This window comes from Phenylobacterium sp., assembly GCF_035539035.1.
Lineage (GTDB): Bacteria > Pseudomonadota > Alphaproteobacteria > Caulobacterales > Caulobacteraceae > Phenylobacterium.
The window spans coordinates 1-55242 of the sequence record NZ_DATLJI010000010.1 but is presented as its reverse complement, the minus strand read 5'-3'; the positions used below and the strand labels follow the sequence as shown (position 1 = coordinate 55242).

Sequence of the window (55242 nt, the reverse complement as noted above, 5' to 3'; positions counted from 1 at the left end):
TGGCCACGTCGTTGATCAGGCTGCGGTCCAGCTTCACCGTCTGGATCGGCAGGTGCATGAGCGCGCGCAGGTTCGAATAGCCGGTGCCGAAGTCGTCGAGGGCGATGTTCACGCCCTTGGCGGCCAGCCGCTCGATATGCCGGCGCGAGAGGGCGAGGTCCTGCAGCAGGAAGGTCTCGGTGATCTCCACCGACAGGGCCGTGGCCGGCAGGTCGGTCTCGCCCAGCCTGCGGATCAGCTTGCGCGAGAAGGCGGGGTCCAGCAGGTCCCGGGGCGAGACGTTGCACGAGACGTGCTCGATCAGGCCGTCGGCCACCCAGGGCGCGGCGTGCCGGCAGGCGGCCTCGAACACCGCCTCGTCGATGCGGCCGATCAGGCCCAGTTCCTCGGCGATCGGCACGAAGGCGCCCGGGGCCAGCAGCCCCTGCTCCGGATGGCGCCAGCGGGCCAGCACCTCGACACCGACGATGCGCCCGCCGGCGGCGTCCACCACCGGCTGGAACCAGGGCTCGATCTCGCCGGCCGGGATGGCCCGGCGCAGCTCCGCCTCCAGGGTGCGGCGCCGCTCGTTCTCGGCCCGCAGCTCGGCGTCGAAGGCGCTCCAGCGGCGCCCGCCGCGGGTCTTCACGCGGTAGAGGGCCTGGTCGGCGAACCGCTGCAGGTCGGCGGCGTCCGCGGCGTCCGTCGGGAACACGGCCACGCCCACCGAGGCGCCCGGCGCCACCACCCGGCCGTAGATGGCGTGCGGCTGGGAGAGGGCGTTGACCAGCTCGTGGGCCCGGCGGGGGACGTCCGCGGCTGGCGCGATCAGGGCGAACTCGTCGCCGCCCAGCCGGGCGACCAGCCCGTCGGGCCCCGCCGCGCGGCGCAGCCGGGCGCCCACCTCCGCCAGCAGCAGGTCGCCGGCATGGTGGCCCAGGGTGTCGTTCAGGTGCTTGAAGCGGTCCAGGTCGATGACGAACAGGGCGACGGCCTCGCCGCTCGCCCGCGCCGCCTCCAGGCGCTCGGCCAGGGCTGCGGTGAACGCCCCGCGGTTGACCAGGCCGGTCAGCGAGTCCGTCTGCGCCAGCCTGAGCGTCTGCGCGCGCTCGGCCTCGAGTTCGGCGACACGGGCCGCCAGCTCGGCCAGGATGTCAGGATGGTCGGGCAAGGGGCGGGACGCCTCGGGATCGAAGGCGGCATAGTGGGCCGACGGGGCGAATCCCGCGTTAAGCGACATGGATAACGGAGCGCTGCATGGCCCCAGCCCAAGATGACCCGCCGGCTGCGGCGACCTCCCGCGGCTGGCTCCGCCGCTGGTGGTTCGACGTGGCGCTGTGGAAGCGCATCCTGGGCGCCCTGGTCCTGGGCGTGGTCGCCGGCGTCCTGCTGGGGGATGCGGCGGAATCCATCAAGTGGCTGGGCGACCTGTTCATCCGCCTGATCCGGATGGTGGTGGTGCCGCTGGTCTTCGTCTCCATCGTCTCCGGCGTGGCGGCCATGGGCGATCCCCGCCGGCTGGGCTCTATCGGCGGGCGGACCCTTCTGCTCTACCTCGCCACGACCGTGGTCGCGGTGGGCCTGGGCCAGGGGCTGGGAGCGCTGTTCCGGCCGGGCGCCGGGATCGACTTCAGCGGCGTCACCGCCCGCCCGGTGGCGGAGGCTCCCTCCGTCGGCCAGCAGCTGATGAACATCGTGCCGCTGAACCCGCTGGGCGCGCTCGCCGAGGGCGACATGCTGGCGGTGATCTTCTTCTCCATCCTGCTGGGCGTCGCCATGATCGCGGCGGGCGAGGCGGCGCAGCCCGTGCGGCGGGTGTTCGACGCGGGCGTCGAGCTGATGCTGTTCATCACCCGGATGGTCATGGAGGCGGCGCCGTTCGGGGTCTTCGCCCTGATCGCGTGGGTGACCGGCACGGTCGGGCTCGCGGTCTTCCAGCACGTGGCCCTGCTGGCCGCCGCGGTCCTCACCGGCTCCCTGATCCAGACCCTGGTCGTGCACGGGCTGCTGCTCAGGCTCGTGGCCCGGCTGCCGGTCCTGCCGTTCTTCCGGGGCATCCCCGACGCCGTGATCGTGGCCTTCACCACCTCCTCCTCGGCCGCCACCCTGCCGGTGGCGATGCGGGTGGCGAAGGACAACCTCGGCGTCAGCCACACGGTGGCCTCCACCGCCCTGCCCATCGGGACGACCGTCTCGATGGACGGCACGGCGCTCTACCTCGGCATCCTGTCGATGTTCGCGGTCCAGGCCTTCGGCATCGAGCTGACCCTGCCCCAGGTCCTGCTGGCCGGCATCACCACGGTGCTGGTGGCGGTGGGCTCGGCGCCGGTGCCGTCCGCCTCGCTGTTCATGCTCGCCGCGGTGCTCTCGACCCTTGGCGTCTCGCCCGAGCAGACGGCCCTGGTGGTGGGTTTCGTGCTGCCGTTCGACCGGCCGCTCGACATGACCCGCACCGTGCCCAACAACACCGCCGACCTGGCGGTGGCCGTCACCGTCGCCCGCTGGGAGGGCGAGCTGGACGAGGCGGTCTACCGCGCCCGGCCGGGGGTCTAGGTCAGGCCCGGGCGGGCTGGCCCTCGTCCGGCGGCGCCTCGATCTGCTTCTCCCACTTGGCGACCACGGCGCTGGCGACGGAGTTGCCGACGACGTTGGTGGCCGAGCGGCCCATGTCGAGCAGGTGGTCCACCGCCAGGATCAGCAGCAGGCCCTCTTCCGGCAGGCCGAAGTAGGTGAGGGTGGCGGCGATCACCACCAGCGAGGCGCGCGGCACCCCGGCCATGCCCTTCGAGGTCACCATCAGGAGCGCCAGCATGGTGATCTGCTGGGCGATGGACAGCTCGATGCCGTAGATCTGGGCGATGAACAGCACCGCGAAGGTGCAGTACATCATCGAGCCGTCGAGGTTGAACGAGTAGCCGAGCGGCAGGACGAAGCTCGCCACCTTGCGGCTGACGCCCCACTTCTGCAGCTCCTCCAGGGTGCGCGGATAGGCGGCTTCCGACGAGGCGACGCTGAACGCCAGCAGGGTCGGCTGGCGGATCGCCGCCATCAGCTTCAGCCCCCGCGTCCCGACGATCGCCACCAGCGCCGCCACCAGCAGCCCCCACAGCAGCCCCAGCGACAGGTAGAACCCGCCGACGAACTTCGCATACGTCGCCAGCACCCCCACCCCCTGCACCGCAATCGTCGCCGCCAACGCCGCGAAAATGGCCACAGGGGCCGTGCGCATGACGTAGCCCGTCACCTTCAGCATGATCGCGGCGACCTGCTCCACGAGCGCCAGGACGGCAGGCGCCCGGTCGTCGATCGCCGACACGGCGGTGCCGACGAAGACCGAGAACACGACGATCTGCAGGATCTCGTTGCGCGCCATCGCCTCGACGATGGAGGCGGGCACCAGGTGGGTGACGAACTCCTTGAGGCTGAACTTGGCCACGTCCACCGTCGAGCCGGCGTCCGCCGCTGGCAGGGCGAGCGACATGCCGGTGCCCGGCTGCAGCAGATGGACCATGACCAGGCCCAGGGTCAGCGAGACGATCGAGGCCAGGATGAACCAGCCGATGGCCTTCACCCCGACGCGGCCGATCTCCGAGGCGTCGCCCATGTGCGCGATGCCCGCGACCAGCGTCGAGAACACCAGCGGCGCGATGATCATCTTGATCAGCCGCAGGAAGACGTCGGTGAGGATCGACAGGTTGTCGGCCACCGTGGCCGCCTGTTCCGCCGGGAGCGTCTGGTTGAGCAGCCAGCCGACCAGAACGCCGAGCACCATGGAGCCGACGATGAAGTAGGTGAAAACGCGGTTCATTGAGGCCCCGGCGAAGTTTTTCGTCGGCGCCTTTGTGGCCGGGAAGCGCGGCGGCGTCCATCCCGGGCGCGCGCGCCGTCTCGCAACCGTCAGCTCGGCCGTCTATAAGGCCTCGGATGACGACGAAAATGGATGCAGCCGGCATCGTTGATCGGCTGGAAGACGAATACCGCAGGAGCGTCGACGCCCTGCGGAGCGACCTGAAGCGCTTCCTCGGCGGCGGCCCGCCGCCCGCGCCGGACGTCCGCAGCTCCGGGGCCTACGCCTATCCCGAGCTGCGCCTGACCTGGCCCCCTGGCCTGACCTATCCGCGGATCAGCCGCGCCTTCGCGCGGATCGGCAATCCGGGACGCTATTCCGTCACGGTGACGCGGCCGCGCCTCTATCGCGACTATCTCGTCGAGCAGCTGGGCCTGTTGATGCAGGACTTCGACATCGAGGTCGAGGTCGGCCGTTCGCACCAGGAGATCCCGTTTCCCTACGTGCTCGACGGCGCGCAAGACCTGGCGCTGGCGGACGTCGGCGCCGCGGCGATCGCCCGGCACTTCCCGACCACCGAGCTCGCCCACATCGGCGACGAGATCGCCGACGGCGCCTGGATGGCTCACCCGGAGGCGCCGCGGCCGCTGGCGCTGTTCGATGGCCTGCGCACCGACTTCTCCCTGGCCAGGCTGGCCCACTACCTCGGCACCCCGGCCGAGCACGTGCAGCAGTTCATCCTGTTCACCAACTACCATCGATACGTGGACGAGTTCGTGCGCTGGGCGCTGGAGCAGCTGAAGGGCGACACGCCCTACACCGCGCTGTCGGCGGCCGGCCATGTGCTGGTCACGCGCGACACTCCGGACCCGCAGGGCGTGATCTCGGCGGCCGCGTGGCGCAAGCACCAGATGCCCGGCTACCACCTGATGGCCGAGGGGCGGGCGGGGATCAGCCTGGTGAACATCGGGGTCGGCCCCTCCAACGCCAAGACCGTGTGCGACCACCTGGCGGTGCTGCGCCCGCAGGCCTGGCTGATGATCGGCCACTGCGGCGGCCTGCGCGGCTCCCAGACCATCGGCGACTACGTCCTGGCCCACGCCTATCTGCGCGACGACCACGTCCTGGACGGGGTGCTGCCCCCCGAGATCCCGATCCCGCCGATCGCCGAGGTGCAGGTCGCCCTCAATCGCGCGGCCGAGACCGTCACCGGCGAGACGGGCGAAATCCTCAAACGCCGGCTGCGGACTGGCACGGTGGTGACCACCGACGACCGCAACTGGGAGCTCCGCTACTCCTCAAGCGCGCTGAGGTTCAACCAGAGCCGGGCGGTGGCGATCGACATGGAGAGCGCCACGATCGCCGCCCAGGGCTACCGGTTCCGGGTGCCCTATGGGACCCTGCTCTGCGTGTCGGACAAGCCGCTGCACGGGGAGATCAAGCTGCCCGGGCAGGCCAACGCCTTCTACGAGCGCGCCATCGGCCAGCACCTGCAGATCGGCATCGCCACCGTCGACCTGCTCCGCCAGGAGGGCGCGCGCCTGCACTCGCGCAAGCTGCGCAGTTTCGACGAGCCGCCGTTCCGGTGACGATCCGGAGCCGCGGGGCCGTTCTGCGTCTTCATTCCGCCGCCCAAGCCCGCTAGACCGCTTTCATGACCAGCCGCCGCATCGCCTTCGAGGGCATCGACAATTTCCGGGACTTCGGGGACTACGCCGCGGGCACGCGGCGACTTCGCAGCGGCCGGCTCTACCGTTCGGCGCACCAGGCCAGGGCGACGGACGCCGACCTCGAGAAGCTGGCGGGCCTGGGGCTGGCGGTGATCGTCGACCTGCGGCGGTCCAACGAGCGCGAGCGCGACCCCTGCCGCCGGTGGGAAGGTTTCTCCGCCCAGGTGGTGCAGAACGACATCGGCCAGGAGCGGGCCGATCCGTGGCACGAGTTCCTGAAGGAGTCGGACCTCAGCGAGGGCTCGTTCCACGACTACATGATGGCCTACTACCGCGCCCTGCCGCACGAGGCGCGGCACATCGACCTCTACCGGCGCTACTTCGAGGCCGTGGCCCGCACCGAGGGGCCGATCCTCGTGCACTGCGCGGCGGGCAAGGACCGGACGGGGATCATCTGCGCCCTCACCCACCATCTTGCTGGGGTGCACGACGACGACATCGTCGAGGACTATCTCCTGACCAATGATCCGGAGCGCATCGAGGCCCGCGCGCCGGTGCTGCAGGAGATGATCCGGGAGGAGACCGGCCGGCGCCCGACCCTGGGCGCCGTGCGCGTCGCCATGAGCGTGGCCCCCGAATACATGGAGACGGCGTTCGCCGTGATGCGCGAGCAGCACGGGTCGCTGGACGGATATCTCGACGAGGTGCTGGGGCTGGATGCGCCGCTGCGCGAGCGGATCCACGACCGGATCCTGGGCTAGCCGGGCGCCGGACGCGACCGCGCCCGCCGCAGCCTCCGCAAACCGCGACGGGCGCTTTCAGGGACAGACCTCTTGGGAGAAGCCTGCCGCAAGAATTGCGCAGCGGCCCTTGTCGAGCCTAATCACCTCGGCGTGTTTCACGGAGTGATGATGCAGAGCTTCCAGCCGCCCCGGCGGATCCTCATGGGACCGGGTCCATCCGACGTCCCGCCTCGCGTCCTGCAGGCGCTGGCCCGCCCGACCATCGGCCACCTGGATCCCGAGTTCCAGGCGCTGATGGAGGAGATCAAGGCCGCCCTCCAGCGCCTGTTCAACGCCCCCGAGCACGCCTGCGTGCCGCTGCCCGCGCCCGGCACCGCCGGCATGGAGGCGGCGATCATGAACCTCCTGGAGCCGGGCGACCGGGCGGTGATCGCGATCAACGGCGCCTTCGGCGGGCGGATGGCGGACATGGCCGGGCGCGCCGGGGCCGAGGTGGTCACCGTCGACCACGCCTGGGGCGAGCCCGTGGACCCCGCCCGGGTGGAGGCCGCCCTTGCGGAAGCGCCCGCCAAGGTGCTGGCCTTCGTGCACGCCGAGACCTCCACCGGCGCGCGCAGCGATGCGGCGACGCTCTGCGGAATCGCCCGGCGCCACGGAGCGCTCTCCATCGTGGACTGCGTGACCTCGCTGGGCGGGATCACCGTCGACGCCGCCGCCTGGGACGCCGACGTCATCTACTCGGGAACCCAGAAGTGCCTCTCCGCCCCGCCGGGCCTCTCGCCCATCGCGCTCTCCAAGCGGGCGCAGGCGGCGATCAGCGGGCGCAAGGAGAAGGTCCGCAACTGGCTCTGCGACTTCAACCTCCTGATGAGCTACTGGGGCGGCGAGGGCGGCCGGACCTATCACCACACCGCGCCGATCAACGCCCTCTACGGCCTGCACGAGAGCCTCGTCATGCTGTTCGAGGAAGGCCAGCAGGCGGCCGTCGTCCGCCACGCCCGGATGCACGAGGCGCTGGTGGCGGGCCTGGAGGCCGCGGGGCTCGAACTGCTCGTGGCCGAGCCGCACCGCCTACCGCAGCTCAACGCGGTGCGTGTGCCCGACGGGATCGACGAGGCCGCCGTGCGGGCGCACGCCCTCGCCAAGTGGGACCTGGAGCTCGGCGCGGGCCTGGGCCCGCTCAAGGGCCAGATCTGGCGCATCGGCCTGATGGGCGCCTCGGCCACGCCGTGGCACGTGCGCCTGTGCCTGACGGCGCTGTGCGAAGCCCTGGCGGCGCAGGGCCACAAGGTCGACACCGCCGCCGTCCTGGCCGCCGCGGACGCGAGGCTGGCGGCCTGATCCTCCGGCGTCTAACCTCCCGCCAAGCCGCGCTCCAGACGCGGCGAAGGGGGAACAGGTGACCGATTCCAGATCGCTCGACGCCGACGGCCCGGCGGCCGTCGTGGAGCCGCCCGTGATCGCCGGCCTTGGCGGCGACGGGCGGCTGAACCGCGGCGGGCTCGCCTGGTCGATCCACCAGGGCGGGCGCGACCCGTTCATCATCCTGGTCACCATCTACATCTTCATGCCCTACGTCGCCTCGGTGCTGGTGGGCGATCCGGTGCGCGGCCAGGAGATGATCTCCCGATGGGACCAGATCATCGGCTGGATCGTGGTGGTCACCGCGCCCTTCCTCGGCGCCTCCATTGACAAACTGGGGCCGCGGAAGGGCTGGCTCGGCCTCGTGGTCGGTCTGATGGTCCCGATGATCGCCGCGCTGTGGTGGGCGAAGCCGGGCGGACCGCTCAGCCTGACCAGCCTCGCCGTCCTGGTGATCGGGGCGCGCGTGCTCTTCGTCTATGCGGAGGTGCTGCACAATTCGCTGCTGATCCGCGCCGCGGGCCTGGGCGCGGCGCACAAGGCGTCGGGCCTGGCGCTGTCGCTGGGCAACCTGTTCTCGGTGATCGCCCTGGCCTTCACCGCCTGGGCCTTCGCCCTGCCGGGAAAGGTGGACTGGGCCTTCGTCCCGGCCGCGCCCCTGTTCGGCCTCGATCCGGCGACGCACGAGCCGGAGCGGGTGGTCGCGCTCATGGCCGCGGCCCTGCTCGCGGTTGGGTCGATCCCGCTGTTCCTGTTCACGCCTGACGCGCCGAAGACCGGCGTGCCCACCTGGAAAGCCTGGGCCGACGGCGCCGCCGAGCTCGGACGCATGCTGAAGACCGTGCGGCGCTACCGCGACGCGGTGGTCTATCTCGTGTCGCGGATGTTCTTCGTGGACGGCATGAACGGCGTCCTGATCTACGCCGGCGTCTACGCCGTGGGGGTGATGAAGTGGGGGGCGCTCGAGATGCTGGCCTTCGGCATCCTGCTCTCCATCTTCGCGGTGTTCGGCGGATTCCTGGCGCGCTGGATGGACGCGGCGGTCGGGCCGAAAACGGCGCTGCGGATCGAGATCTCGATGACGATCCTGGCCCTGGTGTCGCTGCTCGGGATGGCGCCCGATCGGATCCTGTTCTTCTGGACCTATGACGCGGCCGCGCATGCGCCGCTGTGGAACGGGCCCGTGTTCCGCCATCTGCCGGACCTGGTGTTCGTCGGCGTCAGCTTCGTGAATGCGGTCTTCATCACCGCCCAGTACGCCTCCAGCCGCACCATGCTGACGCGGATCACGCCGCCGGAGCAGACCGGCGCCTTCTTCGGCGTCTATGCGCTCTCAGGCGTCGCCACGGCCTGGCTCGCGCCGACGCTGGTGAACCTGGGAACCCGGCTGACGGGCACCCAGCAGGGCGGGTTCGCCACCATCAACCTGCTGCTCGCGGTGGGCCTGGTCGCGCTGTTCTTCGTGCGCGGTGGCGGCCGCGAGGTGTCGGCCCCGGCGGTGGCCGGCTAGCCCAGCCAGACCACCTCGGGCGACTTCCGGGGCTTCAGGAAGAAGGTCTGGCGGAAGGTCAGAGCGTTCGGGAGGGTCTTCTTGAGCGGCGAATCCCAGGTGTAGGCGACCTCGGCCATGATCACGCTGTCGCCCGCCGCCAGCAGGTTGGCGGGTACGGCCGTGGCGGTGGCGCCCGCGGCAAAGCCGGTCATCCCGTCCCCGCGGCTCCAGACCACCTTCGGCACGGCGTTGACGTCGGCCTTCACGCTGCTGACGCGCATGTTGAGCGTCGAGGTGGGGAAGGGCGCCAGGATCGCATCGCCCACCTGGAAGACGTCGGTCATCTGGGTGGAATTCATCTGGCTGGACTGGGCCACCAGGTCCGCGACGACGGATGCGGCGTGGCTGGCGCGCCGCTCCGCCATCATGGCCAGCGTCAGCTCGGCCAGCCCCAGGTAGAGCATGATCATCACCGGGGCGATGAGGGCGAACTCGATCGCCGCCACGCCGCGCCGGTCGGCGCCGAAGGTCCTCAGCATGCCGCGCCTCCCGGGGGATCGTCGCTGTAAGGCTCATTGCGGAACGCCGTCGCGGTCGACAGCAGGCGCATGCCCGAGCCGCCGCCCATGTTCTCCAGGGCCCGGTCGAGCAGCGGCGTGAACAGCCGCCACTGATAGTAGGTCCGCACGAGCACGATGTCGGAGGGCTGGCCTGGCGACCAGCAGGTGGTCGCCGGGTTGAAGGTCGAGCCCGGCTGGGGCTGGGCGACGGCCAGGTTGCCGAAGCTGCCGAAGGTGCGCACGTCGACGTGCAGGTTCGCCGCGCAGGAGTCCGAGAGCCAGGTCATGCCGCTGCAGACCAGGGCCTTGAAGTCGGCCTTGGTATTGGCGGCGCTGGTCTGGAACGCGCCGGTGCGGATCTGCCGCGACGCGTGCTCCGTGGCCGTCTCGAGCGTGGTGGTGACCATGAACACCATGGCCAACTCGATGACGCCGAAGATCAGCATCAGGAAGGGAATGCTGATGAGGGAGAACTCCACCGCCGTCGCGCCACGCTCGGCGTGCGCGAACCGCGCGGCGGCCGCTCGCAGGCAGGAAAGGCGGAGGGGTCGCACGACTTCGATCCTCTTACTGGTAGGGTGAAGTTATGCGCCTGCGGCTAATCAACATTTAAGTCCAGGAAATCACGCGAAATAGCCACATGGTTAACGGGTACTAATAGTAAATCGTCGTTCACCATGTGTCATCGTGCGAGATACTTGTGCGTTTACGGCGGATTAAGTGGAGGCCGGCATTCTCGTCTCGATACCGGCGCGGGTGGCGTTCGCCAGAAGCCCCGCCGCCCGCTGTAAAGGAGACGAGTAATGTCGAAGTTCATCGCGCGTTTCGCCAAGGACGAATCCGGCGCCACCGCCATCGAGTATGGCCTGATCGCCGCCCTGGTGGCCGTGGTGCTGGTCACCGCCCTGACCGCCATGGGCAACAAGCTGTCCGGCACCTTCCAGACCGTCAGCAGCAAGCTGCCGGCCGCGCCGGCCTCCTAAGCTTCCGAGCCTAGGTCCAAGCGAAACCCCCGGCGGCGACGCCGGGGGTTTTCTTTTGTGGGCCCGGCGGCGGAATCCCGACGTGGTGAACGGAAGTAAACCAACAATATGAATTAATACAACGTGTTCACGGCAGATTAAGCGTGGCCGTGGAAACTGAGGATGCACTTGGGGCGAGCAGGCAATCGCTGGACGCCCTGCGAAGACTGCTTGCAAGACTATTGGGAGACCTAACCATGTCCAAGTTCGTGACCCGCTTCATCAAAGACGAGTCCGGCGCCACCGCCATCGAATACGGCCTGATCGCCGCCCTGGTCGCCGTGGTGCTCGTCACCGCCCTGACCGCCATGGGCACCAAGCTTTCGGGCACCTTCGACACGGTCGCCTCGAAGCTCCCGGCCGCTCCGGCGTCCTAAGCTCCGCCTGATCGGAGTAAGAGGCCCCCGGCGCCCGCGCCGGGGGCCTTTTCTATGGATGCGGGCAACGCTCCGTTCATCCGCAGGCGCGATGCTGGCCCGACGGAGGTCCCGATGATCCAGCTCCTCGCCGCCGCGCTCGTGCTCGTTCTTCCCGCCCTGCTGATCGTGGCGGCTCTGCGCGACGCGGTGAACTACACCATCCCCAACTGGATCTCGCTGGCCCTGCTGGCGGCCTTCCCGCTGGCGGCCCTCGCGCTCGGCCTGCCGCTGCCGGCCATCGGTCTCCACGCCGGCATCGGCTTCCTGGCGCTGATCGCCGGCATGGCCATGTTCGCCCTGCGATGGCTGGGCGGCGGCGACGCCAAGCTGTTCGCGGCCGCCTCGCTCTGGCTGGGATGGCCCGCGGTGACGACCTTCCTGCTGGTCACCTGCATCGCCGGCGGCGCCCTGGCCCTGTCGCTGCTGGCCATCCGTTCGGTCTGGCTGCGGCCACTGGTGATCTCGGGCCCGCCGTGGCTGAACCGGCTGGCCGAGCCCGGCGAGAACGTGCCCTACGGCGTGGCCATCTGCGTCGGCGCGCTCGCCGCCCTGCCGGTGTCGCCGCTGATGAAGGGCCTCGAGGTCCTCGCCTGACCGGTTGCGGCGGCCGGCGACTTCCGCCTAGGTGAGGCGGCCATGTCCGACGTGATCCTCGAGGCGGCCGAGACCGCCACCCCCATCCAGGCCCTCGCCGAGGCCGAGCTTTCGGCGGCGCTGGACGCCGCCCCGGCCTTCGTGAAGGGCTTCGCGACCTTCTCCGAGTTCAAGGCCAAGGCCGGCCAGGTCCTGCTGGTCCCCGGCGAGGACGGCGGCCTGCACACGGTGCTGTTCGGCCTGGGCGCCGCGCCCGACGCCATGGGCTTCCGCGCCCTGCCGGCGAAGCTGCCGGCCGGGACCTACCGCATCGCCCAGGCGCCGGAGCGCCTCGACCGCAACCAGGCGGCGCTGGCCTTCGCGCTCGGGAGCTACCGGTTCGACCGCTACAAGGCGAAGAAGGACGAGCGGCCCCGGCTGGTCGCGGAGGGCGTGGAGGTCGCCGAGGTCCGCCAGGTGGCGCATGCCTGCGCCCTGGCCCGCGACATGGTGAACACGCCGGCCAACGACATGGGCCCCCTGCAGATCGAGACCATCGCCCGCGAGATCGCCGAGCAGCACGGGGCGACGTGCACGGTGGTGACCGGGGAGGGCCTGCTCGAGGCCAACTATCCGGCGGTGCACGCCGTGGGCCGCGCGGCCGTGGCGGAACGCGCGCCGCGGATGATCGAGATCGCCTGGGGCGAGGCGGGGCGGCCGCTGGTGGCGGTCGTCGGCAAGGGCGTGGTGTTCGACACCGGCGGGCTCGACATCAAGCCGTCGGCCGGGATGCGGCTGATGAAGAAGGACATGGGCGGGGCGGCGCATGCCCTGGCGCTCGGCCGGATGATCATGGCGGCGAACCTCCCGGTGCGGCTGGCCGTGCTCGTGCCGGCGGTAGAGAACGCCATCTCCGGCGACGCCATGCGGCCGGGCGACGTGCTGGCCTCCCGCAAGGGGCTGACGATCGAGGTCGGCAACACCGACGCCGAGGGGCGGCTGATCCTGGCCGACGCGCTCACCCGGGCGGCAGAGCTGCAGCCGGCGCTGACCATCGATCTCGCCACCCTGACCGGCGCGGCGCGGATCGCGCTGGGGCCACAGCTGCCGCCGTTCTTCACCGACGACGAGGAGCTGGCCGCGCAGATCGAGCGGCATGCGAAGGCCGCGGGCGACCCCCTGTGGCGGCTGCCGCTCTGGGCGCCCTATGCGGACGCGCTCGACTCGGACATCGCCGACCTGAAGAACGACCCCGACGGCTGGGCCCAGGCGGGCTCGGTGACGGCGGCCCTATTCCTGCAGAAGTTCGCGCCGTCCGGGCCCTGGGTCCACCTGGACATCTTCGCCTGGAACCCGCGCAACCGTCCGGGCTGGCCCACCGGCGGCGAGGCGCAGGCGATCCGCGGCCTCTACGCCATGATCCGCGAGCGCTTCGCGTGAGCTTCGATCCCCGCGTGACCCTCGTTCGCGACGGCATCGCCGCCCGCGCGCTGGAGGGGCTGGTTTCGGCCGAGGTCTACCTGGACCCGAGGCCGATGACCTGCGCGGCGCCCGCGGCCGGGATCCACCGGGCGCCGGACGCGGCCTCGGAGCAGATGGACCAGCTGCTGTTCGGCGAGACCTTCGAGGTGCTGGAGGAGGAGGGCGCCTTCGTCTTCGGCCAGGCGAGCCGCGACGGCTATGTGGGCTTCGTGGAGGCGTCGCGGCTCGTCCCGCGGGCGCCGGCCCCGACCCACCGCGTGGCCGCGATCCGCACCTACGCCTTCGCCGAACCGAGCATCAAGTCGCGCGCGTCGGGACCCTATTCGCTCAATGCGCTCGCCCATGTGGAGGCGCAGGAGGGACGGCTGGCGAAGGTCTCCGGCGCAGGCTGGATGACCGCCGAGCACCTGGCGCCCGTGGGCGTCTTCGAGGCCGACTGGGCCGGCGTGGCCGAGCGCTTCGTCGGCGCGCCTTATCTGTGGGGTGGCCGGGAGAGCCTGGGCCTGGACTGCTCGGGCCTCGTCCAGCAGGCGCTGTTCGCCTGCGGCCGGGCCTGCCCGCGCGACGCCGACCAGCAGGAGAAGCTCGGCCGCGGACTCGGCCGCGGCGAGTTCGGCCGCGGGGATCTGGTGTTCTGGAAGGGCCACGTGGCCATCGGCGTGGATGCGGAGCGCATCGTTCACGCCAACGGCCACCACATGGCGACGGTCATCGAGCCGCTGGACGCGGCGATCGCGAGGATATCGGGCGGGGGCTACGGCGAGCCCACCGCCTTCCGACGTCTCTACTGACGGCTGTTGCCCGAGGCCGTGGGCGACGCGGCGCTCGCGCCGCGCTGCTGGCTGGGCGCGCCCGGCGAGACCGCACCGGCGCCCTGGCCGGCCGGGCCGCCCGAGGTGGTGGCCGGGGTCGCGGTGGAGCCGGTCGCCGTGGGTTCGCCCTCGGCAGCAGCGCCTTCGGCCGGCGCCGCGTTCGGATCGGCTTCGGCCGGAGCCGCCGCGGCGGCGGGGTTCGGCGCCGGGATCGGCAGGGTCCCGCCCTTCGACCGCAGGTAGGCGATCATGTTGATGCGATCCTCGGCCTTCTTCAGGCCGACGAAGGTCATCTTGGTGCCCGGCAGGTACTTCTGCGGCGCGGTCAGGAACTCGGACAGGTGGGCGTCGTCCCAGCGCGGCACCGTGCCGGCCAGAGCCTTCATGGGATCGGAGTAGGCGAAGCCCGCATGGCTGCCGGGCGCGCGGCCGACGACGCCGAACAGGTTCGGGCCGGTGCCGTTCGCGCCGCCGGCGTCGACGGTGTGGCAGGACTTGCACTTGGCGAAGGCCGCTTCGCCCGCGGCGACGTCGGCGGTCGGCAGGACCGTGCCCCAGTCGATCGGGGCGTCAGCGGCCGCGCCGCCGGCGCCTTCTTCCACGGCGACTTCGACCAGGTAGCCCGGCTTCTCGACTTCGTGGGGGGCGAACAGGCCGTTGGAGAGTTCGCGGAGGCCGACGATGGCCAGGCCCGTCGCCAGCAGCGCGCCGGCGACCTTGTTGAAGGTGAGGTCGCTCATAGTCCCTAAGTTGGCCCTCTCCACGGCCGGCGCGCGCACCGGCGAAACGCGCGGGAATCCCGCCCCTTATTGCGCGTGGCTCTCTTACACGCTACCGCCGCTCGCGCAACCTCCACTGCTCCGCCATGAACCCCATCATCCTCATCCCCGCGCGCATGGCCGCGACCCGCCTGCCGGGGAAGCCCCTGGCGGATATCGGCGGCATGCCGATGATCGTCCGCGTGCTGCGCCGGGCGGAGGCTGCGGGCGCCGGTCCGGTGGCCGTGGCGGCGGGCGATCCGGAGATCGTGGCGGCGGTGGAACAGGCCGGCGGCCGGGCCGTGCTGACCGATCCCGACCTGCCCTCCGGCTCCGACCGGATCCTGGCGGCGCTGGCGGAGCTGGACCCCGCCGGCGTCCACGACGTGGTGATCAACCTGCAGGGCGACATGCCGTTCGTGGAGCCCTCGGTAGTGGCGGCCTGCGCGCGGCTGCTGGCCGACGAGCCGGCCTGCGACATCGCCACGGTGGTCGCCCCGGAGGCCTCCCCGGCGGACCGGACGAACCCCGACGTGGTCAAGGCGGTGCTGGCCATGCAGGGCGGCGGCCGCACGGGCCGGGCGCTCTACTTCACCCGCTCGACCCTCTACGGCGACGGACCGGTCTGGCGGCACATCGGCATCTACGGCTACCGGCGCGCCGCGCTCGAGGCGTTCAACGCCGCCCGGCCCTCGCCGCTGGAGCAGCGCGAGAAGCTGGAGCAGCTGCGCGCCATGGAGCTCGGCCTCTCCATCTGGGCGGCCGTCGCCCGGGACGCGCCGATCTCCGTCGACAGCCCCTCCGACCTGGAGCGGGCCCGTGACTTCGCGAAGGAAGCCTCATGAGCAAGGGACGCATCGCCTTCCAGGGCGAGCTGGGCGCCAACTCCCACGAGGCCTGCGCCCAGCACTTCCCGGACCACGAGGCCGTGCCGCACGCCAGCTTCGAGGACGCCTTCGAGGCGGTGAAGTCCGGCGACTGCCAGCTGGGCATGATCCCGGTGGAGAACTCGATCGCCGGCCGGGTCGCCGACGTGCACCACCTCTTGCCCAACTCCGGCCTGAAGATCATCGGCGAGCGGTTCAAGCCGATCCACTTCCAGCTGATGGCCAACCCCGGCGTGAGGCTGGAGGACGTGAAGGTCGCGATGAGCATGCCCATCGCGCTCGGCCAGTGCCGCAAGACCATCCGGCGGCTGAAGCTGAAGACCGAGGCTACGGGCGACACCGCCGGCGCGGCCAAGCTGCTCGCGGAGCGGCCGGACCCGACCAAGGCCGCGGTCTCGCCGGCGCTGGCGGCCGAGATCTACGGCCTGGAGATCCTCGCCCGCGACATCGAGGACGAGCACAACAACACCACCCGCTTCCTGGTGATGACCGCCGACCCGAACCCGCCCGCGCCGCCGTTCACCAGCCCCTGCGTGACCAGCTTCGTCTTCCGCGTCCGCAATATCCCGGCGGCGCTCTACAAGGCGCTGGGCGGCTTCGCCACCAGCGGCGTCAACATGACCAAGCTCGAGAGCTACATGGAGAACGGCGCCTTCACGGCGACCTTCTTCTACGCCGAGGTGGACGGCCGGCCCGAGGACCGCGGCGTGGCGCTGGCCTTCGACGAGCTGAAGTTCTTCTCCGAGCGCTTCGAGATCCTGGGCGTCTATCCGGCCGACCCGTTCCGCAGCCGGGGCTGATTATTCCTCCACCCAGGCCCTGATCAGCTGGTGGGCGATGGCGAGGCGGTTGGGGGCGGCGACGCCGTCGAGCTTGCCGGCCAGCAGGTCGCGGGCCTGCTCGCGGGTGAACCAGCGGACCTCGGAGAGCTCGGTCTGGTCCGGCGTGCCCTCGTCGTCCTCCACCTCGGCGATCAGGCCGATCATCAGCGACGACGGATAGGGCCACGGTTGGCTGGAGTGGTAGCGCACGCGCACGGCCCGCAGCCCCGCCTCCTCGGCGAGTTCGCGGGCGCAGGCCTCCTCGATGCTCTCGCCCGGCTCCAGGAAGCCGGCCAGCGCCGAGAACATGCCCTTCGGCCAGGCGTCCTGGCGGCCCAGCATGCAGCGGTCGCCATGGAACGGCAGCATGATCACCACCGGGTCCGTGCGCGGGAAGTGCTCGGCCTCGCAGGCCGGGCATTGGCGCTTCCAGCCGCCGTCGACCACGAGGCTGGGCTCGCCACAGGCGGCGCAGTGGTCGTGCCGGCGGCGCCATTCGAACATCGCCTTGGCGGTGGCCAGGATGGCGGCCTCGGGGGCGGGCACGCGCAGCGCCACGGCGCGCAGGTCCTCGAACCGGCCGAGCCCCTGCAGGGCGCTGTCGGCGGGATCCGCCGAGCCGCCGAGGTCGACCGCGAAGATCGCCGTCTCCTTCCAGAGACCCATGAACAGCAGCCGCTCCATGCCGCCGGCCAGCTCGCCCACGAGGCGGGCCGGCAGGTAGGCGATCTGCAGGTCGCCGCCGTCCGGGCGCGGCTCGGCGGCCTTTTCCACCAGCGGCTTGCCGTTCCAGAGCGCGAGGCCGAGGGCGTCGGGGCTGGCCAGCTGGGCGGCCAGCCACTCGGCGTCGCCGCGCCGGTCGCTGGCGCGGTCCAGAGGGTTGCCGGCGAAGGTGTTGAGGAAGACGTCGAGAGCCATGCCGCATCTTCTAAGCGGTTCTGCCGCCCCGCGTCATCCGACATGCGCGCGCCCGCTCGGGCAGGCCCCAGGCCGGGTGGCCTCGGCCATCGGTCCGGCATGGCTGAACGACTCAGGTGGTATCGAGGAGAGCGGGCCAGGAACCGGGGGCTCCCCCCTCTCCCCTTGCCCCCACGGCCCTTCTCCTCCATATGCCCGCTCGGAGATCGGCGACGGGCGAAGGCCTCGCCAACCTGGTCAGGGCCGGAAGGCAGCAGCCACAACGAGATTCCCTTCGGGTCGTTGTCCGGTCTCCACCTTTCCCCGCTTCAAGGGCCCCCAGTCGGGGCTTTCCACTTTGCCCGGGCTTTCCACTTTGCTGGGACGGGGCGGTCCCGTTAGATGGCCGCATGGCGGACGAAGACCTGACGCTCGATTCTGACCTGCCGCCGGAGCGGGACCCGAACACGGGCGACATGTTCGGCGAGGCGCCGAAGCCGCCGCCGGCCGTCCCGGCGGAGGAGTCCGCCGCCTACACCGTCATCGCGCGAAAGTACCGCCCCAGGACCTTCGAGGACCTCTACGGCCAGGAGGCCATGGTCCGGACCCTGCGCAACGCCTTCGCCACGGGCCGGATCGCGCACGCCTTCATGCTCACCGGGGTGCGCGGCGTGGGCAAGACCACCACGGCGCGGCTGCTGGCCCGGGCGCTGAACTACGAGACCGACGAGATCCACGAGCCGACCCTCGACTTCAAGGGCGAGGGCCGCCACTGCCGCTCGATCATCGAGGGCCGGCACATGGACGTGCTGGAGCTGGACGCCGCCTCGCGGACAGGGGTGGCCGACATGCGCGAGCTCCTGGAGGGCGTGCGCTACGCCCCCGTCGAGGCCCGCTACAAGGTCTACATCATCGACGAGGTCCACATGCTGTCGACGGGGGCGTTCAATGCCCTCCTGAAGACGCTGGAGGAGCCGCCGCCGCACGCCAAGTTCATCTTCGCCACCACCGAGATCCGCAAGGTGCCGGTGACCATCCTGTCGCGGACCCAGCGGTTCGACCTGCGCCGGGTGGAGCCCGAGGTGCTGCTGAAGAACCTCGAGATGATCTGCGAGAACGAAGGCGCGCGGGTCGAGCACGAGGGGCTGATGCTGATCGCCCGGGCCGCCGAGGGCAGCGTGCGCGACGGCCAGTCGATGCTGGACCAGGCCATCGTCCAGGCCGAGCCCGGCCAGACGGTCACCGCCGAGAGCATCCGCGACATGCTGGGCCTGGCCGACCGGGCGCAGACCATCGCCCTGTTCGAGCAGGTGATGCGCGGCGAGGCGGGCCAGGCGATCGAGACCTTCCGCCAGCTCTACGGCTACGGGGCCAACCCCGACCAGGTGATGCTGGACCTGCTGGACCACTGCCACGGGGCCAGCGTCGCCAAGGCCATCGGGCCGCAGGCGCTGGTCATGCCCAAGGACCAGGCGGCCAGGCTGGCGGCAGTGGGCGCCTCGATCTCGGCCGGCGTGCTGTCGCGAATGTGGCAGCTGATCCTGAAGGGCTACGAGGAGGTGCGGCGCGCGCCGGACGCCGCGGCGGCCGTGGACATGGCGCTGATCCGCATGGCCTACGCCGCCGACCTGCCGGGGCCGGAGGAGGCGCTGAAGAAGCTGCAGGCCGGCGAGCCGGTGAGCGGCGGCGCGGGACCGTCCGGCGGCGGGGGCGGCGGCGGCCAGTCGCAGGGCGGCGGCGGCGGGGCGAGCGCGGTGGCGCGCCGGCCCATGCCGCAGGCCCAGGCGGCCGAGCCTGTGGCGACCCTGCAGTCCTTCGAGGACGTGCTGGCGCTGATCGACAAGCGGCGCGACGTGGCCCTGAAGCTCGACGTGGAGCGCTACGTCCGGCCGATCAGCTTCCGGCCCGGCGCCATCGAATACGAGCCGGCGCCCGGCGCGCCAGCCAACCTCGCGCAGCGGCTGGTGGGGCGGCTGAAGGAATGGACCGGCGAGCGCTGGCTGATCGTCGCCCAGGGCGGCGGCGGGGCCGAGAGCCTGTGGGAGAAGCAGAAGCGCGAGGAGCGCGAGGTCCGCGTCCAGATCGAGCAGGACCCCTTCGTGCGCTCCGTGCTGGAGACCTTCCCGGGCGCGGAGATCGTCTCCATCCGCAACCAGCCCCAGCCGGAGGCCGCCGCCGAGCCGCCGCCGGAAGACGAAAGTGACGAGGAGTAGCCGCCGATGAAGGACCTCAACAGCCTGATGAAGCAGGCGCAGCAGATGCAGCAGAAGCTGGCGGACGCCCAGGCCAGGCTGGCGGAGCTCTCGGTGGAGGGGACCTCCGGCGGCGGCATGGTCAAGGTGACGCTGAAGGGCTCGGGCGAACTGGCCCGCGTCGACCTCGACGAGAGCCTGATGCAGCCGGGCGAGGGCGAGGTGGTCTCCGACCTGATCGTCGCGGCCCACGCCGACGCCAAGCGCAAGCTGGACGCGCAGCAGGCCGAGATGATGCGCGAGGCCGCGGGCCCCCTGGCCGGCATGGGCCTGCCGGGCATGCCGAAGTTCTGATTTGGCGAGTTCGGCCGGACCCGAGATCGAGCGGCTCATCGGCCTGCTCGCCAAGCTGCCGGGGCTCGGGCCCCGGTCGGCCCGGCGCGCGGCGCTCGCCCTGCTCAAGCGGCGCGAGCAGCTGCTCAATCCGCTGGCCGACGCGCTTGCCGAGGCGGCCCGGCGGGTGCGGACCTGCCAGGTCTGCGGCAGCCTCGACACCCAGGACCCCTGCGCCATCTGTTCTGACCCGCAGCGCGACGCCTCGCTGATCTGCGTGGTGGAGGAGGTGGGCGCGCTCTGGGCCATGGAGCGGGCGGGCGCCTTCCGCGGTCGCTACCACGTGCTGGGCGGCCTGCTCTCGGCGCTGGACGGGGTGGGGCCGGACGCCCTGCGCGTGGGGCCGCTGGTCGCCCGGGCGGCGGAGGGCGGGGTGCGCGAGGTGATCCTGGCCCTGCCGGCCACGGTCGATGGCCAGACCACCGCCCACTACCTGGCCGACCGGCTGGCCGGGGCCGACGTCAGCGTGACCATGCTGGCCCGCGGCGTGCCGGTGGGCGGCGACCTCGACTGGCTCGACGACGGCACCATCGCCCAGGCCATGCGGGCGCGGCGCCCGGCCTAGGCTTTTCCGCTAATCCCCGCGAAAGCGGGGATGAGCGGTGTTTTGGCTGATAGCCCCGACTCAGCGTTCGCGGTAAGAACGCAGCATGAACGCCGCCATCCTCGCCGCCGTCGTCTTCGCCCTGCTGGCCGCGGGCGCCGTCGCCTGGGCGCTGAAGGAGCGGCTGCGGGCGAGCCTCGCCGAAGGACGGCTGCGGATGCTGGAGGAGCAGTCGGGGGCGCAGGCCGAGTACCTGAAGGCCCAGGCCGCCCAATCCGCGAGCGCCGTGGCCGAGGCGCTGGTCAGGCAGACGGAGGAGACCTTCCGGAACCGCGAGCAGCTCGCCCAGGCGCGCATCGAGGCCCAGCTGAAGCCGGTGGCCGAGACCCTGCAGAAGTTCCAGGAGCAGGTGGCGGCGGTGGAGAAGCAGCGCGCCGAGGACACCGGCGGGCTGAAGGCGCAGATCACCGCCCTGATGCAGGCCTCCACCGCCACCCAGGAGGAGGCCCGCAAGCTGTCGGCGGCGCTGCGGCGCGGGGCCGGCGTGCAGGGGCGTTGGGGCGAGCAGACCCTGCGCAACGTGCTGGAGGCGGCGGGGCTTTCCAACCGCTACGACTTCGAGGAACAGGCCTCCACCGACACCGAGGAGGGCCGCCGGCGTCCCGATGTGACCATACGGCTGCCCGGCGGCGGCGTGTTCGTGATCGACGCCAAGTGCTCGCTGAACGCCTTCCTCGAGCTGCAGGAGGCGGCCGACGACGCCGCCCGCGAGGCCTGCGGCCTGCGCCACGTGCAGAGCGTGCGCGGCCACATCGCCGGGCTCTCGGCGAAGGCCTACTGGGACCAGTTCGAGAACTCGCCCGACTTCGTGGCCATGTTCGTGCCGCTGGATAGCGCCATGGCCGCGGCGCTGGACCGGGCGCCGGACCTGATGACCGAGGCGATGGACCGCCGGGTGGTCATCGTAACGCCCACCACCCTGTTCGCGCTGTGCAAGGCGGTGAGCTACGGCTGGCGCGTGGAGGAGCAGGCGGCCAACGCCCGCAAGATCGCCGACCTCGGCCGCGAGCTCTACAAGCGGATCGCCGTGATGGGCGCGCACGCGGGCTCGGTGGGCAAGGCCCTGGAGGCGGCGGTCTCCCGCTACAACCAGTTCGTGGGCTCACTGGAGACCCAGGTGCTCACCCAGGCCCGCCGCTTCGAGGACCTGAAGGTCGACCACGAGGGCAAGGAAGTGCCGCAGCTCGAGCCGCTGGAAAGCGCCGTCCGCCCGCTCGCCAAGCTCGGCATGGCCGAGGCGCCGACCGTGCGGCTGGTGGCCGGCGAGGAGGCCTGAGGCCATCGGCCGCCACCTTGACGCTCGCGCCTAGGGAACCTACCTCGCACGCCATGGCCATCCGCGAAATCCTCGTCGTTCCGCATCCGATCCTGAAGCAGGTGTCGCAGCCCGTCGAACGAGTCGACGACGAGCTGCGCGCGCTCATGGACGACATGCTGGAGACCATGTACGACGCGCCGGGCATCGGCCTGGCGGCGATCCAGATCGGCGTGCCCAAGCGGGTGATCGTCATGGACCTCGCCCGCGCCGACGAGGACAAGCAGCCGCGCTACTTCGTCAATCCGGAGATCCTGTGGGCCTCGGAGGAGACCCAGCCCTACGAGGAGGGCTGCCTCTCGGTGCCGGAATACTACGACGAGGTGGAGCGCCCCGCGCGGGTGAAGCTGCGCTACCTCAACTACCAGGGCGAGCAGGTGGAGGAGGACGCCGAGGGCCTCTTCGCCGTCTGCATCCAGCACGAGATGGACCACCTGGAAGGCGTGCTGTTCATCGACCACCTGTCGCGCCTGAAGCGCGAGCAGGCTGTGAAGAAGGTCAAGAAGATGGTGAAGGCGGCCTGACCACCGCTCATCCCGGCGAAAGCCGGACCCAAACGGCCTTACCGAGAAGTCCGGCAACTCAGCTTTCACCCCGGCTTTCGCCGGGCTGAGCGGGACATGCCGACTACTTCTTCTGCGCCGCCGCGCCGTCGGCCGGCGTGTCCTCATCGGCGGCGTCCTTGATGGCCGAGCCCATCTCGCCCAGCGCCTCGCGGGCCTTGCCGGCCGCCTCCTTCACCTCGGGATCGGAGGTGATCTCCTTCAGCTCCTCGCCGGCCTTGTCGAGGTTGACCTCCATCTCGTTGCCGACCTCGACGGCGTTCTCCTTGACCGTGGAGGCGGCCTGGTTGGCTTCCGCCTGGGCCTTGTCCTGCTCGCCCTGGCTGCAGGCGGCGAGCGCCAGCGCAAAGCCGATGGCGGCGGCGGAGACGATGGTTCGCATTTGACGGCTCCCTTCGATCGGCCGTGCAACGGCCGCGCTTGGACCTAAGTTCCCTTGGAGGGCCGCGGCGGCTAAACCCCGCCCATGCGCCTCGCCTTCCTGGGAACGCCCGACTTCTCCGTAGCCGCCCTCGCCGCCCTGGTCGACGCCGGGCACGAGATCGCCTGCGTCTATTCCCAGCCGCCGGCGCCGCGCGGGCGGGGCCAGACCCTGCAGCCCTCGCCGGTGCACGCCTTCGCGCAGGCGCGCGGCATCCCCGTGCGTACGCCGGCCTCGATGCGCGATCCCGCCGAGATCGAGGCCTTCCGGGCGCTGGACCTGGACGCTGCCGTGGTCGTGGCCTTCGGCCAGATCCTGCCGGGCGCCGTGCTGGAGGCGCCGCGGCTGGGCTCCTACAACGTGCACGCCTCCCTGCTGCCGCGCTGGCGGGGCGCCGCCCCCATCCAGCGGGCGATCATGGCCGGCGACAAGGTGACGGGCGTGCAGGTCATGCGCATGACAGAGGGCCTGGACGAGGGTCCGGTGCTGGCCACCGCCACGGTGCGGATCGACGCCCAGGACACCGCCGCCACCCTGCACGACCGGCTGGCCGCGGCGGGCGCCGAGCTGATCGCGCGCACCCTGCCCTCCATCGAGGACGGGACCGCCGTGGCGGTCCCCCAGGCCGAGGACGGCGTCACCTACGCCAAGAAGATCCGGCCGAAGGAAGCCCGGATCGACTGGGGCAAGCCCGGCGCCGAGGTGGACCGCAAGATCCGCGGCCTGTCGCCCTTCCCGGGCGCCTGGTTCCTGCTGCCGACCGACAAGGGACCGGTGCGGGTGAAGGCCCTGCTCTCGGCCTACGAGGAGGCCGACGGCGCGCCCGGCGCGGTGCTGGACGACCGCCTGCTGGTGGCCTGTGGCGAGGGGGCGGTCAGGCTGCTGCGCGTGCAGCGCGAGGGCCGCGGGCCGCAGGACGCCGAGGTCTTCCTGAACGGCACGCCCGTGGCGGCCGGGACCGTGCTCGGCTGATGCCCCGCTACCGGCTCCTCATCGAGTACGACGGCCGGCCGTTCCACGGCTTCCAGGCCCAGGCCAGCCTGCCGTCGGTGCAGGGGGCCATCGAGCGGGCGGTGAAGGCCTTCTGCGGCGAGACCCTGCGGCTGCAGGCGGCCGGCCGCACCGACACCGGCGTCCACGCCACCGGCCAGGTGGTGCACATCGACCTGGAGAAGGACTGGCCGGCCGAGACGGTGCGCAATGCGCTGAACTTCCACCTGATCCCGGATCCGGTGGCGGTGCTGGAGGCGAGCGTCGCGGTGGGCGACTGGCACGCCCGGTTCTCCGCCAGGGAGCGGCGCTACCTCTACCGGATCCTCAACCGCATCGGCCCGCCGGCCCTGGACCGCGGACGGGTCTGGCACGTGAAGAAGCCGCTGGACGCGGACGCCATGCACGCCGCCGCCCAGGTGCTGGTCGGCCACCACGACTTCACCACCTTCCGCGACCTGGGCTGCCAGGCGAAGAGCCCGATGAAGACGCTCGACGTCGCGGCGGTGCGGCGGGAGGGGGATCACGTCCTGCTGGAGTTCGCCTCGCGCAGCTTCCTGCACCGGCAGGTGCGCTCCATGACGGGCAGCCTGGCGCAGGTCGGGCTGGGCCGCTGGACGGCGGACGACCTGAAGGCGGCGCTGGAGGCGCGCGACCGGCGGGCCTGCGGGCCTGTGGCGCCGGCGGATGGTCTGTATCTGACCTACGTGGGCTACTGACCCTACACCGTGAGCGGGATTATGTGGCGAACCGCTCGAAGTACCGCCGGATCAGGGCTTCGTAGACGGCCTGGAGCTGGCGGATTTCCTCCACGGGGGCGCGTTCGTCGACCTGGTGCATGGTGCGGCCGACGAGGCCCACCTCGACCACCGGGCAGAGCGCGCGGATGAAACGGGCGTCGGAGGTGCCGCCGGAGGTGGAGAGCTCGGGCGGGCGGCCGGACGCCTCCTCGACGGCGGCGGCGACCACCTCGGTGAACGGGCCAGGTTCGGTGAGGAAGGCCTCGCCGCTGATCTGCGGGGTGACGGTCACCTTGCCGCGGAAGCCTTCGGCGGCCTTCTCGGCCTCGGCGGCGATCCAGTCGGCGAGCGCCTGCCCGGTGTGGCTGGGGTTGAAGCGGATGTTCAAACGGGCTCTGGCGACGCCAGGGATCACGTTGGTCGCCGAGTTGGGAACGTCGATCCAGGTGACCTCGAGGTTGGAGGGCTGGAACTCCGGATAACCCTCATCCAGCACCCGGTCCTGCAGGGCGGCCAGCAGGCGGATCAGCACCGGCGTGGGGTTGGCGGCCCGGTGCGGGTAGGCCACGTGGCCCTGGACCCCCTCCACCGTGATCTCGACGTTGATCGAGCCGCGGCGGCCGACCTTGACCATGTCGCCGAAGGACTCGGCCGAGGTGGGCTCGCCCACCACGCAGTGGTCGATGGCCTCGCCCTCGGCCATCAGGGCCTCGACCACCTTCTTGGTGCCGTCGAGGGCCACGCCCTCCTCGTCGCCGGTGATCAGGAAGGAGAGCGAGCCCGTGACCTCGCCGGCCGCGATGGCCTTGGCGGCGGCGGCGGCGAAGGCGGCGATGGCGCTCTTCATGTCCACGGCGCCCCGGCCGATCAGCACCCCGTCCACCACCTCGGCGGCGAAGGCGTCCTTGGACCAGGCGGCGGCGTCGCCCACCGGCACCACGTCGGTGTGGCCGGCGAAGCAGAGGTTCGGCTGGGCGGTCCCGTAGCGGGCGTAGAGGTTCTCGATCTCGCCGAACCGCATGCGCCGGCAGGCGAAGCCCAGGCCCTCCAGGGTCTGCTGCACGACGTCCATGGCCCCGGCGTCGGCGGGGGTGACCGAGGGGCGGCGGATCAGGTCGCGGGTGAGCTCGAGGGCGTCGATCATGCGAGCGCCTTACCACGATGTGTCATCCCGGAAAGCGCGAAGCGCTTGTCCGGGACCTATGCGCGCCTCATTTCGGAAGGATCCACCGTCGAGCCACGCCCGGTGAGACGGTGCGTATGGGTCCCGGTCTTCGGCTGCGCCGAAACCGGGATGACACTGAAGGGGAGGGAGCCATGCCGAAGATCGACATCGCGGCGCAGGCGGTGCGTACCGGGTGCAGCTATCCGCATCCGTTCAAGGAGATCTGCCTGGGGTCGACTTGGCGCAGGCTCGGGGACGCGGCGGGGCTGACGGACTTCGGCGTCAACCTGGTGCGCCTGCCGCCGGGCAAGTGGTCGAGCCAGCGCCACTGGCACACCGCCGAGGACGAGTTCGTCTGGATCCTGGAGGGCGAGGTGGTGCTGGTCGAGGACGACGGCGACCAGGTGCTCCGGCCCGGCGACTTCGCGGCGTGGAAGGCGGGCGAGCCGAACGGCCACCACCTGCAGAACCGCTCCGACCGCGACGCCGTCTACCTGGAGGTGGGCTCGCGTAAGCCGGAGACCGACGATTGCGACTATCCCGACATCGACATGGTCACCTGCCGCGAGGGCTACTGCCACCGCGACGGGACGCCCTATCCGGAGGACTAGGGGAGCCCTCCTCCTCGATGGAGGAGGGTTGGGTGGTGGTGCGGGCGCCGAGCTGACGCATGTGGCGCGGGTGGGCGCCGGCGCCCGAGGACGCCCGTCCCGTCATCACCCTGCACTCACCACCATCCCTACCCTTCCTCCATCGAGGAGGAAGGGGTGTCCTTTCGGCAGACGCCTTCTACTGGCCGCTGAAGACGTGGATCAGGCGGGCGACGGCGGGGAGCATGAGGGCGCCCAGCAGGCAGGGGAAGATGAACAGGATGAGCGGGACGGTGAGCTTCGCCGAGAGGGCGAGCGCCTTCTCCTCGGCCCGTAGCATCCGCTTGGCGCGCATGTCGGCCGAGAACACCGAGAGGGTCTCCCCCAGGCTGGTGCCCATCTCCTCCGCCTGGCGCAGCATGGTGGCGAGCGAGCGGGCGTCGTCGATGCCCAGGCGGTCAGCGAAGGCGCTCCAGGCGTCCTTGCGGGCCCGGCCGGCGCGCAACTCCAGCACCAGGAAGCGCAGGTGGATCGTGAGGTTCGGGTAGCGCCGGGCGAGCTCCTCGGTGACCCGGGTGACCGCGGCGTCGAGGCTGAGGCCCGCCTCGACTGAGGCGACCAGCAGGTCGAGGAGGTCAGGGAAGCCGTCGGCGTATTCGCGTTCGCGCGATCCTTTGCGCGACTTCAGGACCTGTTCGGGCCCCATGATCGCCAGGCCGGCCAGGACGCAGGCGACGATCAGCCCGCCCATGCCGGCCTTGCCGCCGACGATCATCGGCAGGGTGAGCACGACGCCGACGGTGGCGACGACCAGGGCCGCGGCCTTGACGCCCAGGTAGATGACGGGCGCCTCGCGGTTGTAGAAGCCGGCCTGCATCAGGCGGGTGCGCAGCAGGGACAGCTTGGCCGGGTCGCGCACGGCGCTCTGCTGTCCGAGCCGGCGGACGGTGTCGATCACCTGGCCGCCGATGGCGCCGGCGGTCTTCGGCGGAACGACGGCGGGTCCGCCCCCGGCCGCGGCCGGGGTCATCCGCAGGCGGCGCACGGCGCGCAGGCGGAACTCGGTGGCCGCGATCCAGGCCGCCCCGCCCATGGCGGCCAGCACCAGGACGAGGCCGGCGATCCAGACGAGGTTCTGAAGCTGAAGGAGGGTCATGAGCCTAGAGCCGCATGTCGATCATGCGCCGCATGACCATGTTGCCGATGAACATCCAGACGCCGAGGATCCCCAGGCCGATCTGCACGAACCGCTCGTGGATCACGTCGCCGTAGAAGTTGGGCGAGGTGATCACGATGAAGCCGATGGCGATGAACGGGGCGAGCGTCAGGATCATCGCCGAGGCGCGGCCCTCCGAGGATGCGGCCTTGATCTTCAGGCGCATCTTGTGGCGCTCACGCACGGTGCTGGCGTTGAGCTTGAGGAGGCCGGTGAGATTGCCGCCGGCGCGCTCCTGCAGGCGCACCGTGGCGGCGAACAGGTCGACGTCCGGGTGCTGGCAGCGCTCGGCCATCCGCTCGATGGCCTGCTCCATTGTCGCGCCATAGGAGATCTCGTCGGCGGCCATGCCGAATTCCGAGCCGATCGGATCGAGCATTTCGCGGCCGACGAGGGCGATGGCGGTGGGGACCGGGTGACCGGCCTCCAGCGAGCGGACGATGATCTCCAGCGCCTGGGGCAGCTGGAAGCCGAGCTTCTTGGCGCGGTCGGCGGCCATGTACTTGAGGTAGAAGATCGGCCCGCCGAGGCCCACCAGCAGGGCCACCGGCAGCGCCAGCAGCACGGTCTTGGTGAGGACCGCCACGCAGAGGCCGGCGGTGATCCCGGCCGTGGCGGCCATCATGATCCACTTGCGCGGCTCGTACTTGACCCCTGAGGCGACGATCAGGTCCGAGAGCCACTTCAGGCGCTCGCCCTTCTTGCCCTCGGCGTTGAGGCCGCGCTGCTTGCGCAGCTCCATGACCAGGGCGGAGACCCCGTCGACCTTCTCGGCCACCTTCAGGCGCGCGTTCAGCTTGCGCTTCTGGGTGGCCACGCTGAGGAGGCCGATCGCCGCCTGGGCGGCGGTGAAGACCGCGGCGAAGACGAGGATCAGGAAGGCGATCTGGGCGATGCTCATGCCGGCCCCCTCACGCCTGGCCCAGGACCCGGCTGGGGTCGAAGTTGGCGACGTCATAGGGAATGCCGCGGCGGGTCATCTCGTCGAGGCAGCGCGGGCGCAGGCCCGAAGCGCGGAACTCGCCGTGCACCGTGCCGTCGGGCGCGGTGTGGGTGCGCACGAAGGTGAAGATGTCCTGCATCTGCACGACATTGCCCTCCATGCCGACGATCTCGGTGACGTAGGTCAGCTTCCGTTTGCCGTCGGGCAGGCGCATCACCTGGACGATCAGGCCGATGGCCGAGGCGATCTGCTGGCGCATGGCGTCCGGGCTGATGTTCATGCCGCCCATGGCGACCATCTGCTCCAGGCGGCCGATGGCCTCGCGCGGGTTGTTGGCGTGGATGGTGGCCATGGAGCCTTCGTGGCCCGTGTTCATGGCCTGCAGCATGTCGAAGGCCTCTTCGGAGCGGACCTCGCCCAGGATCACCCGGTCGGGACGCATCCGGAGCGCATTCTTCACCAGCTCGCGCTGGCGGATCTCGCCCTTTCCCTCGATGTTGGGCGGCCGGGTCTCCATGCGCACCACGTGCGGCTGCTGGAGCTGCAACTCGGCGGCGTCCTCGATGGTGATCAGGCGCTCGCCCTCGCTGATGGCGGCCGACAGCGCGTTGAGCAGCGTCGTCTTCCCCGAGCCCGTGCCACCGGAGATGACGGTGGAGACCCGCGCCTTCACCGCCCCGTGCAGGAAGTCGGCGACGGCGGTCGGCATGGCGCCCACGGCCACCAGCTTCTCCAGCGTCAGCGGCTTCTTGGAGAACTTCCGGATCGAGACCGCCGCGCCGTCGATGGCGATCGGCGCGATGGCGGCGTTCACCCGGCTGCCGTCGGCCAGGCGGGCGTCGACCATGGGCTGGCTCTCGTCGATCCGGCGGCCGACGCCGGCGACGATGCGGTTCACGATGCGCAGCAGGTGGTCGTTGTCGCGGAAGTGGACGGGGGTGAGCTCCAGCTCGCCCTGCCGCTCCACATAGATCTGGAACGGGCCGTTGATCAGGATGTCGTTGATCGTCTCGTCCTTGAGCAGCGGCTCGATGGGGCCCAGGCCCACCATCTCGTCGTAGATCGAGGCGCCCAGCTCCTCGAGCTCGGCGGTGTTCAGCGCCATGCGCTCGGCGCGCGCGAAGTCGGCGGTGAGCTTCATCACCTCGCGGCGCAGGTCGGCTTCCGAAAGCTTGTCGAGCTTGGCGAGGTCGAGTTCGTCGATCAGGCGCGCGTGCAGGCGAAGCCGCATGTCGAGGCGGCCGTCGCGGGCCGGCAGGACCGAGCTGGCTGCGGGCTTGGCCTTGGCCGGCTGGGGCTCGGCGGCCGACTTCGGCGCAGGGGCCGGGGCGGCGGCGACGGGCGCCGCTTCCGGTTCAGGCTTGGCGGCGGGCGCGCGGGCGAGGCTGAAGCGGCCCATCAGGCGGCCTTCCTGCCGGGGGCTTCCTTGCGGGCGGGCTCCGCCGCCAGGCGCTCGACGAGGGTCTGGACGTCCTTGACGATCTTGGACTTGGGCCGGTGCTGCGCGATCGGTCCGCCGAGGTTGGCGGAGGCCGCGGCGGCCTCCCAGTCGGAGCTGATGCCGGCGTCGGCCTTGCGGCCGAGCGCGCGCTCCGCCTCGGACATGGAGGGCGCGGGGCCGAACATGCGGCTGGCCAGGCGGTTGAGCACGATGCGCGGCTTGGACGCGGGACCCAGCGCCTCCTCGATCTCGTCGGCCAGCGAACGGGCGGCCAGCAGGGCCGGCACGGTGAGCTCGGACACCACCAGGATCTCATCGCAGCCGGAGAGGGCCTCGAGCGTCCAGGCGCGACGGTGGCGGGGGATGTCGAGGATCACCCACTCGTAGCACTCGCAGGCGACCTCCAGGATACGCAGCACCGCCTCGCGGCTGATGGCGTCGAAGGCGTTGGGCTCGCGCACGCCGGCCAGCAAGTCGAGCTCCTTGGTCACCGGGGTGACGAAGGCCTGCAGCATGGCCGCGTCGATGCGGTCGGCGGCCGGGCCGAAGTCCGCGAGCCGCATGGCCGGCTGGGCGCCCAGGTAGGCGGCGGCCGCGCCGTCGGCGAGGTTGAGGTCGATCAGGCAAACGCTCTTGTCCTTGCCCGCCCGGGCGGCGAGCGCGGTGGCGGTCTCGACGGCGAGCGTCGTGGCGCCCGAGCCGCCCACGGCGCCGGTGATCGCCCAGCAGCGCGAGGACGCGGCCGAGGGCGTGTTCGCCTGGGCCGGCGCGCCGGCGGCCATCAGGCCGGCGACGGCCTGGGCCACCTGGTCGGGCGTGAAGGGCGCCTCGAGCACGTCGGAGCGCTCCAGGCGGAGCAGGTTGCGGACCACGGTGGTGGGCAGGCGCTCGCCGACCAGCAGGACGGCGGGCGCGGCCGGGGACGCCGATAGCGTTTGCAGGGCCTGGGCGAGCGCCGGCGCCTCCCAGGCGTCGGCGTCGACCAGCACGAGGTCGCAGGAGGTGGAGCGGGCGCCGGCCAGGCGGTCGAGGCCGGCCTCCTCCCAGGCGAAGCCGGCGAGCGGCCCCTGGGCGAGGGGGGCGAGCGAGTCGCCGAGCGCGAGCACGCGGCGGCCGGTCGTCGGAGCACTCATGGCGCTGGTCTTGGACTTGGGCTTCAGCATCTCACTTGCCTTTCCGCGCCGGGTTGCGCGTCAGCGGCTTGTCGAGCGCCTTCCCCATCAGGATCAGGTCGATGGAGCTGGGATCGGACCCGCCCACGGTGGCTGCATGGCCGGCCGTCACGTCGGTGGCGGTGGCGAGCCTCGGGGTGACCACGATGACCAGCTCGGTCTCGTTGCGCTTCCAGCGGCTGGAGCGGAACAGGGCCGAGAGCACCGGGATGTCGCCCAGCACCGGGAACTGGCGGATCATGTTCTGGTAGTCGTTCTGCAGCAGCCCCGCGACCGCGAAGGAGTCGCCGCTCTTCAACTCCACGGTGGTGGAGGTGCGCCGGGTGATCAGGCCGGGCACGCTGATACCGTTGACGCGCAGGGCGTTGGCCGGGTCGAGCTGGCTGACCTCGGGGGCGACGACCAGCTTGATCAGGCCGTTGTCCTGGACGAAGGGCTGGAAGTCGAGCTTCACGCCGTAGGTGCGGAACTCGAGCGTGATCTTGTCGAGGTCCTGCGGCACCGGATAGGGGAACTCGCCGCCGGCCAGGAAGCTGGCCTTCTCGCCAGAGACAGCGACCAGGTTGGGCCGGGCCAGCGTGCGGATGACGCCCTTCTCCTCCAGCGCCTGCAGCTCAAGGTCGAAGCTCACCGAGCCCGAGCGGCCGGAGATCTGCAGCACCCCGTTGGGGGCGCTGTTGCCCAGCACGCCGTTGCCATAGCCGAAGGTGAAGTCGTTGCCGCGGATCAGGCCGGAGAGGCCGAAGTCCTGCAGGGCCGAGCGGGTGGCCTCCAGCACGCGCACCTCCAGGACCACCTGCTGGGCGGCCTGGACGGTGAGGGTGGAGGTGACGGCGTCCGGCGCATAGCGGTCGGCCAGCGTCTTGGCCCGGGCGGCCACGGAGGGCGTGGAGACCAGGCCGGTGAGCAGCAGGCCCTCGCCCAGCGTCTGGACGCGGACGTCCTCGCCCGGGAGGGCGCGGCGCAGGTCGTCTTCCAGCGCGGCGGCGTCGTAGCCCACGCGGACGTCGATGACCTCCTTCAGCCGGCCGCCGGGGCCGTAGACCAGGAGGTTGGTCGAGCCGTACTCGCGGCCGCGGACGTAGAAGCTGTGGTCGGTGGTGGCGACGATCTCGGCGGTGTCCGGCTGGGCCACCACGATCTTCGAGGCCGGCGCGTCCAGGCGGAACGACAGCGACTTGTCGCGCGGGACGTGGATGACGCGGCTCGGCGCCGACTCCGACGGGAAGACGTCGGCGGCGGCGGGGGCGGCGGCCAGCAGGGCGAGCGTGGCGGCGAAGGCGCCGGCGAGCGTGCGGGACATGGGGGTACTCACTCTCAGTCGGCGGTCGGCGCGGGCGCGGCGGGAGCCGGCGCGGCCGGGGCCGGCGCGGGGGTGGGACGCGTGCGGCTGGATCCGCCGCGGCCGTCGCCCTCCACGATCTGGATCAGGCGCGGCGCGGCCGGCCCGGAGGACGGAGCGCGGCGGACCACGGCCCGCTGCACGACGGCGGGGCGGCCGCCGCCCACCCGGACCGGGGCGGTTTCTGCCAGCTCCGCGGAACCCGTGCGGCGCAGCGCCAGCGACAGCTTGCCGAGATCGCCAGCGACGGCGAGCTTCTGGCTGTCGGGCACGGAAACCTCGAGGGTGGCGGTGTTCGGGGTGGTGGGCTTGGCCTCGACGGTGTTGAGGTTCAGGTCGACGGCCAGCACGCGGACGTTCTGCAGCACCACCTCGGAGATCAGGTTGCGGGTCTCGCCGTTGGGGGTGAGGTCGCGCATCAGCACGACGTCGACCCGGTCGCCCGGCAGGGCGTGGCCGCCGACGCCGGTGACGTCGTCCACCTTGATGGTGTAGGCGCGCATGCCCTCAGCGATCTCGGCGGCGACCGAGGGCCGGGCCCCGGGGCCGGAGAGCTTGGCGGCGAGCATCGGCTCGCGCGCGGCGATCGGGACGAGGACCACGGGGGCGCCGCCGTTGTCGGCGGCGAGCACCGCGGCGACGTTGGAATAGGCGCCCTGCGGGACGGCGTCCTTGGGCAGGTTGATGACGGTGAGCGCGCTGGTGTCCAGCTTGTCGCCGAATCTCAGCGGCTTCGACGCCACCACCACCGGGACGCCGGCGACCGGCTGCACCACGGCGGGCGCATCCTTGGCCGCGGCTGCGTTGGGCAGCACGGTCTTGGCGACCACGAGGGCCGCGAGGCCGAGCGCGGCCGAAGCCCCCAGACTGACGATCGTGACGACGCGCATTCCGTCCGCCCCACCAAATTCCTTTTTAGGATCGTAAGGTTAGCGAGCGTCCCCTTGCGATATCCCCAACAAACCTGGTGAACGGCGCAGCAAGCATTCTGAAGGGTTGACGCTGCGGCCCCCTGGCGGCGGCCGCGCAGTCGGCTAGGCTCCCCCGCCGCCAGACGAGGAGGGGACGATGCAGCATCGCAGGCTCGGGAATTCGGGGCTGAAGGTCAGCGAGGTGGGCCTCGGCTGCAACAACTTCGGCATGCGTATCGACCAGGCCCAGACCCAGGCCGTGGTCGACGCCGCGATCGAGGCCGGCATCACCTTCTTCGACACCGCGGACATCTACGGTGGGACGAAGTCCGAGGAATTCCTCGGCAAGGCGCTGGGCAAGAGACGCAGGGACATCGTGCTGGCCACCAAGTTCGGGATGGCGGTGGGCGGCGACGAGCGGAAGAAGGGCGGCTCGCGGCGCTGGATCATGCAGGCGGTGGAGGACAGCCTGACCCGGCTGGGGACCGACTGGATCGACCTCTACCAGTTCCATGCGCCGGACCCGGAGACGCCGGTCGACGAGACGCTGCGGGCGCTCGACGACCTCGTGACCCAGGGCAAGGTCCGCTACATCGGCAACTCGAACTTCGCAGGCTGGCAGATCGCCGACGCCGACTGGACGGCGGCCGGCCAGGCGCGGTTCGTCTCGGCCCAGAACCTCTATTCCCTGCTGGAGCGGAAGTCGGCCTTCGAGGTGCTGCCGGCTTGCGAGCACTTCGGCCTGGGCTTCCTGCCGTTCTTCCCGCTGGCCTCGGGGCTGCTCACCGGCAAGTACCGTCGCGGCGAGCCGCCGCCGGAGGGCACAAGGCTGGCGGCCTGGGGGCAGCGCGGCCAGCAGGCGATGAACGACGCCAACTTCGACCGGGTGGAGCGGCTGACCGCCTGGGCCGAACAGCGCGGCCACACCATCCTGGAGCTGGCCTTCGCCTGGCTGCTCGGACAGCCGGTGGTCTCCTCGGTGATCGCCGGGGCCACCAGCCCCGAGCAGGTGAAGGCCAACGCGGCCACGGCGGCCTGGCGGCTGACGCCCGAGGAGGTGGCCGAGGTCACCGGGCTCGCGGCCTGATGTACGACCTTCTGAAAGGCCTGCGCGTGATCGAGGGGGCGGCGTTCGTGGCGGCGCCGACCTGCGGGCTCTACCTGGCCCAGATGGGCGCCGAGGTGATCCGCTTCGACAACGTCGGCGGTGGGCCGGACTTCCGCCGCTGGCCGCTCGCGCCGAACGGGGAGAGCCTCTACTGGGAGGGGCTGAACAAGGGCAAGAAGTCGGTCGCCCTGGACCTGACGCGCCCCGAGGGCCGGGAGATCGCCCAGGCGCTGGCCGCCGCGCCCGGCGAGGACGGCGGCCTCTTCGTCACCAACTTCCCGGTGGACGGCTTCCTCGCCTACGAGAAGCTGAAGGCGCTGCGCGACGACCTGATCTGCGTGCGGGTGATGGGCTGGGCGGACGGCGCCCAGGGGATGGACTACACGATCAATGCCGCGCTCGGCCTGCCCCTCATGACGGGCCCGGCGGACGACGAGCGGCCGGTGAACCATGTGCTGGCGGCCTGGGACCTGCTCACCGGCGCCTACTGCGCGTTTGCCCTCGTCTCGGCCCTGCTGGCGCGGATGCGCGGCCAGGGCGGGCGGGAGATCCGCGCGCCGCTGTCAGACATCGGGGCGGCGACCATGGCCAACCTGGGCTTCACCGCCGAGACCATGCTGGCGGGCCATCAGCGGCTCCGGATGGGCAACGACATCTTCGGCGCCTTCGGCCGCGACTTCACGACCAAGGACGGCCAGAAGCTGATGCTGCTGGCGATCACGCCCAAGCAGTGGTCGAAGGCGCTGGAGGCGCTGGGGATCGCCGCGGAGGTGGCCGCGGTGGAGGCTGAGCTGAGCGTCTCCTTCGCGACCGACGAGGGGCTGAGGTTCACGCATCGGGCCAGGCTCTATCCGCTGTTCGAGCGGGCCTTCGCGGCGAAGACGGCCGCCGAGCTGACGCCGGCCTTCGATGCCGGCGGCGTCACCTGGGGCGCCTACCAGACCCTGGAGGCGGCGCTGGAGGACCGGCGGCTGTTCAAGGACAACCCGCTGTTCGAGACCGTCCGCCACCCGAGCGGGCTCAGCTATCCGGCGCCCGGGGCCATGGGCACCATCCCGCAGGACGCCCGGCTCCCCGTGCAGCCGGCGCCGCGGCTCGGCCAGCACACCGACGAGGTGCTGGCGCAGGTCCTCGGGCTGCCGTCGGCGGAGATCGGGCGGCTGCACGATCAGGGCGTGGTGGCCTGAGCTACGCCTGATCCTTCTCCCGGCAAGGGGGAGAAGGGAGTCCGGAGCCCTACTCGGCCGCCGTCAGCACCGCCAGCACCGCGCCTTCCGTGACCTGGGCGCCGACGGCGAAGGCGATGCTCTCGACCTTGCCGTCGAAGGGGGCGGTGAGCGCGTGCTCCATCTTCATGGCCTCGAGGGTCAGAAGCGGCTGGCCCTTGGCGACCGTCTCGCCGGGCTTCACCGAGACCTGGGTCACCTTGCCGGGCATGGGCGAGCGGACCTGGCCGTCGCCGGCCCCGCCCTCGGCCGCGTCGGCGCTGGGCGGATGGGAGGCGAAGGCGAAGGCCTCGCCGTGTTCGAAGACGACGATGTGGCCGTCCTCGTCCAGCAGGACCGAGCGTGGCTCGGTGGCGGTCGCGGAGGGCGCGGCCATGACCGGCCGGCCGTCAAGGAACAGGCGCACGGCGGTCTCGGGCTCGGCGTTCAGGCGGAAGCCGGCGAGCTCGCGCCAGGGCGAGGGCGCCTCCTCCGAGAGCCCGCTCTCCTCGGCGATCATGGCGGCCGCGGCGGCGGCGGCGAGCGCGGCGACGGACGGCTCGGCCGCCTCGGTCAGCTCGGCGAGGTTGCGGTCGATGAAGCCGGTGTCCACGTCGCCGGCGATGAAGCCGGGGGCCTCCAGGCAGCGGGCGAGGAAGCCGGCGTTGGTCTTCACCGGCCAGACCTCGACGCAGTCGCAGGCCGCGGCGAGCTCGGCGAGCGCCTGCTCGCGGGTCGGGCCGTGGGCGATCAGCTTGGCGATCATCGGGTCGTAGAAGGGAGTGATCCGCCCGCCGGCCTCCACGCCCGCGTCGGCGCGGACGCCGGGCGGCAGGCGGAAGTGGTCGAGGTCGCCGGTCGACGGCAGGAAGCCCGCGGCCGGGTTCTCGGCGTAGAGGCGCGCCTCCACGGCGTGGCCCGAGAGGGTGATCTCGTCCTGGCGCATCGGCAGGGGCTGGCCGGCGGCGACGCGGATCTGCCACTCCACGAGGTCCAGGCCGGTGACCATCTCGGTGACCGGATGCTCCACCTGCAGGCGGGTGTTCATCTCCATGAACCAGATGCGGTCCGGGCGGAGGCCCTGGGAGGCGTCGGCGATGAACTCCACGGTGCCGGCGCCCACGTAGCCCACCGCCTGGGCGGCGCGGACGGCGGCGGCGGTGACGGCGGCGCGGGCCTCGTCGGTCATGCCGGGAGCCGGGGCCTCCTCGATGACCTTCTGGTGGCGGCGCTGGAGGGAGCAGTCGCGCTCGAACAGGTGGACCACATTGCCGTGGGCGTCGCCGAACACCTGCACCTCGATGTGGCGCGGGCGGGTGACATAGGTCTCGAGCAGCACCCGGTCGTCGCCGAAGCTGGCCTTGGCCTCGCGCTTGGCGGAGGTGAGCGCGGCGTCGAAGTCGCCCGGGCCCTCGACGCGGCGCATGCCCTTGCCGCCGCCGCCGGCCACGGCCTTGATCAGCACCGGATAGCCGATGCGCTCAGCCTCGCGGGCCAGCGTCTGCGGATCCTGGTCCTCGCCCAGGTAGCCGGGCGTCACCGGTACGCCGGCCTGCTGCATCAACGCCTTGGCGGCGTCCTTCAGGCCCATGGCGCGGATGGCGGCCGGCGGCGGGCCGATCCAGACGAGGCCGGCGGCCATCACCGCCTCGGCGAAGTCGGCGTTCTCGGACAGGAAGCCGTAGCCCGGGTGGATGGCGTCGGCGCCGGTCTCGATGGCCGCGGCGATGATCCGCTCGCCGACCAGATAGCTCTCGCGCGCCACGGCCGGGCCGATCAGCACGGCGCGGTCGGCGTCGCGCACGTGCGGCGCGTCGGCGTCGGCCTCGGAATAGACCGCCACGGTGGCGATCCCCAGCCGGCGGGCGGTGGCGAAGACGCGGCGGGCGATCTCGCCCCGGTTCGCGACGAGTATGGAGGTGATCATCGGATCGCTCCGCGCGCCGCAGGCGCAACAAGATGAACCACGGAATACACGGACATACACGGAATGGCCCCGAGCCCGGTCCGAACCTCTTCCGTGTATTCCGTGTGTTCCGTGGTTGAATCCTTGCGGCTTCGCCGCGTCACTGCGCTGCTCATTGCCGCCTCACATCCGGAACACGCCGAAGCGCGTCTCGGGCACGGGGGCGTTGAGGGCGGCCGAGATCGAGAGGCCGAGGACGTCGCGGGTCTGCACCGGGTCGATGATGCCGTCGTCCCACAGGCGGGCGGTCGCGAAGTAGGGGCTGCCCTCGTCCTCGTACTTCTGGCGGACGGGCGCCTTGAACGCCTCTTCCTCCTCGGGGCTCCACTTGTCGGCGTCGCGGTGCACCGTGGCCAGGACCGAGGCGGCCTGCTCGCCGCCCATCACCGAAATTCGGCTGTTGGGCCAGGTCCACAGGAAGCGCGGGGAGTAGGCCCGGCCGCACATGCCGTAGTTGCCCGCCCCGAAGGAGCCGCCGATCAGGACGGTGAACTTCGGCACCTCGGCGCTCGCGACCGCGGTGACCAGCTTGGCGCCGTCCTTGGCGATGCCGCCGGCCTCGTATTTCCCGCCGACCATGAAGCCGGAGATGTTCTGCAGGAAGACCAGCGGGATGCGCCGCTTGCAGGCGAGCTCGATGAAGTGGGCGCCCTTCAGGGCGCTCTCGGAGAACAGCACGCCGTTGTTGGCGAGGATCGCCACCGGATAGCCCCAGATGCGCGCGAAGCCGGTGACCAGGGTCGTGCCGTAGAGCGGCTTGAACTCGTCGAAATGGCTGCCGTCGACGATGCGGGCGATCACCTCGTGCACGTCGTAGGGCGCGCGCACGTCGGTGGGGACGATGCCGTAGAGCTCCTCCGGGTCGTAAGCCGGGGGCCGCGCCTCCTCCAGGTGGAGATCGACGGTCTTGGTGGTGTTCAGGTTGGCGACGATCGAGCGGACGATCGCCAGGGCGTGCTCGTCGTCGTTGGCCACGTGGTCGACCACACCGGAGCGGCGGCCGTGGGTGTCGGCGCCGCCGAGCTCTTCCGCGGTGATCACCTCCCCGGTGGCGGCCTTCACCAGCGGCGGACCGCCCAGGAAGATGGTGCCCTGGTTGCGGACGATCACCGTCTCGTCGCTCATCGCCGGGACATAGGCGCCGCCGGCCGTGCAGGAGCCCATGACGCAGGCGATCTGGGCGATGCCCTCGGCGCTCATCCGGGCCTGGTTGAAGAAGATGCGGCCGAAATGGTCGCGGTCGGGGAAGACCTCCGCCTGGTGGGGCAGGTTCGCGCCGCCGCTATCCACCAGGTAGACGCAGGGCAGGCGGTTCTGCAGGGCGATCTCCTGGGCCCGCAGGTGCTTCTTCACCGTCATCGGGAAGTAGGCGCCGCCCTTCACCGTGGCGTCGTTGGCGACGATCATCACCTCGCGGCCGGACACGCGGCCGACGCCGGTGATCACGCCGGCGGCCGGGGCCTCGTCGCCGTAGAGCCCGAAGGCGGCGAGCTGGCCCACCTCCAGGAACGGCGAGCCTGGATCGAGCAGGCGCATGACCCGGTCGCGCGGCAGGAGCTTGCCCCGGCTCTCGTGGCGCTGGCGGCTGGCCTCGGGCCCTCCGAGCGCGGCCTGGCCGGCCCTCTGGCGCAGCTGTTCGGCGAGCGCGCGGTTCACCCGGGCGTTGGCGGCGAAGGCGTCCGAGGCCGGATCGACGGCGGTCTGAAGCTTCCTCATGCGACAGGTCTAGGCCGTTTTTTCGAGCACGAGGTCAAGCTCTGCGATCATCGCCTCGCGCATGGCGAACTTTTGCACCTTGCCGGTGACGGTGGTGGGAAAGCCTTCCACGAAACGGATGTGCCGTGGAATCTTGTAGTGGGCGATCTGGCCCCGGCAGAAGTCGCGGACCGCATCCTCGTCGAGCCGCTCGCCGGGCTTGATGACGATCCAGGCGCAGAGCTCCTCGCCGTACTTGGGGTCGGGCACGCCGACCACCTGCACGTCCTGGATCGCCGGGTGGCGGTAGAGGAACTCCTCGATCTCGCGCGGATAGATGTTCTCGCCGCCGCGGATCACCATGTCCTTGATCCGGCCGACGATATTGCAGAAGCCCTCGTCGTCGAGGGTGGCGAGGTCGCCGGTGTGCATCCAGCCGGCCGGATCGATCGCCTCGGCGGTCTTCTCCGGGTCGTCCCAGTAGCCCAGCATGACCGAGTAGCCGCGGGTGCACAGTTCGCCCGGCTCGCCGCGCGGGACGATACGGCCCTCGCCGTCGACGATCTTCACCTCCAGGTGCGGCTGGATGCGGCCGACGGTGGAGACCCGCCTCTCCAGGGGATCGTCGGTGCCCGACTGGAAGCTGACGGGGGAGGTCTCGGTCATGCCGTAGGCGATGGTCACCTCCGGCATGTGCATGCGCGCGATCACCTGGCGCATGACCTCGATGGGGCAGGGGGAGCCGGCCATGATGCCGGTGCGCAGGCTGGTCAGGTCGAAGCGGTCGAAGTCGGCGTGGCCCAGCATGGCGATGAACATGGTGGGCACGCCGTAGAGGCCCGCGCAGCGCTCGGCCTCCACCGCCTCGAGCACGGCCAGCGGATCGAAGGCCTCGGCCGGGTAGACGATGGTCGCCGCGTGGGTGAGGCAGCCCAGATTGCCCATCACCATGCCGAAGCAGTGGTAGAGCGGCACCGGGATGCAGAGCTTCTCGCCGGGCTGCAGGCCGATGGCCTCGCCGACGAAGTAGCCGTTGTTGAGGATGTTGTGGTGGCTGAGCGTGGCGCCCTTCGGGAAGCCCGTGGTGCCGCTGGTGAACTGGATGTTGATCGGGTCGTCGAACTGCAGGCGGCCGGCCAGGCGGGCGAGGTCGCCGTAGGCCTCGGCGTCCTCCTGGGCGTGCGCCACGACGTCGGCGAAGCGCAGGCAGCCCTCGTGCGGCTCGTCGCCCAGGGTGATCACCGCCTCCAGCCTCGGGAGGCGGTCCGCGGCCTGCAGGTCGCGGACCATGGCGAGGTACTCGGAGGTCCTGTGGCGCACCGCGGTGACCAGCGCCCGGCAGCCCACCTTATTCAGCGCGTACTCGGCTTCGGCGAGGCGGTAGGCGGGGTTGATGTTGACCAGGACGAGGCCGGCCTTGGCGGTGGCGAACTGGGTGACCGCCCACTCCCAGCAGTTGGGCGCCCAGATCCCGACCCGGTCGCCGGGCTCCAGCCCCTGCAGGATCAGGCCGGCGGCGAGCGCGTCCACGCGGTCCTTCAGCTCGCGCCAGCTCCAGCGGACGCCCTGGTGGCGGGAGACCAGCGCCAGGCCGTCGGGATGGGCGGCGCAGGTCTCGTCGAACACCTGGCCGATCGTCCGCCCGATCAGCGGCCGCGCGCTCGCCCCATGGACGTAGCTCAAGCCCGCCATGGTCCCTCCTCCCTTGTGCTTTCCCGGCAGGATGGCGGTCGGGGGCGGCGGTGTCATCTGGTTAGGCGCAGGCTAGGCTGACGCGGGGTCGGCGTGGCAGGAAGGTTCCGTGACCCAAGAGACCTTTCCCGAGATCCGCGAGGCGGTGCGCCGGCTGTGCGCGCGCTTTCCCGGCGCCTACTGGCGCGAGCTGGACCGCGAGCGGGCCTATCCGACCGAGTTCGTGCAGGCCCTGACCGAGGCGGGCTTCCTGTCGGTGCTGATCCCGGAGGAGTACGGCGGGTCGGGCCTGGGCCTGCGGGCCGCCACCGCGGTGCTGGAGGAGATCCACCGCTCGGGCTGTAATGGGGCAGCCTGCCACGCCCAGATGTACACCATGGGCACGATCCTGCGGCACGGCTCGCCGGCCCAGAAGGAGGCCTACCTGCCGAAGGTCGCCACCGGCGAGCTGCGGCTGCAGGCGTTCGGGGTGACCGAGCCGGACGCCGGCACCGACACCACGCGGATCTCCACCTTCGCCCGGCGCGAGGGAGATCGCTACGTGGTCTCCGGCCGCAAGATCTGGATCAGCCGGGCCGAGCACTCCGACCTGATGGTGCTGCTCTGCCGGACGGCGAAGCGCGAGGACGTGGCCAAGCCGCCGGACGGCATGAGCGTGCTGATCGTCGACATGCGCGAGGCGGTGGGCAAGGGGCTCACCATCCGGCCGGTGCGCACCATGCTCAACCACGCCACCACGGAGCTGTTCTTCGAGGACCTCGAGGTGCCGGCGGAGAACCTGGTGGGCCAGGAGGGCAAGGGCTTCAAGTACATCCTCGACGGGATGAACGCCGAGCGGATCCTGATCGCGTCGGAATGCATCGGCGACGCGAAGTTCTTCATCGACCGCGCTTCGGCGTACGCGAAGGAACGCCAGGTGTTCGGCCGGGCCATCGGCGAGAACCAGGGCGTGCAGTTCCCGATCGCTCGGGCATACGTCCAGACGACCGCGGCGGAGCACATGGTGGCCAGCGCGGCGGCGCTGTTCGAGGCGGGCGAACCCTGCGGGACGGAGGCCAACATGGCCAAGCTCGCCGCCTCCGAGGCCTCCTGGTACGCCGCCGACATGGCGCTCCAGACCCACGGCGGCTTCGGCTTCGCCGAGGAGTACGACATCGAGCGCAAGTTCCGGGAGACCCGGCTCTACCAGGTCGCCCCGATCTCCACGAACCTCATCCTCAGCCACGTGGCCACCCACGTGCTGGGCCTGCCGAAGTCCTTCTGATGCCCGAAACCATCAAGATCGAAGACGTCGCCCCCGGCGTGGCCGTGGTCACCCTGAACCGGCCCGACGCGGCCAATTCGCTGAACACGAAGATGGGCGAGGAGCTGCTGCACGCCTGGAGCCACCTGGCGGCGCGGAGCGACCTGCGCTGCGCGGTGCTGGCCGGCGAGGGGCGGCACTTCTGCGCCGGGGCGGACCTGAAGGAACGCAACGGCATGAGCGACCAGGCCTGGTCCGCCCAGCACGAGATCTTCGAGGCGATGATCCGCGCCCAGCTCTCGGTGCCCGTGCCGGTGATCGCCGCGGTGAACGGCGCGGCGGTGGGCGGCGGCTGCGAGATGACGCTGGCCTGCGATTTCGCCTACGCCGGCGAGGGCGCCCGGTTCGGCCTGCCGGAGGTGGGGCTTGGGATCATGCCCGGGCTCGGCGGCACCCAGCTCCTGCGCCGGGCGGTGGGTGAGCGGCGCGCGGTGGAGCTGCTGACGACGGGCCGGCTGTTCACGGCCGCCGAGGCGCTCGACTACGGGCTGGTGAACGAGGTGACGGCGCCGGACGGCCTGATGGGGACGGTGCTGGAGGTGGCGGGGACCATCGCGTCCAAGGCGCCGCTGTCGGTGCGCGCTCTGAAGTCGGTGGTCCGCGAGGGCGCCGCGATGCACCTGGCCGAGGCCATGGACCTGGAGCTCTCCCACTACAACCGGCTGTTCAAGACCCAGGACCGGCGCGAGGGCGTGGCGGCCTTCAACGAGAAGCGGACGGCGCAGTTCGGCGGCGCGTGACGGTGGCGCGCGGCGCCCTCAGCCCTTACTGATCGCTCCATGAAGATGCCCGTGCCCGACGCGTCCACGATCGCCCGAAAGGGGGAGATCGTGCGGGCGCTGCGTAGGATCGTGCCGGGGGAGGGCGTGGTCTCGGACGCCGACGGGCTGGTGCCGTTTGAGAGCGACGGGCTCTCGGCCTACCGGCAGACGCCGCTGGCGGTGGTGCTGCCGCAGACCGTGGAGCAGGTCTCGAAGGTGCTGGCCTGGTGCCAGGCGAACGGGGTGAAGGTGGTGCCGCGCGGCGCCGGGACCTCGCTGTCGGGCGGCGCGCTGCCGCTCACCGACGGAGTCGTCCTGGGCATGTCCAGGTTCAACCGCATCCTGGAGGTGGACTACGCCAACCGCTGCGCCGTCGTGCAGCCGGGCGTGACCAACCTCGCCATCACCCATGCAGTGCAGGCGGACGGCTTCTACTACGCCCCCGACCCATCCTCGCAGATCGCCTGCACCATCGGCGGCAACGTGGCGGAGAACTCGGGCGGGGTGCATTGCCTGAAGTACGGGCTGACGACGAACAACCTACTGGGCTGCGAGATCGTGCTGATGAACGGCGAGGTCGTGCGGCTGGGCGGGCGCGGCTACGACGCAGCCGGGTACGACCTGCTGGGCGTCGTGACCGGTTCAGAGGGATTGCTGGGCGTGGTCACCGAGGTGACGGTGCGCATCCTGCCGACGCCGGAGACCGCGCGGGCCATGCTGCTGGGCTTCCCCTCGGTGGAGGCGGCAGGCGCCTGCGTCGCCGACGTGATCGCGGCGGGGATCATCCCGGCCGGCATGGAGATGATGGACCGGCCGGCCATCGTCGCGGCCGAGGCCTTCGTGCATGCGGGCTACCCGATCGAGGCCGAGGCCCTGCTGATCGTCGAGCTCGACGGCCCGGAGGCCGAGTGCGCCGAGCTTTCGGCCGCGGTGCTGGAGATCGCCCGCGCGCGCGGCGCCGACTATGCCCGCGTCTCGGAGAACGAGGCCGAGCGGCTGAGGTTCTGGGCCGGGCGCAAGGCGGCCTTCCCCGCCGTGGGGCGGATCGCGCCGGACTACTACTGCATGGACGGCACCATCCCGCGGCGCGAGCTGCCCAGGGTGCTGCGCGCGATCCACGAGATGGCCAAGGCCTACGGCCTGGGCGTGGCCAACGTGTTCCACGCCGGCGACGGCAACCTGCACCCGCTGATCCTTTACGACGCCGACAGGCCGGGCGAGCTGGAGCGGGCCGAGCAGTTCGGGGCCGAGATCCTGAAGCTCTGCGTGGCCGTGGGCGGGGTGCTCACCGGCGAGCACGGGGTGGGGGTCGAGAAGCGCGACCTGATGGGGACGATGTTCGACGACACCGACCTGGCCTGCCAGCAGCGGCTGAAGTGCGCCTTCGACCCCGACCTGCTGCTCAATCCGGGCAAGGTGTTCCCGACCCTGCACCGCTGCGCCGAGCTCGGCCGGATGCACGTCCACCGCGGGAAGCTCGCCTTCCCGGAACTGCCGCGGTTCTGATGCTGGAGACCAAGGAGATCCTGCGGGCGAAGACAGCCGAGGACGTGCAGGCGGCCATCGCCGAGGCGGGCGCGGCGGGCCGGACCCTGGAGGTCGTGGGCGGCGGGACCAAGCGCAGGATCGGGGAAGTGCGCGCTGACACCGTGCTGTCGCTGGAGAAGCTGGACCGGGTGGTCGACTACGCGCCGGAGGAGCTGGTGCTGACCGTGCAGCCGGGCGTGCGGCTCGCGGACCTGGAGGAGCTGGTCGCGGCGCATGGCCAGATGCTCCCGTTCGAGCCGCCGGGGCTCGCCAAGACGCTGGGGTCGAAGGGCCGCGCCACCATCGGCGGGACGGTGGCGGCCAACCTCTCCGGCCCGCGGCGCATCCGAGCGGGCGCGGCGCGCGACCACCTGCTGGGCTTTTCCGGCGTCACCGGCCGGGGCGAGGTGTTCAAGGCCGGAGGCAAGGTGGTCAAGAACGTCACGGGCTACGACCTCTCCAAGGTGATGGCCGGGTCGTGGGGCACGCTGGCGGTGATGACCGAACTGACGCTGAAGGTGCTGCCGGCTGCGCGGACGGAGCTCACGCTGCTGTTCTTCGGCCTGGAGGACCGCAAGGCCAACGAGGCCATGACGATCGCCATGGGCTCGCCGGCCGAGGTGTCGGCGGCGGCCCACCTGCCGAACTTCGCCGCCCGCTGCGCGCCCCTGAAGGCCGAGATGGCGGTGACGGCGCTCCGGCTGGAGGGCTTCCCGGCCTCGGTCCAGGCTCGCGCCGAGGCGCTGGTCGGCAGGCTGACGGGGTTCGGCCGGGTGGAGGCGCTGGACGCCCGCCACAGCCGCGAGTTCTGGGCCGATGTGCGGGAGGTCGCTGCCTTCGCCGACGATCCGCGGCCGCTCTGGCGGATCTCGGTCCCGCCCGCCGCCGGCTGGAAGGCGGGCCACGCCCTCTCGGGCGACGTGCTCTACGACTGGGCCGGCGGCCTCGTCTGGCTGCTGTCCGAGGAGGATCCGGCGCAGGTGCGCACCGCCGCCCGGGCGCTCGGCGGCCACGCGGCGCTCTATCGCGGCGAGGGCGTGGCCTTCGCGCCCCTGGAGGGCCCGCTCGGCGCGCTGAGCGGGCGGGTGAAGGCGGCGTTCGATCCCCTTGGCGTCCTCAACCCCGGAAGGCTCGGCTGATGCGCGTGGACTTCCCGCCCGGGCGGCTGGCGGAGCCGGACTTCGCCCGCTCCCACACCGCGATCCGCAAGTGCGTGCACTGCGGCTTCTGCACGGCGACCTGCCCGACCTACGTCCTGCTGGGCGACGAGCGCGACAGCCCGCGCGGGCGGATCGAGCTGATCCGCGCGATGCTGGAGCGGCCGGACCAGGCGCCGTCGAAGGCGACCGTCACCCATATCGACCGCTGCCTCTCGTGCCTGGCCTGCAAGACCACCTGCCCATCGGGCGTGGACTATGCCGACCTGATCGACCACGCGCGGCGGCACATCGAGGACCACTACCGCCGGCCGTGGCCGGAGCGGGTCATGCGGGCGCTGATCCCCGCCGTCCTGACCCGGCCGAAGCGGCTGCGCGCGGCGCTGACCCTGGGACGCGCGGCCCGGCCGCTGGCGCCAATGCTGGAGACGCTGCGGCTCGCTCCGCTGGCCGCCATGCTGCGGCTGCTTCCCGAGCGGGTGTCGACGCAGACGACGGAGCATCCCGCCCCGGGGACGCGCGGGCGCGTGGCGCTGCTGCAGGGCTGCGTGGAGCCGGCCCTGGCGCCGCAGATCCGCGCCGCCGCCACGCGGCTGATCGCCCGGGCCGGGTTCGAGGTGGTGGAGGTTAAGGGCGAGGGCTGCTGCGGCGCGCTGTCCGAGCACCTGGGCCGAGCCGAGGAGGCGGCGGGAATGGCCCGGCGCAACCTGCGGGCCTGGGCGGACGCGGGGCCGCTCGACGCCATCGTCACCACGGCCGCCGGCTGCGGCACGACGCTGAAGGCCTACGGCAAGCAGGCCGGCGCGGACGGCGAGGCGGCCGCGGCCAAGGCGCGCGACATCCTGGAGTTCATCGCGGAGGCTGGCCTGCCGCCGGTGACGCGGGAGGTGCGGATGGCGGTGGCCTACCACGCGCCGTGCTCGCTGCAGCACGGGCAGGGAATCAAGGCGGCGCCGGCGGCGCTGCTGGCCCAGGCGGGCTTCGAGGTGCGCGAGCCCGCCGAGCCCCACCTCTGCTGCGGCTCGGCCGGGGTCTACAACATCCTGCAGCCCGAGCTCGCCACGCAGCTACGCGACCGCAAGGCTGCGAACCTGAAGGCGGTGGGCGCGCGCGTGGTGGCGGCCGGCAACATCGGCTGCATCGCCCAGATGCAGCCGGCGTTGGACGCAGCCGTGATCCATCCCGTGGAGCTGCTGGACTGGGCGACGGGCGGGCCGGAGCCTGCGGGGCTGCGGCGGCCTCAGACGGCGTAGCAGTCCTGGATCGGGCGCTCGACCGGGATCGGGGCTTCCGCGCCGCCCGAGCCCCTCGGGGGCCGCCGCGAGGTCACAAAAGCTTCCCAGTCCGAAAGGCCGCTGCGACCGCTGCGGGACGGGGTTCGAATGCTGAAGGACCGGAGACGGTCGAGCAGGTGCTCGAGGCTCTCGTCCGATCCCACCAAGTCTGGTTTGAAGTGTCGATCGGCCATGGCGCGGGTTTATACGCCTGTATGCGACCGAACGCCACAGGCAAAGGTTACGCCTTGGTTAACGACTCACTGATTCGTGAAGGGACCCCGAGCATGGCGGAAATCCGCACCCTGAAGATCGCCTTCGAGGGCGGGCTGCAGCCGGGCCCCAAGCCCTGGATGTGGGCGAGCGTGGAAGTGGCCCTCGAGGACGAGGGTCAGATCCACCCGACGGTGACGGCGAGCGTGCCCGTGCCGTTCGAGGGACAGGACGTCTTCGAGATGCGCGAGGTCGCCTGGACGGCGTTCCGCGAGGCGCTCGAGCAGGCCCTGGCCGCCGGTGCGGGCAAGAGCGCCCAGCAGCTCTCCTTCACGGGCCCCGAGGCGCGTTGACCACCCTTACGGCAGGCCCCTAGGCTCCGCGTCCACAACAAGGGGGAAGCTCATGAGGCTGTTCACGTCGGTCGGTCCCAATCCGCGGGTGGTGAAGATGTTCATCGCCGAGAAGGGTCAGGACATTCCGCGGGTCGAGGTCGATCTGCGCGGGGGCGAGAACCGCCAGGAGCCGTACCTGAAGATCAATCCCGCCGGCCAGACGCCGGCGCTGGAGCTGGACGACGGCACGCACCTGACCGAGATCCTGGCGATCTGCGAGTACCTCGACGAGCGCTTCCCTGATCCGCCGCTGATCGGCCGTACGCCGGAGGAGCGGGCCAGGACCCGGATGTGGGTGCGCCGCATCGACCTGAAGGTCTGCGAGCCGATGGCGAACGGCTTCCGCTTCGCCGAGGGCCTGCCGCTGTTCCAGAGCCGCATGCGCTGCCTCCCAGAAGCGGCCGACGGCCTGAAGGCCATCGCCCGCGACGGGCTGCAGTGGATGGAGTCCAACTTCGAAGGCCCGTGGGTGGTGGGCGACCGCTTCACCCTGGCGGACGTGCTGCTGTTCGGCTTCCTCGACTTCGGCGGCATGGTCGGCCAGCCGCTGCCGGCCGAGCTGGAGCGCCTGCAGGGCTGGATGGCGCGGGTGCGCGAGCGGCCGAGCGTGGCCGCCAGCGCCTAGCCCACGTTGCGGTCGCGGCCCTCCCAGTAGGGCTTGCGCAGCTCGCGGCGGAGCACCTTTCCGGAGGGGTTCCGCGGCAGGGCCTCGATGAAGTCGATGGACTTGGGCGCCTTGAAGCCGGCGATCCGCTGGCGGGCGTAGGCGATGATCTGCTCCGGGTCGGGCTCCGCGCCCGGCGCGGGGACGACGATGGCCTTCACCGCCTCGCCCCAGCGCTCGTCCGGCACGCCGATCACGGCGGCGTCGGCGACGCCCGGGCAGCCGAGGATCGCGTTCTCCACCTCGGCCGGATAGACGTTCTCGCCGCCGGACACGATCATGTCCTTCACCCGGTCGTGGACGAAGAAGTAGCCGTCCTCGTTCATGAAGCCGGCGTCGCCGGTGCGCAGCCAGCCGTCGGGCCGGATGGTCTCGGCGGTGGCCTCCGGGCGGTTCCAGTAGCCGGCCATGACGATCGGGCCGCGGATCTCGATCTCGCCGATGCCGCCCGGCGGCAGCTCGCGGCCATTCTCGTCGGCGATGCGGGCCTCCAGCGTCGCCCAGGGCCGGCCGCAGGAGCGCATCAGCTCGCCCCTATGCTCGGAGGGGGCCAGCGTGGTGCCCGCGCCGCAGGTTTCGGTCATGCCATAGAACTGGATGAAGCCGCAGCCGAAGGTCTCGGTGGCCGCCTTCAGCACCGCCTCGGAGATCGGCGAGGCGCCGTAGGAGACGGTCTTCAGGCTGGAGAAGTCGGTGGTCTTCGCCTGCGGCGTCTGCAGCAGGACGTTGATCATCACCGGCGCCAGGAAGATGTGGGCGACCTTCTCCTGCTCGATCAGGCGCAGCACCTCGACGGGGTTGAAGTCGGCCATGACGATCAGCGGGCCGCCGGCCGAGAGCCCCGCGTAGCTGATGTTGGTGCCGGCCACGTGGAACAGGGGCATGACGATCAGGACGGTGTCGTCAGGGGCGTAGTCAAAGCCCTCCACCTGGTGCCGCAGCGCCAGGAAGGCGGCGTAGTTGGCGTTGTTCAGCCGCACGCCCTTGGGCAGGCCGGTGGTGCCGGACGTGTAGAGCTGCAGGACATCGTCGTCGGGCTGCGGGGCGTCCAGCGCGGGCGCCGGCGCGGAGTCGCGGCGGGCCGCGTAGCTCTCGAAGCCGGGGTGCTCGCCGTTCACCGCCAGCACCCGGATCGGTCGGTCGATCTGGGCGGTCACCGCCTCGGCGGCGGCGAAGAAGTCGGGGGTGACGAAGAAGACATCGGCGCCGGAGTCCTTGAGGATGAAGACGATCTCCGGGATCGCCAGGCGGCTATTGATCGGGGCCAGGCAGGCCCTCGCCTTGGCCGCCCCGAACATGATCTCGTACCAGGCCTCGCAGCTCTTCCCGAGCCAGCCGACGCGGTCGCCCGGCTTCACGCCGAGGGCCTGCAGCAGGCCCGCCGCCTGGTTCGAGCGCCGCTCCAGCTCGGCGTAGGTCAGCCGCCGTCCCTCGAACTCCACGGCCACGCGATCGCCGCGTCCCCGCGCATGGACGCGCGGGATGTCGGTCAATAGCTTGATGGTCTCGGCCCCGGAATCCGCCATGGTTCGCTCCCTGATCCGGCGTGTGTCCGCCGTTGGCCGGAACGCTAGCGGATCGGCGGGCGTAATGCAGCCCAGCCGATGAAGATCGCGACCTTCAACATCAACAACGTGGGCAAGCGCCTGCCCAACCTGCTGGCCTGGCTGGAAACCGCCCAGCCGGACGTGGTCTGCCTGCAGGAGACCCGCACGCCCGACGCCCTGTTCCCGGCGAAGGCGCTGGAGGCGGCCGGCTACGGCGCGGTGTGGACCGGGGAGCGGACCTGGAACGGGGTGGCGATCCTGGCCCGCGGCGGGACGCCGGTGCCGACGCGCCGCGCCCTGCCGGGCGACCCCGAGGATCGGCAGGCCCGCTACATCGAGGCGGCGGTGGGCGGGGTGCTCGTGGGCTGCCTCTACCTGCCGAACGGCAATCCGCAGCCCGGGCCGAAGTTCGCCTACAAGCTCGCCTGGTTCGACCGGCTGATCGCGCACGCCGCGGACCTGCTGGCGGCCGACGTGCCCGTCGTGCTGGCCGGCGACTACAACGTGGTCGCCACCGACCTCGACATCTACCGGGTGAAGCCGCGGACGACGGACGCCCTGCAGCAGCCGCAGACCAAGGCCGCCTACCGCCGGCTGCTCGACCAGGGCTGGACCGACGCGATCCGCGCCCTGCACCCGGACGCGCGGATCTACACCTTCTGGGACTATCTGCGCGACGCCTGGGGCCGCGACGCCGGCATGCGGCTGGACCATCTGCTGCTGAGCCCCGAACTCGCGCCGCGCCTTGCGGCGGCGGGCGTCGACCGGGAGGTCCGCGGAGAGCCCGGCGCCAGCGACCATGCCCCCGCCTGGATCAGGCTGGCCTAGTCGTCCGCCCTCGGCCATTTTGGCGCCTCCTTCCGCAGGCTATCGTGCATGCAGGACGGGAGATCATGAGGCGGGAATGGCTGCTGCCGACTCTGGAGCTGCGACGGTGAAGGCGCCGCGCACGCCCACGCGCCGGTTCGAGGCGCGGCGCAACGCCATCATCGCCTCGGCCGTGGCCGAGATAAACGTCAAGGGCGTGCGCGGCATGACCTTGGGCGACGTGGCGGCGCGGCTCGACCTGGTGCCCACCGGGGTCATCTACTACTTTAAGAACAAGGAGGAGCTCGCCGCCGCCTGCTTCGCGCGGGCGATCGACCGCTTCAACGAGCTCATCGACGCCGGTCTGGCGGCGGGGACGGACGAACGGGCCCGCCTCCGCGCCTTCGTGGACGCCTACTTCGAATTCAAGCGGCAGGCCGCGCTCGGCGAGGCCGAGCAGATCGCCGTGTTCAACGACGTGCGCGCCCTGAACTCCGAGCCGGTGAGCGAGGCCTATGTGGCCATGTTCCGCCACGCGCGCGAGCTGCTGACGGGGCCGCCCGGCGCGGAGCTTCCCCGGCTCGACCGCAACGCCCGCACCCACCTCCTGCTGTCGGAGCTGTTCTGGAGCGTCGCCTGGCTGGTGATGACCGATGTGCAGGACTACGGCCGGGTGTCCCGGCGCATGGGGTCTATCCTGGCCGACGGGCTCGTGCCCGCGGGCCTCGCCTGGCCGGCTTTCGAGATCCCGCGCCTGACGCGGGACGAGGACCCGAGCGCCGAAGCGTCCGCCGAGCTCTTCCTGCGGGCGGCGACCGCGCTGATCAACGAAGAGGGCTACCACGGCGCGTCCGTCGAGCGGATCTCGGCCCGGCTGAACGTCTCGAAGGGCGCCTTCTACCACCACAACGAGACCAAGGACGACCTGGTGGTGGCCTGCTTCGAGCGGACCTGCGAGACCATGTGGCGGGCCATCCGGGCGGCCGAGGCGGAGGGCGGCTCGGGGCTGAAGGTGCTGGCTCAGGCCAGCGCGGCGCTGGTGCACCACCAAATGACGGGCAACCTGCCGCTGCTCAGAACCTCGGCCCTCACCACGGTGCCCAAGTCGATCAACGCCCACCTGGTGCGCCAGTTCGACCGGATCTCCATGCGCTTCGCCTCGATCCTGTCGGACGGCATCGCCGACGGCTCGGTGCGGCCGGTGGACGTGAACATCGCCGCCCAGATGATCACCGCCATGATCAACGCCTCCGCCGAGCTGAATTTCTGGTCGCCCGGCCTGGCGCCGGAAACCGCCGCCGCCCACTACGTGCGGCCGCTGTTCGAGGGGTTGCTCTCGCCCGTCGCGCCGGACGCCTGAGGCTGCTGGGCCGCGGCAAGGCCGTCCGCACACGGCCAGGGTGTCGGCGGCTCAACCAGCGCTGGCGCGAGGCGCGATTTCCGGCAAGGCCCGCGTTCTCAAGGGCTTGGCGAAGCTCGGCCTTAGGTGTCAGATAGGGTCGTGGCCCGGCCGTTCGACTCAATCCGGGTGTCTGGTTTGGCCGTTCAGGCGTTCGGGGGAGCGCCGGTCACGGCGCACGGGGGGCTTTTCAAAGCGGACGCATGGACCTCAGAGCCCTTCGTCTACTGATCGTCGATGACAACCGGAACGCCGCCGAGATCGTGAAATCGGTCCTGGCGAGCGTCGGCGCGCAGCAGGTCGAGTTCGCGACCACGGCGGAAAAGGCCTTCCACCTGCTGCAGGCGGAGCCCTACGACCTGATCATCGTCGACCAGAACCTGGGCAAGGGCGACGAGGGCATCGTGCTGGTGAAGCGGATCCGCACCGACCCCCACAGCGCCAACCCCTACCTGCCGATCCTCATGCTGACCGGCTACACCGAGCAGCGGCGCGTGAAGGCGGCCCGGGACGCGGGCGTCACCGAGTTCCTGAGCAAGCCGTTCACAATCGTGGGGCTGCTCAAGCGGATGGAGGCGCTGATCCACGCGCCCCGTCCATTCGTGCGGTCCGAAGACTACTTCGGGCCCGACCGCCGTCGGCGGCAGGACCCGGACTACAAGGGCCCCGAGCGGCGCAAGCGGCCGCCCGAGGGCGCCTGAAGCTCTTACTCTAGAAGCGGTAAGTCAGGCCCGCGTTGAACACGAGCGGGTCGACCTTCACCTTGGCGCGGACCGGCGTCGGGCCGAGGTTGGCCTTGGCCACCGTGCCGACGTAGGCCTTCTTCACGTCCACGAAGCCGCCCCAGCGGTCGTTGACCATGAAGTTGGCGCCGGCCTGCAGGGCCGTGCCGACGGCGCTGTCCGCCTCGAGGTCGTTCAGGGCGGCGTCCTCGGTGTCGAAGACGATCAGGAAGGAGGCGCCGGCGCCCACGTAGGGCTGGATGCGGCCTTCCGGGTTGAAGTGGTACTGGACGAGCACGCCCGCCGGGCCGCCGGTCATGGTGCCGGCGCGGCCGAGCGCGGCCAGGGTGCCGTCGGCGTCGACGTTGAACTTCGGCGGCAGGCCCGCGGCCACCGCGAAGGCGACGTTGGGCGTGACGAAGTAGCCGACCTCGCCCTCCAGGGTCCAGCGGCCGTCGATCGAGACGTTCGCCCCGGCCACCGGCGCGCCGCCGGCGGTCATGGAGGCGCTTTCCACCGGGTCGACATAGGCCGGCCCGAGGTGGACGAACCAGCGGCTCGCCTCTTGCGCATTGGCGGCGCCGGCCAGGGAGGCCAACGCCAGGGCGGCCGCGGCCGCAGTCTTCAAGGAAGCCATCACCTGCATCCCACTTGCTTCAATCGTTGGATGCGGTTCTACGGTGTAAACCTTAAGAAACGCTGAGGTGAACGTTGATCACTAGTTTACGCGGTAATAATAACCAGGTAACCATAAGGGGAAACCGCTGGTTGCTGTAGGAGCAGATATAGCAATCGGAGATATAGTTTTCGCGGTCCCTATACGCGGGCGCGCTCTATAATGTGCACGGATATTTAAACCGTCAGGACCAGTATGCGGTCCCATTGTAGACCGTGTCTTCGCGCTATTGGGGTAGCTATGGCTGAGGAGAGCCAAGCGAGGATCGCCGACGACGAGCCGCCCGCGCGGATCCTGATCGTCGACGACATCGCCGACAACCGAACCATCCTCGGCCGCCGCTTCCAGCGCCGCGGCTTCGAGATCGCCGAGGCGGACTCCGGGCGCGGCGCGCTGGAGATGATCGCGCGCGAGACCTTCGACGTCGTCCTGCTGGACGTGATGATGCCCGACATGAACGGGCTCGAGGTGCTGCGCCGGATCCGCGAGAAGCACACCGACGTGCAGCTGCCGGTGATCATGGTGACCGGCAAGACCGAGAGCCAGGACATCGTCGAGGCGCTGACCGCCGGCGCCAACGACTACATCACCAAGCCCGTGGATTTCGCCGTGGCGCTCGCCCGGGTCTCCACCCAGGTGCGCAGCCGCCAGGCGGAAGAGCAGGTGCGGCGGGCGAACGAGGCCCTGTCGCGCGCCAACGAGGAGCTGGAGCGCCGCATCGCCGAGCGCACCGAGCAGCTCCGCGACGCGCTGGCCGAGGCCCAGGCGGCCAACAGGTCCAAGGACGAGTTCCTGGTCATCGTCAGCCACGAGCTGCGCACGCCGCTGAACGGCATGATCGGCATGGGCCAGATGCTGGCCCGCACCGAGCTCAGCGAGCAGCAGCGCAAGATGGTCGGCATCGTCAACGCCTCCGCCGACCAGCTGCACGGGGTGGTGGCCGACCTCCTGGACACCCTCGACCTCACGGCCGGCGGGCTCAAGCTCAGCCCGGAGATCACCGCGCTCGACACGATCGTGGAGGAGGCGGCCGGCGTCGCCGCCGCCAAGGCCCAGGCCAAGGGGCTCGCGTTCAGCGCCGGCATCAGCAAGGACGCCGCCGCCCCGATCGAGTGCGACCCGCAGCGGCTGCGTCAGGTGCTGGGCAAGTTGCTCGACAACGCGGTGAAGTTCACCGAGGCCGGCGAGGTTTCGCTGCGCGTGGCGCGCGCCGCCGACGCCCTGACCTTCGAGGTCCGCGACACCGGCGTCGGCTTCGACGAGGAGACGGCGCGGCGGATGTTCAATCCCTTCGAGCAGGCCGACGGCTCGCTCACCCGCCGGTTCGGCGGCGTGGGTCTCGGCCTCGCCATCTGTCGCGGCCTGGTTGAGCTGATGGGCGGGACGATCACCGCCGAGAGCCGCCAGGGCGAAGGCTCGGTCTTCCGCGTGGAACTGCCGCTGAAGGCGCAGGCGGCCGCGGCGTAGGGCGCTGCGGCGTGGCTGGACGGCATCCCTCGGGATGCTGATGGCCCTTAAGCCTCATGGCAGATCGTCTGCTCCGGGTTCCGGGCGGGTCAAGGACGCGCCTCCGGCGCGCCGCTCCGCGGCGAGCGCCTCGCGCTCGTCCTTGAGCCGACCGGAAGCCGGAGCAAACTTGCCGCCGTGGACCTAAGGACGGACGCGCTTGCGGCGCCGTTCGTGCTCCCCACGAAAAAGGGCCGGGCGTCGCCGCCCGGCCCTTCGTCCTACTGGCTGCTGACGCGGCTCAGGCCGTGGCGCGCAGGGTTTCCGGCTCGCTGTTGAGGGCCTCGAACTCGGCGTGGCCGACCTCGTAGGCGTCCCTCAGCCGCTGCACCGCGTCGCGGATGTTCTGCGGCGTGTGGTTGG

At 71.2% G+C, this 55242-nt stretch carries 52 protein-coding genes and 1 other RNA gene (1 of these 53 only partly in view); 34 read left to right on the top strand and 19 right to left on the bottom strand.

What is annotated here, in order from left to right; translation table 11 throughout:
• Positions 1 to 1219: the 5' portion of a bifunctional diguanylate cyclase/phosphodiesterase gene (locus tag VM685_RS03425; protein WP_325458715.1), read on the bottom strand. It extends 254 nt beyond the left edge of the window; the window shows 1219 of its 1473 coding nt (coding positions 1-1219); its start codon is at positions 1217 to 1219; the stop codon falls past the left edge of the window.
• 17 nt (positions 1220 to 1236) lie between these two features.
• On the opposite strand from VM685_RS03425, the gene VM685_RS03420 reads away from it, so the two are divergent.
• Positions 1237 to 2532, top strand: coding sequence for a dicarboxylate/amino acid:cation symporter (locus VM685_RS03420; RefSeq protein ID WP_325458714.1), 1296 nt, complete (start codon positions 1237 to 1239; stop codon positions 2530 to 2532).
• Between the two features lies 1 nt (position 2533).
• Here the strand turns inward: VM685_RS03420 and VM685_RS03415 are convergent, their stop codons facing one another.
• Positions 2534 to 3787, bottom strand: a complete 1254-nt coding sequence (locus VM685_RS03415; RefSeq protein ID WP_325458713.1) for a dicarboxylate/amino acid:cation symporter — start codon at positions 3785 to 3787, stop codon at positions 2534 to 2536.
• Positions 3788 to 3903: 116 nt separating this feature from the next.
• Between VM685_RS03415 and VM685_RS03410 the strand changes: the two genes are divergently transcribed.
• From VM685_RS03410 to VM685_RS03395, 4 genes are all read left to right on the top strand, one after another.
• Positions 3904 to 5355 (top strand): AMP nucleosidase, encoded by a 1452-nt coding sequence (locus VM685_RS03410; RefSeq protein ID WP_325458712.1) that lies wholly within the window; start codon positions 3904 to 3906, stop codon positions 5353 to 5355.
• 65 nt (positions 5356 to 5420) lie between these two features.
• Positions 5421 to 6197, top strand: coding sequence for a tyrosine-protein phosphatase (locus tag VM685_RS03405; protein ID WP_325458711.1), 777 nt, complete (start codon positions 5421 to 5423; stop codon positions 6195 to 6197).
• 132 nt (positions 6198 to 6329) lie between these two features.
• The gene (locus tag VM685_RS03400; protein WP_325458710.1) at positions 6330 to 7520 is read left to right on the top strand and encodes an alanine--glyoxylate aminotransferase family protein; all 1191 of its coding nucleotides are present in this window, start codon (positions 6330 to 6332) and stop codon (positions 7518 to 7520) included.
• A 58-nt stretch (positions 7521 to 7578) separates the two neighbouring features.
• Entirely contained in the window at positions 7579 to 9051 is a 1473-nt protein-coding gene (locus tag VM685_RS03395) for an MFS transporter (RefSeq protein ID WP_325458709.1), read from the top strand.
• Here the strand turns inward: VM685_RS03395 and VM685_RS03390 are convergent.
• Together VM685_RS03390 and VM685_RS03385 are read right to left on the bottom strand one after the other, a co-directional pair.
• A complete protein-coding gene (locus VM685_RS03390) occupies positions 9048 to 9572 on the bottom strand; it encodes a TadE/TadG family type IV pilus assembly protein (protein ID WP_325458708.1) in 525 nt (174 codons plus the stop codon). The two genes, VM685_RS03395 and VM685_RS03390, sit on opposite strands and share 4 nt — an antisense overlap.
• The gene (locus VM685_RS03385; protein WP_325458707.1) at positions 9566 to 10147 is read right to left on the bottom strand and encodes a TadE/TadG family type IV pilus assembly protein; all 582 of its coding nucleotides are present in this window, start codon (positions 10145 to 10147) and stop codon (positions 9566 to 9568) included. Before VM685_RS03385 ends, VM685_RS03390 begins: the two co-directional genes overlap by 7 nt.
• 249 nt (positions 10148 to 10396) lie before the next feature.
• On the opposite strand from VM685_RS03385, the gene VM685_RS03380 reads away from it, so the two are divergent.
• The 5 genes from VM685_RS03380 (at position 10397) to VM685_RS03360 (ending at position 13880) form a co-directional block, all read left to right on the top strand.
• The gene (locus VM685_RS03380) at positions 10397 to 10576 is read left to right on the top strand and encodes a Flp family type IVb pilin (protein ID WP_325458706.1); all 180 of its coding nucleotides are present in this window, start codon (positions 10397 to 10399) and stop codon (positions 10574 to 10576) included.
• Positions 10577 to 10812: 236 nt separating this feature from the next.
• Positions 10813 to 10992, top strand: coding sequence for a Flp family type IVb pilin (locus VM685_RS03375; RefSeq protein WP_325458705.1), 180 nt, complete (start codon positions 10813 to 10815; stop codon positions 10990 to 10992).
• Between the two features lie 114 nt (positions 10993 to 11106).
• Positions 11107 to 11628: an A24 family peptidase gene (locus tag VM685_RS03370; protein ID WP_325458704.1), complete on the top strand. Its 522-nt coding sequence runs from the start codon at positions 11107 to 11109 to the stop codon at positions 11626 to 11628.
• Between the two features lie 42 nt (positions 11629 to 11670).
• The gene (locus VM685_RS03365) at positions 11671 to 13047 is read left to right on the top strand and encodes a leucyl aminopeptidase family protein (RefSeq protein ID WP_325458703.1); all 1377 of its coding nucleotides are present in this window, start codon (positions 11671 to 11673) and stop codon (positions 13045 to 13047) included.
• Positions 13044 to 13880, top strand: coding sequence for an NlpC/P60 family protein (locus tag VM685_RS03360; protein WP_325458702.1), 837 nt, complete (start codon positions 13044 to 13046; stop codon positions 13878 to 13880). Before VM685_RS03365 ends, VM685_RS03360 begins: the two co-directional genes overlap by 4 nt.
• Here the strand turns inward: VM685_RS03360 and VM685_RS03355 are convergent.
• On the bottom strand, positions 13874 to 14641 hold the full coding sequence (locus tag VM685_RS03355; RefSeq protein ID WP_325458701.1) for a cytochrome c family protein: 768 nt from the start codon (positions 14639 to 14641) through the stop codon (positions 13874 to 13876). The genes VM685_RS03360 and VM685_RS03355 overlap by 7 nt on opposite strands.
• 125 nt (positions 14642 to 14766) lie before the next feature.
• Between VM685_RS03355 and VM685_RS03350 the strand changes: the two genes are divergently transcribed.
• Complete coding sequence (locus tag VM685_RS03350; protein WP_325458700.1) at positions 14767 to 15504, top strand: 3-deoxy-manno-octulosonate cytidylyltransferase; 738 nt, start codon at positions 14767 to 14769, stop codon at positions 15502 to 15504.
• Complete coding sequence (locus VM685_RS03345) at positions 15501 to 16346, top strand: prephenate dehydratase (RefSeq protein WP_325458699.1); 846 nt, start codon at positions 15501 to 15503, stop codon at positions 16344 to 16346. The genes VM685_RS03350 and VM685_RS03345 overlap by 4 nt, the downstream gene beginning before the upstream one ends.
• Here VM685_RS03345 and nudC read toward each other — a convergent pair whose 3' ends face one another.
• A complete protein-coding gene (gene nudC / locus VM685_RS03340) occupies positions 16347 to 17285 on the bottom strand; it encodes an NAD(+) diphosphatase (RefSeq protein WP_325458698.1) in 939 nt (312 codons plus the stop codon).
• A gap of 200 nt (positions 17286 to 17485) precedes the next feature.
• Here nudC and ffs point away from each other — a divergent pair.
• The 6 genes from ffs (at position 17486) to def (ending at position 22292) form a co-directional block, all read left to right on the top strand.
• An RNA gene (ffs, locus tag VM685_RS03335) (signal recognition particle sRNA small type) lies at positions 17486 to 17584 on the top strand.
• A 90-nt stretch (positions 17585 to 17674) separates the two neighbouring features.
• Positions 17675 to 19477 (top strand): DNA polymerase III subunit gamma/tau, encoded by a 1803-nt coding sequence (locus VM685_RS03330; RefSeq protein WP_325458697.1) that lies wholly within the window; start codon positions 17675 to 17677, stop codon positions 19475 to 19477.
• A gap of 6 nt (positions 19478 to 19483) precedes the next feature.
• Positions 19484 to 19810: a YbaB/EbfC family nucleoid-associated protein gene (locus VM685_RS03325; protein WP_325458696.1), complete on the top strand. Its 327-nt coding sequence runs from the start codon at positions 19484 to 19486 to the stop codon at positions 19808 to 19810.
• A gap of 1 nt (position 19811) precedes the next feature.
• Entirely contained in the window at positions 19812 to 20414 is a 603-nt protein-coding gene (gene recR, locus VM685_RS03320; protein ID WP_325458695.1) for a recombination mediator RecR, read from the top strand.
• An 85-nt stretch (positions 20415 to 20499) separates the two neighbouring features.
• Positions 20500 to 21729 carry a DNA recombination protein RmuC gene (locus VM685_RS03315; protein ID WP_325458694.1) on the top strand — a complete coding sequence of 410 codons (1230 nt, stop codon included), beginning with the start codon at positions 20500 to 20502 and terminating at the stop codon, positions 21727 to 21729.
• 53 nt (positions 21730 to 21782) lie between these two features.
• Entirely contained in the window at positions 21783 to 22292 is a 510-nt protein-coding gene (def, locus tag VM685_RS03310) for a peptide deformylase (RefSeq protein ID WP_325458693.1), read from the top strand.
• Between the two features lie 103 nt (positions 22293 to 22395).
• Here def and VM685_RS03305 read toward each other — a convergent pair whose 3' ends face one another.
• Positions 22396 to 22713 carry a hypothetical protein gene (locus VM685_RS03305; protein ID WP_325458692.1) on the bottom strand — a complete coding sequence of 106 codons (318 nt, stop codon included), beginning with the start codon at positions 22711 to 22713 and terminating at the stop codon, positions 22396 to 22398.
• Between the two features lie 84 nt (positions 22714 to 22797).
• Between VM685_RS03305 and fmt the strand changes: the two genes are divergently transcribed.
• Together fmt and truA are read left to right on the top strand one after the other, a co-directional pair.
• Positions 22798 to 23724 (top strand): methionyl-tRNA formyltransferase, encoded by a 927-nt coding sequence (gene fmt / locus VM685_RS03300; RefSeq protein WP_325458691.1) that lies wholly within the window; start codon positions 22798 to 22800, stop codon positions 23722 to 23724.
• Positions 23724 to 24461, top strand: coding sequence for a tRNA pseudouridine(38-40) synthase TruA (gene truA, locus VM685_RS03295; protein WP_325458690.1), 738 nt, complete (start codon positions 23724 to 23726; stop codon positions 24459 to 24461). The genes fmt and truA overlap by 1 nt, the downstream gene beginning before the upstream one ends.
• A 19-nt stretch (positions 24462 to 24480) precedes the next feature.
• On the opposite strand, the gene dapE is transcribed toward truA, so the two are convergent.
• Complete coding sequence (dapE, locus tag VM685_RS03290; RefSeq protein WP_325458689.1) at positions 24481 to 25626, bottom strand: succinyl-diaminopimelate desuccinylase; 1146 nt, start codon at positions 25624 to 25626, stop codon at positions 24481 to 24483.
• Positions 25627 to 25799: 173 nt separating this feature from the next.
• Here dapE and VM685_RS03285 point away from each other — a divergent pair, with 173 nt between their 5' ends.
• The gene (locus VM685_RS03285) at positions 25800 to 26258 is read left to right on the top strand and encodes a cupin domain-containing protein (protein ID WP_325458688.1); all 459 of its coding nucleotides are present in this window, start codon (positions 25800 to 25802) and stop codon (positions 26256 to 26258) included.
• Between the two features lie 178 nt (positions 26259 to 26436).
• Here the strand turns inward: VM685_RS03285 and VM685_RS03280 are convergent, their stop codons facing one another.
• Genes VM685_RS03280 through cpaB form a run of 6 tightly spaced genes read right to left on the bottom strand, consistent with a single transcriptional unit; the run spans position 26437 to position 33241 of the window.
• A complete protein-coding gene (locus VM685_RS03280; RefSeq protein ID WP_325458687.1) occupies positions 26437 to 27393 on the bottom strand; it encodes a type II secretion system F family protein in 957 nt (318 codons plus the stop codon).
• Positions 27394 to 27397: 4 nt separating this feature from the next.
• A complete protein-coding gene (locus VM685_RS03275; protein ID WP_325458686.1) occupies positions 27398 to 28354 on the bottom strand; it encodes a type II secretion system F family protein in 957 nt (318 codons plus the stop codon).
• 10 nt (positions 28355 to 28364) lie between these two features.
• Positions 28365 to 29795: a CpaF family protein gene (locus VM685_RS03270; protein ID WP_325458685.1), complete on the bottom strand. Its 1431-nt coding sequence runs from the start codon at positions 29793 to 29795 to the stop codon at positions 28365 to 28367.
• Entirely contained in the window at positions 29795 to 31000 is a 1206-nt protein-coding gene (locus VM685_RS03265; protein ID WP_325458684.1) for an AAA family ATPase, read from the bottom strand. Before VM685_RS03265 ends, VM685_RS03270 begins: the two co-directional genes overlap by 1 nt.
• Position 31001: 1 nt before the next feature.
• Positions 31002 to 32312, bottom strand: coding sequence for a type II and III secretion system protein family protein (locus VM685_RS03260; RefSeq protein WP_325458683.1), 1311 nt, complete (start codon positions 32310 to 32312; stop codon positions 31002 to 31004).
• A 14-nt stretch (positions 32313 to 32326) separates the two neighbouring features.
• Entirely contained in the window at positions 32327 to 33241 is a 915-nt protein-coding gene (gene cpaB / locus VM685_RS03255; RefSeq protein ID WP_325458682.1) for a Flp pilus assembly protein CpaB, read from the bottom strand.
• A 178-nt stretch (positions 33242 to 33419) separates the two neighbouring features.
• On the opposite strand from cpaB, the gene VM685_RS03250 reads away from it, so the two are divergent.
• On the top strand, positions 33420 to 34349 hold the full coding sequence (locus VM685_RS03250) for an aldo/keto reductase (protein WP_325458681.1): 930 nt from the start codon (positions 33420 to 33422) through the stop codon (positions 34347 to 34349).
• Positions 34349 to 35557: a CoA transferase gene (locus VM685_RS03245; RefSeq protein WP_325458680.1), complete on the top strand. Its 1209-nt coding sequence runs from the start codon at positions 34349 to 34351 to the stop codon at positions 35555 to 35557. Before VM685_RS03250 ends, VM685_RS03245 begins: the two co-directional genes overlap by 1 nt.
• Positions 35558 to 35606: 49 nt before the next feature.
• On the opposite strand, the gene VM685_RS03240 is transcribed toward VM685_RS03245, so the two are convergent.
• From VM685_RS03240 to VM685_RS03230, 3 genes are all read right to left on the bottom strand, one after another.
• Entirely contained in the window at positions 35607 to 37502 is a 1896-nt protein-coding gene (locus VM685_RS03240; RefSeq protein ID WP_325458679.1) for an acetyl/propionyl/methylcrotonyl-CoA carboxylase subunit alpha, read from the bottom strand.
• Positions 37503 to 37664: 162 nt separating this feature from the next.
• On the bottom strand, positions 37665 to 39257 hold the full coding sequence (locus tag VM685_RS03235) for a carboxyl transferase domain-containing protein (RefSeq protein ID WP_325458678.1): 1593 nt from the start codon (positions 39255 to 39257) through the stop codon (positions 37665 to 37667).
• Between the two features lie 9 nt (positions 39258 to 39266).
• Complete coding sequence (locus tag VM685_RS03230; RefSeq protein WP_325458677.1) at positions 39267 to 40928, bottom strand: AMP-binding protein; 1662 nt, start codon at positions 40926 to 40928, stop codon at positions 39267 to 39269.
• Positions 40929 to 41037: 109 nt separating this feature from the next.
• On the opposite strand from VM685_RS03230, the gene VM685_RS03225 reads away from it, so the two are divergent.
• The 7 genes from VM685_RS03225 (at position 41038) to VM685_RS03195 (ending at position 48183) form a co-directional block, all read left to right on the top strand.
• Positions 41038 to 42192, top strand: a complete 1155-nt coding sequence (locus tag VM685_RS03225) for an acyl-CoA dehydrogenase family protein (RefSeq protein WP_325458676.1) — start codon at positions 41038 to 41040, stop codon at positions 42190 to 42192.
• Positions 42192 to 42971 (top strand): enoyl-CoA hydratase/isomerase family protein, encoded by a 780-nt coding sequence (locus VM685_RS03220; RefSeq protein WP_325458675.1) that lies wholly within the window; start codon positions 42192 to 42194, stop codon positions 42969 to 42971. The genes VM685_RS03225 and VM685_RS03220 overlap by 1 nt, the downstream gene beginning before the upstream one ends.
• 39 nt (positions 42972 to 43010) lie before the next feature.
• Positions 43011 to 44498, top strand: a complete 1488-nt coding sequence (locus VM685_RS03215; RefSeq protein WP_325458674.1) for an FAD-linked oxidase C-terminal domain-containing protein — start codon at positions 43011 to 43013, stop codon at positions 44496 to 44498.
• Positions 44498 to 45658, top strand: a complete 1161-nt coding sequence (gene glcE, locus VM685_RS03210) for a glycolate oxidase subunit GlcE (protein WP_325458673.1) — start codon at positions 44498 to 44500, stop codon at positions 45656 to 45658. Before VM685_RS03215 ends, glcE begins: the two co-directional genes overlap by 1 nt.
• Positions 45658 to 46929, top strand: a complete 1272-nt coding sequence (gene glcF, locus VM685_RS03205) for a glycolate oxidase subunit GlcF (RefSeq protein ID WP_325458672.1) — start codon at positions 45658 to 45660, stop codon at positions 46927 to 46929. The genes glcE and glcF overlap by 1 nt, the downstream gene beginning before the upstream one ends.
• Before the next feature lie 308 nt (positions 46930 to 47237).
• Positions 47238 to 47516: a hypothetical protein gene (locus VM685_RS03200; RefSeq protein ID WP_325458671.1), complete on the top strand. Its 279-nt coding sequence runs from the start codon at positions 47238 to 47240 to the stop codon at positions 47514 to 47516.
• 52 nt (positions 47517 to 47568) lie between these two features.
• Positions 47569 to 48183, top strand: coding sequence for a glutathione S-transferase family protein (locus VM685_RS03195; protein WP_325458670.1), 615 nt, complete (start codon positions 47569 to 47571; stop codon positions 48181 to 48183).
• Here VM685_RS03195 and VM685_RS03190 read toward each other — a convergent pair.
• Positions 48180 to 49748, bottom strand: a complete 1569-nt coding sequence (locus tag VM685_RS03190; RefSeq protein WP_325458669.1) for a long-chain-fatty-acid--CoA ligase — start codon at positions 49746 to 49748, stop codon at positions 48180 to 48182. The genes VM685_RS03195 and VM685_RS03190 overlap by 4 nt on opposite strands.
• A 78-nt stretch (positions 49749 to 49826) precedes the next feature.
• On the opposite strand from VM685_RS03190, the gene VM685_RS03185 reads away from it, so the two are divergent.
• The 3 genes from VM685_RS03185 to VM685_RS03175 all read left to right on the top strand — a co-directional run bounded on the left by VM685_RS03185 (position 49827) and on the right by VM685_RS03175 (position 52676).
• Complete coding sequence (locus VM685_RS03185) at positions 49827 to 50597, top strand: exodeoxyribonuclease III (RefSeq protein WP_325458668.1); 771 nt, start codon at positions 49827 to 49829, stop codon at positions 50595 to 50597.
• A 76-nt stretch (positions 50598 to 50673) separates the two neighbouring features.
• Positions 50674 to 51936: a TetR/AcrR family transcriptional regulator gene (locus tag VM685_RS03180; protein ID WP_325458667.1), complete on the top strand. Its 1263-nt coding sequence runs from the start codon at positions 50674 to 50676 to the stop codon at positions 51934 to 51936.
• Between the two features lie 242 nt (positions 51937 to 52178).
• On the top strand, positions 52179 to 52676 hold the full coding sequence (locus tag VM685_RS03175; protein ID WP_325458666.1) for a response regulator: 498 nt from the start codon (positions 52179 to 52181) through the stop codon (positions 52674 to 52676).
• A gap of 10 nt (positions 52677 to 52686) precedes the next feature.
• Here VM685_RS03175 and VM685_RS03170 read toward each other — a convergent pair whose 3' ends face one another.
• A complete protein-coding gene (locus VM685_RS03170; protein ID WP_325458665.1) occupies positions 52687 to 53334 on the bottom strand; it encodes an OmpW/AlkL family protein in 648 nt (215 codons plus the stop codon).
• 279 nt (positions 53335 to 53613) lie between these two features.
• Between VM685_RS03170 and VM685_RS03165 the strand changes: the two genes are divergently transcribed.
• Positions 53614 to 54840 (top strand): hybrid sensor histidine kinase/response regulator, encoded by a 1227-nt coding sequence (locus tag VM685_RS03165; protein ID WP_325458664.1) that lies wholly within the window; start codon positions 53614 to 53616, stop codon positions 54838 to 54840.
• The last annotated feature ends 402 nt before the right edge of the window (positions 54841 to 55242 follow it).

Bases quoted from the DNA above. Each gene is read 5' to 3' on its own strand.
- VM685_RS03420 (WP_325458714.1), top strand. From the start codon at position 1,237: ATGGCCCCAGCCCAAGATGACCCGCCGGCTGCGGCGACCTCCCGCGGC.
- VM685_RS03415 (WP_325458713.1), bottom strand. From the start codon at position 3,787: ATGAACCGCGTTTTCACCTACTTCATCGTCGGCTCCATGGTGCTCGGC.
- VM685_RS03410 (WP_325458712.1), top strand. From the start codon at position 3,904: ATGACGACGAAAATGGATGCAGCCGGCATCGTTGATCGGCTGGAAGAC.
- VM685_RS03405 (WP_325458711.1), top strand. From the start codon at position 5,421: ATGACCAGCCGCCGCATCGCCTTCGAGGGCATCGACAATTTCCGGGAC.
- VM685_RS03390 (WP_325458708.1), bottom strand. From the start codon at position 9,572: ATGCTGAGGACCTTCGGCGCCGACCGGCGCGGCGTGGCGGCGATCGAG.
- VM685_RS03380 (WP_325458706.1), top strand. From the start codon at position 10,397: ATGTCGAAGTTCATCGCGCGTTTCGCCAAGGACGAATCCGGCGCCACC.
- VM685_RS03375 (WP_325458705.1), top strand. From the start codon at position 10,813: ATGTCCAAGTTCGTGACCCGCTTCATCAAAGACGAGTCCGGCGCCACC.
- VM685_RS03370 (WP_325458704.1), top strand. From the start codon at position 11,107: ATGATCCAGCTCCTCGCCGCCGCGCTCGTGCTCGTTCTTCCCGCCCTG.
- VM685_RS03365 (WP_325458703.1), top strand. From the start codon at position 11,671: ATGTCCGACGTGATCCTCGAGGCGGCCGAGACCGCCACCCCCATCCAG.
- VM685_RS03355 (WP_325458701.1), bottom strand. From the start codon at position 14,641: ATGAGCGACCTCACCTTCAACAAGGTCGCCGGCGCGCTGCTGGCGACG.
- VM685_RS03350 (WP_325458700.1), top strand. From the start codon at position 14,767: ATGAACCCCATCATCCTCATCCCCGCGCGCATGGCCGCGACCCGCCTG.
- VM685_RS03345 (WP_325458699.1), top strand. From the start codon at position 15,501: ATGAGCAAGGGACGCATCGCCTTCCAGGGCGAGCTGGGCGCCAACTCC.
- nudC (WP_325458698.1), bottom strand. From the start codon at position 17,285: ATGGCTCTCGACGTCTTCCTCAACACCTTCGCCGGCAACCCTCTGGAC.
- VM685_RS03330 (WP_325458697.1), top strand. From the start codon at position 17,675: ATGGCGGACGAAGACCTGACGCTCGATTCTGACCTGCCGCCGGAGCGG.
- VM685_RS03325 (WP_325458696.1), top strand. From the start codon at position 19,484: ATGAAGGACCTCAACAGCCTGATGAAGCAGGCGCAGCAGATGCAGCAG.
- VM685_RS03315 (WP_325458694.1), top strand. From the start codon at position 20,500: ATGAACGCCGCCATCCTCGCCGCCGTCGTCTTCGCCCTGCTGGCCGCG.
- def (WP_325458693.1), top strand. From the start codon at position 21,783: ATGGCCATCCGCGAAATCCTCGTCGTTCCGCATCCGATCCTGAAGCAG.
- VM685_RS03305 (WP_325458692.1), bottom strand. From the start codon at position 22,713: ATGCGAACCATCGTCTCCGCCGCCGCCATCGGCTTTGCGCTGGCGCTC.
- fmt (WP_325458691.1), top strand. From the start codon at position 22,798: ATGCGCCTCGCCTTCCTGGGAACGCCCGACTTCTCCGTAGCCGCCCTC.
- truA (WP_325458690.1), top strand. From the start codon at position 23,724: ATGCCCCGCTACCGGCTCCTCATCGAGTACGACGGCCGGCCGTTCCAC.
- dapE (WP_325458689.1), bottom strand. From the start codon at position 25,626: ATGATCGACGCCCTCGAGCTCACCCGCGACCTGATCCGCCGCCCCTCG.
- VM685_RS03285 (WP_325458688.1), top strand. From the start codon at position 25,800: ATGCCGAAGATCGACATCGCGGCGCAGGCGGTGCGTACCGGGTGCAGC.
- VM685_RS03280 (WP_325458687.1), bottom strand. From the start codon at position 27,393: ATGACCCTCCTTCAGCTTCAGAACCTCGTCTGGATCGCCGGCCTCGTC.
- VM685_RS03275 (WP_325458686.1), bottom strand. From the start codon at position 28,354: ATGAGCATCGCCCAGATCGCCTTCCTGATCCTCGTCTTCGCCGCGGTC.
- VM685_RS03270 (WP_325458685.1), bottom strand. From the start codon at position 29,795: ATGGGCCGCTTCAGCCTCGCCCGCGCGCCCGCCGCCAAGCCTGAACCG.
- VM685_RS03265 (WP_325458684.1), bottom strand. From the start codon at position 31,000: ATGCTGAAGCCCAAGTCCAAGACCAGCGCCATGAGTGCTCCGACGACC.
- VM685_RS03260 (WP_325458683.1), bottom strand. From the start codon at position 32,312: ATGTCCCGCACGCTCGCCGGCGCCTTCGCCGCCACGCTCGCCCTGCTG.
- cpaB (WP_325458682.1), bottom strand. From the start codon at position 33,241: ATGCGCGTCGTCACGATCGTCAGTCTGGGGGCTTCGGCCGCGCTCGGC.
- VM685_RS03250 (WP_325458681.1), top strand. From the start codon at position 33,420: ATGCAGCATCGCAGGCTCGGGAATTCGGGGCTGAAGGTCAGCGAGGTG.
- VM685_RS03245 (WP_325458680.1), top strand. From the start codon at position 34,349: ATGTACGACCTTCTGAAAGGCCTGCGCGTGATCGAGGGGGCGGCGTTC.
- VM685_RS03240 (WP_325458679.1), bottom strand. From the start codon at position 37,502: ATGATCACCTCCATACTCGTCGCGAACCGGGGCGAGATCGCCCGCCGC.
- VM685_RS03235 (WP_325458678.1), bottom strand. From the start codon at position 39,257: ATGAGGAAGCTTCAGACCGCCGTCGATCCGGCCTCGGACGCCTTCGCC.
- VM685_RS03230 (WP_325458677.1), bottom strand. From the start codon at position 40,928: ATGGCGGGCTTGAGCTACGTCCATGGGGCGAGCGCGCGGCCGCTGATC.
- VM685_RS03220 (WP_325458675.1), top strand. From the start codon at position 42,192: ATGCCCGAAACCATCAAGATCGAAGACGTCGCCCCCGGCGTGGCCGTG.
- VM685_RS03215 (WP_325458674.1), top strand. From the start codon at position 43,011: ATGAAGATGCCCGTGCCCGACGCGTCCACGATCGCCCGAAAGGGGGAG.
- glcE (WP_325458673.1), top strand. From the start codon at position 44,498: ATGCTGGAGACCAAGGAGATCCTGCGGGCGAAGACAGCCGAGGACGTG.
- glcF (WP_325458672.1), top strand. From the start codon at position 45,658: ATGCGCGTGGACTTCCCGCCCGGGCGGCTGGCGGAGCCGGACTTCGCC.
- VM685_RS03200 (WP_325458671.1), top strand. From the start codon at position 47,238: ATGGCGGAAATCCGCACCCTGAAGATCGCCTTCGAGGGCGGGCTGCAG.
- VM685_RS03195 (WP_325458670.1), top strand. From the start codon at position 47,569: ATGAGGCTGTTCACGTCGGTCGGTCCCAATCCGCGGGTGGTGAAGATG.
- VM685_RS03190 (WP_325458669.1), bottom strand. From the start codon at position 49,748: ATGGCGGATTCCGGGGCCGAGACCATCAAGCTATTGACCGACATCCCG.
- VM685_RS03185 (WP_325458668.1), top strand. From the start codon at position 49,827: ATGAAGATCGCGACCTTCAACATCAACAACGTGGGCAAGCGCCTGCCC.
- VM685_RS03180 (WP_325458667.1), top strand. From the start codon at position 50,674: ATGGCTGCTGCCGACTCTGGAGCTGCGACGGTGAAGGCGCCGCGCACG.
- VM685_RS03175 (WP_325458666.1), top strand. From the start codon at position 52,179: ATGGACCTCAGAGCCCTTCGTCTACTGATCGTCGATGACAACCGGAAC.
- VM685_RS03170 (WP_325458665.1), bottom strand. From the start codon at position 53,334: ATGGCTTCCTTGAAGACTGCGGCCGCGGCCGCCCTGGCGTTGGCCTCC.
- VM685_RS03165 (WP_325458664.1), top strand. From the start codon at position 53,614: ATGGCTGAGGAGAGCCAAGCGAGGATCGCCGACGACGAGCCGCCCGCG.